This is a genomic window from Maritalea sp., assembly GCF_047634455.1.
Classification (GTDB): domain Bacteria; phylum Pseudomonadota; class Alphaproteobacteria; order Rhizobiales; family Devosiaceae; genus Maritalea.
On sequence record NZ_JBLIAI010000009.1, the window covers coordinates 1 to 57,154 of the forward strand.

Genomic DNA, 57,154 nt, shown 5'->3' on the forward strand with positions numbered 1-57,154 from the left:
ACGCTTGCGGCAGAATGATGAGATACATGGATTTGAAATAGTTCAAACCCAATGCATCCGCAGCTTCATATTGTCCCTTTGGCAGGGCTTGCAAACCACCACGAACCACTTCCGCCATATAGGCGGCAGAAAAGAGCGACACACCAACAAGCGCGCGGAGCAACTTATCGATACTCGTCCCTTCAGGCAGGAACAATGGCAGCATAATTGAAGCCATGAACAATACTGTGATCAAAGGCACAGCACGCCACAACTCAATGAACGCAATACAAACATACTTCACGAATGGCATGTGCGAGCGTCGCCCAAGAGCGAGCACGATGCCAATCGGAAGCGAAACCACGATACCCACCGTCGCAATGATCAATGTGATGGTCAAACCACCCCATTTTTCAGTTGTTACAGTTTCCAACCCAAACATTCCACCATTCAGCAAAATAAAGGTCGCAATTGGCAACACCACGAAGAAAGCAATGGCAGAGGCACCTTTGTAAGGCAAATCAGGCCAAAGCAGAGGAACCAACGTCACGATACCCAAAACAAAGGCGATGTTGATCCGCCAATACTCTTGAGATGGATAGAACCCATAAATAAAGAAGTCGAAACGGTCGACCACATAGATCCAACATGCACCAGCGGCCTCGGTTCTACAGGCTGCAATCGTGTTATCAACCGACCATGGGAACACAGCGTAGGTGATAAGGAAGTTGAAAATTGGCGGTATGAACCAAGCCAAAAATGCGATTCCGATAATGGTCATAATGGTATTGGGAATGTCAGAGAATAGATTCTGACGTAACCAACCCACAATGCCTTTGCTTGTTGATGGAGCAGGTTGCTCCCCAAGCATTTCGTCGCGCACATAGGCAAAACCTGAATCAGTCATATTTGTTCTCCCTATCGCTCGGTTAGCGCAATGCGCGAGTTGTACCAGTTCATGACCATCGATGTGAGCAATGAGAGTGTAAGGTAGACTGACATTGTCATAAAGATAACTTCAACGGCTTTACCAGATTGGTTAAGCGCTGTGCCCATGAACACGTTCACGATGTCTGGATACCCAATTGCAACAGCCAATGACGAGTTCTTGGTTAAGTTCAAGTACTGACTGGTCAGCGGTGGAACAATCACACGCATGGCTTGCGGAATAACCACAAGGTTCAATCTGTCTGAGTTTTTCAACCCAAGAGATTGAGCAGCTTCAGTTTGTCCTGAACTAACTGCCAAAATGCCTGCGCGAACTGTTTCCGCGATAAAGGCTGCTGTGTAGATGACCAACCCGAATAAAAGCGCGACAAACTCTGGTGGAATTTGAATGCCACCGGCAAAGTTAAACCGTTCAAGAACCGGATAGTTCAGATTTATCTGAGCGCCAACCAGCATCCACACGATTGCTGGAATAACAATAAGTCCTGCAATGAAAACTGACACGAACGGGAAACGTTGCCCCGTCAAATCATGTCGCTTGTGCGCCCATTTGTTGAGGAAATATCCACCAACAATAACGCCAACGATTGCAAGCTGCACCCATACAAATGAGGCATTTGGATTTGGGTCCGGCACATAAAGACCACGGTTGTTCAAATAGACCGAGCCTGTGACCATTTCCAAACTGTCTTTAACCGAAGGCATTGTTTTCAGTACTGCAAAGTACCAGAAGAACAATTGCAACAATAACGGAATGTTGCGAAACAGTTCGATATAGACCGTTGCTAGACGAGATATAATCCAGTTACTCGAAAGCCGCGCAACACCAACGGTGAAGCCGAGAATTGTTGCGAGAATTATGCCGATAATGGCAACCAGCAAGGTGTTGAGAATACCAACGAAAAATACGTCAAGATAAGTTGACGATCTGTCATATGGGATTAACGAAAACCCGATGTTGAAACCTGAGGTAATGCCTAGAAAGTCAAAACCAGTTGTTTTGTTTTGAGCTTGTAGGTTTGTTACCGTGTTGTTAAATATCCACCACCCGAATACGACCAGTCCGATCAGCAGCAAGATTTGAAATGCATATGATCGGAATTTCGGGTCATAAATTAATGACGTGGCACTGCGCGTTTGCTGCAGCTGTTCCTGACTTTTAGCCATACCTACCCTATTTGTTTTTTGTTGAGTAGTCCCTCTGAAGTTAACCATTCAGAGATGGCGGGCAAACTGCCCTCCCCCTTAAAAAACGGCCCGGCACCAATGGCGCCGAGCCGCAAATCACTAATTCGACTAACGAATTGGTGGAGCGTACATCAAGCCGCCACGTGTCCAGAGATCATTCACTGAACCTGCGCGTTCGATGCCCACTGGTGTATTCGCACCAACATTGCGCTCATAGATGTCGTTGTAGTTACCAACATGCTTGATCACACGGTATGCCCAGTCTGTAGTTAGACCAAGAGCTGAACCGAAGTCACCTTCTACACCAAGGGTACGACGTATGCCTGGGTTTTCTGAAGCGAGCATGTCATCAACGTTAGCTTGCGTGATGCCAAGTTCTTCAGACTCAAGAAGTGCGAAGTAAACCCAACGTGTGATATTGAACCAAAGATCATCACCTTGACGTACTGATGGGCCCAAAGGCTCTTTAGAAATGATTTCTGGAAGAATCATGTTCTCATCAGGATTTGCAAGTGACAGACGTTCCGCAGCTAGAGCTGATGAATCTGTTGTGAACACGTCACAACGGCCATCATCATAAGCTTTTACAACTTCGTCTTGATCTTCAAACACAACAGCGTTGAATTCCATACCATTTGACGAGAAGTAGTCAGCGGCATTCAATTCAGTGGTTGTACCTGCTTCAATACAAATCGCAGCGCCTGAAAGTTCAGAAGCCGATGCGACGCCGAGATCTTTGCGAACCATGAAGCCTTGGCCATCATAGAACGTTGTACCCGCGAAATCGATACCAAGGTTGGTATCACGGCTCATTGTCCATGTTGTTGTACGTGAAAGTACGTCAATTTCACCTGAAGAAAGCGCTGTGAAACGCTCTTTAGATGTCAATGGCGTAAAGCGAACAGCAGCTGGATCATCAAAGATCGCAGCAGCCATACCGCGACAGAAGTCTACATCCAAGCCGGCCCATTCATTGTTGGCGTCTGGAGCAGCAAAACCTGGAGTGCTTGGTGATACACCGCACTGCAAGTAGCCTTTAGCCTGTACGTCTGAAAGTGTGTCCGCAAAAGCAGCAGAAGCTGATAGACCCAGCGCTGCCCCGATAGCGAGTGTTACGAGTTGTTTCTTCATAACGTTGCCTTTTGTTTCCTAACCCTTTTTTTATAATTTGTGATGTGCTCCCCTCCGAAGTTGAGACACCACATGCAATGAAGGAACTTTTGTCCTACAAAACAGTTTCCAATGGAAAAGGGTTTTTGGTCCGGGGTCAAGGCCTTTAGTTACATAATTCCCGCGCTATAGTGAACTTCACCCCTTTCGCGGGCTATTAGGAAAATTATTTCGATGTCGGAAAAACTTATGAGCAACGTTAAACAGTCCACTTCATCTATTGGCGCAGAAACAGCGCTCACCCATGTCGGTCGAGACGCAAATCGACAGTACGGATTCGTCAACACACCTGTTGTCCGTGGCTCGACAGTTCTGTTTGAGAGTTTTGAGGACCTTCAGGCTGGCAAAAGCGGTTATGGGTATGGTCGGCACGGCAATCCCACCAACGACGCTGTGAAAGAGGTTATCACCCATCTTGAGGGGGCAAATGAGACCTTTTTAACGCCCTCTGGCTTGAGTGCGATCAGTACCGCGCTGACCGCCGTCGCCCACGCTGGAGATCACATACTGATAAGCGACAGCGCCTATCTGCCAACCCGCCAATTTTGCGAATCGGTTTTAAGGGCCAACAATATTGAGGTGGAATATTACGACCCGCGAATCGGCAAGCGAATCAGTGCTCTGTTGCGCGATAACACAACCGCGATTCTCACCGAATCACCTGGTTCTCTTACATTTGAGGTGCAGGATTTGCCCGCGATTGCGACGGCTCGGGGCGACAGGGACATCGCGATTATCGCTGACAATAGTTGGGCCACGCCCCTATTCTATAAGCCACTGGAATTGGGCGCTGACATTGTTGTGCATGCGGGCACAAAAATGTTTGTGGGACATTCAGATGTTTTGTTCGGCACTATCTCGACAAATGAGAAATGGACCGACAAGATTAGAACCACTTACAAAGCGCTTGGCGTGTGTGTATCACCAGAGGATAGTTTCCTTGTGGCGCGCGGCCTACGGACGCTCTCTATACGAATGAAAGAGCACCAAACTCGTGCGTTGGACATCGCAAAATGGCTTGAAAAGCAACCTGTTGTACAAAAGGTCTTTCACCCTGCCCTGGCGCAACATCCAGATCACAAAATATTTATGCGTGATTTCACGGGTTCAGGCTCCCTTTTTGCATTTACGCTCAAATCTGCACCTGAAAAAGCGATCGCTGCGATGCTAAATCAGATGCGTTTGTTTGGCATGGGTTATTCTTGGGGTGGTTTTGAGAGTTTGATTCTTCCCATCTCGATCAATGATCAACGCTCGGTGACGAAATGGCGTGAAGCGGGAAATCTGTTTCGCATTCATGTTGGCCTTGAAGATATAAACGATCTGAAATCCGACCTGGGCGACGCGATTGAACGTTATTGTTCTTCAGCTGGTTTTTGACCGAACTGTCTAAATCGACCGAAATAGCGCAAAATGGGCCGCAGCATTCGGTTGCTTGGCCCGTTTTTTGGCCCGTTTTTACCAATACGAAATATCAAATTGCGTTTTTGGAACTGGTTTTGAACCCAAAACGCGCCAATTGAGCCAACGGCCGATCCGGCCAAAACGTCTGACAAATAATGTGCGCCATCCACAATACGCGATAAGGCGATTAAGAAAGCGCCGAAAAAGACAATCATCACACGCGGCCCGAAAAGCAAGTAAAGCGCCCACGCCAATGCAAACGCCGTGGTGGCATGCCCCGACGGAAATCCAGCAAATCGCCAATCGCCAGCAAAAGGCGTAAAACTAAATATCCCAACTTCATCCATCAATATCGGGCGGGCGCGACCAATCGCGACTTTTAGGAAAGCAACAACGCCCCCTGGCACAGCAACACTCAAGAAAATGAACCCCGACATGGACCCAATGGCGCGCACGCCCCAGCGCTTTGAGTATCCCAACGGAAAACGCGTCGCCAATTGAGCCAAAACCCAAACGCTCAATGTTGGGATCAACATCCAATCTGATTCCCCAATGCGGGCAAGCGCTGCAAAAAATGCGCGTTCTTGGGCTGGCCACTGCGTCAATTGTTGTGTGACAGTCCGATCAAACAGGGTCACCACCAAAAAACACGCAACGAGTGCGAAAAAACCTAGAATTATGGGTTTTTGCCCCAAACCCCAGGATTTTAGCGACTTGTCAGCGTTTTTTTTAAGGTTTTGAGAGCTTGGCAACTAGGGTTCCAGACAAAAAAGTGCAATAATCTTGAAATGAGCAACTAACATGACTTGCAGTATGCCACAAGAATGTGTACATCGCAGTCCGGTGATCACATCCGTTGTGAGAATGTCGGAGTATAGCTCAGCCTGGTAGAGCACTGGTTTTGGGTACCAGGGGTCGCAAGTTCGAATCTTGCTACTCCGACCATCACAACAACGGAACAATGATTGGGTAGGATCATGACCGCACGTATCTTTCGTCCAGCAAAAAACGCCATGCAATCTGGCCGTGGAAAATCTAAGCACTGGGTGCTGGTTTTCGAGCCTGCAATTGCTAGATCTATTGATCCTTTGATGGGCTACACCTCTTCCACTGACATGAATTCGCAAGTCAAACTAAACTTTGACACGTTGGAAGAGGCTCAAAATTACGCCCAGCGTAAAAACATCGAATATGTGGTGCAACAACCCCACGATTCGACGTCTAAAAAAGTCGCCTATGCCGACAATTTTAAAAGTGACCGCGCCACACCGTGGACGCACTAAGCGTCCTTACCTGTTTTTGTTAAACCCACAAGTTTAACCGCAATTCGCTGCGCACTTTTGTTGGCGCATAAAATTTGGTCCCGTAGCTCAACTGGATAGAGCAGCTGATTTCTAATCAGCAGGTTACAGGTTCGATTCCTGTCGGGATCACCATTATTCAATGAAATCAACGATTTATGGTGGCCAGTCGCTCGAAAAGCAGCGGTCTTTTTTAGACAACAAATTTGAGCCCGGTGCCCGGTATGAGGCTTCATTGCCATTGCAAGAGAAACCGTTCTTATTTCATGCAGCAATTCTACGTCGCCAGTTCGGTGTCCGGAACACCCTTGGGGCCGCCCCTTGCCTTCTTTATGGCTACAAAGCTGATCCCGGCTCAAGGGCAGGAATGCCCCTGAGGGACGCACTTTGTCTTTGTTACGGCTGCAAGCGTGAGCCTTGTACAGGCTCGGGATGGTGCGGATGGTTTTGGTTTGTAAAACACGTTTTTGCACCGCCCCGCACTTCATGCGGGGCCTCATCGCGATAATGTATTCCCCCCCACCCTTAATCCCTCCCCACAAAGGGGGAGGGAAACCTGTCCCGCATTAAGTCGGGCCTAAAATGCAATCGGAGAATACCCTGCCCTCGTCACCCTCGTGCTCGACACGAGGGTCCATTATGGGTTTCCAAGTACAGGGCGAATGAGCAAAAACCACCGCCCCCTTTTTGGCCTCCCCGGACGACGAAGTGGCGTTCACGCCACGCAAGGCTGATCCGGGGTCATTTTTCATGCGGGACAAGTGCGCCACACTCCACACTTATCCTGAGCTTGTCGAAGGATAGAACCACTGTGCACCACGTACATAGTTCGACAGGCTCACCATGAGGTAGGAGGATGTCGCACGCGCTACTTAGACCCTCGGGTCAAGCCCGAGCGTGACGAAAGTGGGGATGGCAGGATTGAGGCCAAATAAGCAATTCATTTTGTTAGTTTGGTTGCAAGTGACCTCCAGCTGAGAGATGCACCTGTCCGGCAGCCTGTTGAATTGGCTGTCGTTTTCTCATACCTATGCCCGACAATCACGTTTTTAGCTATTTGGCCAAATAGGTGCGAAAATGAGTTTCGGTAGGGCAAAGCGTTGGTATCGAATTCGAAGTGCCCTCGTCATGCGGGGTATAGGTTCGGTTGTAATTTTGGGAACGGCGATCACTCTCGCTTTGTTGTTGTCTGTCTTGCCAGCCCGAGGCAATCCAAAAGGTGGAACACTTTTGCTGGCGTTTATTGATCTGTGTCTTTTTGTTGCGTCGCCTGTTTTGTTGCTGATGACTCTATATGCGCTGTTTACTGGAAGTGCAGTGAATGAGTATTTTAAATATCGCGTGGAGAAGAAAAAGAAGAAAGCTGTTTTGGCAGCTCGCACCAAATACTCGGCGAAATGGCGCTAGCCGAGGACAATAAGCTTGACGGGCAACCAACAAAAATACAACGACAATCAGCCATCTGATCAGGCTTGAATAGACTTTTCCTGCAACTTGTCGACTTTGCTCATGGTCGCTTTGTCCGGAGGCTGTGTGATAACGTCACCTTGGGAAGTTTCAATAGAACGACTTTCCTTTATTTGTCTCGCTATAAAACGGGATTTCACTAGAAGCGTTGAAACCGCTCAGGTTAGGAAATTCATTCTAGCCGCCAAGCCGGACTCCGCGTTTTCACACAGCCTCTCCGCATTGCGGCCATTCAGCAACCACAAGATCGAACAAAAGCGCCAACGAAACCGCAAACTATTTGTTTATTCAAAACTGAAAAATCGCCCACGTCATTGACGAAGGTTGGATCAACAAGTTGGCGATCCCAGATGGCTAATACATTTCAGTAACCGTTTGTTTTCACACTGTAATAATCCACAAATAACCGCCAAATATTCATACAATTGGATGGATTAGCCAAAACTACATGCAACATACTGATATTGTTATGTTACATTTTCGCATTCGATTCCGGTCGGGATCACCAAAGTTGGCGCAATTTGGCTGACATTTGCGATTTCCCCTTGTAACAATGTTGGCCACGACTACATTTGTACAAATCAACACAGGGGAAAATCATGGAAATCGGAAGTCTAATTGCACTTTTGCTGGTCGGCGCAATCGCGGGCTGGTTGGCGGGCATAGTTGTCAAAGGTTTTGGCTTTGGCTTGCTGGGCAACATTGTTGTGGGCATTATCGGCGCTTTTGTTGCTGGTTATTTACTACCCATTGTTGGCGTCAGCATCGGCAGCGGACTTGTCGGCTCAATCATCAGCGCAACCATAGGTGCTGTGGTTTTTCTGTTTATCGTCAAACTCGTCAAAAATCGATAAGATCAAAAAATAACCCGCCAGACAGCAATTGCCGGGCGGGTTACGATTTGTTGGTAGGTCTAGCGCGTGAGCGCTCGGCTTGTTGCGCTTCTTGTTATTGTGCTTCTTGGCACTCAACTGCAGCTTCTAGCGCCACATATGAACCGGCGAGGTCAATTGCCATAACTTCTTCGCCGTCATTGTACAGCGTCATTGTGTATTTCTTGGCAAGGTCAAACAAAAATTCCTCGTTTGTGAATGCAATATCTGCGCCTGGCACACCATTCAAATATATGCCTTTGGCTTCACCTTCATATGGCTCGTCGTCTAACGCAAAATCAACGGCATAGGTTTCGCCTTCAACAATATCGCCCCAATTGGCGTTGAACGCGGTGACGTATCCGGTCTCGTTCACCCGGTCAAAACCAATTCGGACGAGAGAACCGTCTTCGTAGGCCGCTTGAATGAGGCAGCCATTGCCCAATGATGGGTCAACCATGACATCCCAGCCCTCGACCTGGTCCCACAGCGTTAATTCCTGTGCTGAAACCGGCGAAGCCAGCACCAGTGTGGCCAAGGCCACTGCGCCCAAAATTGTCTTGTTCATATTCTAGCTCCCAAATTCGGCTTTTGCCGAGGAAAATGCGCTCTTCACCGGCGCAATAACGTTCTTATTGATATCCAAGAAATTGTAAACAAGATTCGGCGCGGCACTACATAATGGCTCAGCATGATTTCTTAACTTTACTGTTAAAAGACTGCGAATGTTGAATTAATGCAAAACAATACCTAACTTACTAAAGCGAAGCATTTACTTTGTGGGTTTTGAAAGGCGGGAATATATGGATAAGAAAATCAACATCACTCAGCACAGTGGCACGGGCATGCTGTGGTTTATTGGTTGGCTTTTTACGATTGGCTATCTGCAGCTTGGGTTTTGGAAAGGTCTGTTGGGGCTGATTGTCTGGCCATATTATTTGGGTGCCTATTTGGCGCCAATTGTCGGCACATAGAGCGAACAAACCGCAGCTATGACCTATATTTGGCCGTGGCAGCCTTTTTATATCCTCTGGTCCAGAGTTCTTAAGTGAAAATGCGCGCCAATTTGGTTGCGTCTTCCAATTTCTTTGTGAAACCCATATTCTGTGGGTCTATCATAGGGGAAATTATGAAGTCGATTCTTGTGCTATACGCACATCCAGCGCCGCGTCATTCCAAAACCAATAAAGAGTTGGCCAAGGTCGCTCAGGCGACGGAGGGCGTCACATTTGTCGATTTATACGCGCAATATCCGCGTTTCAAAATCAATATAGACAAAGAACAAGAGCAACTTCTAGCTCACGACATTATCATCTTCCAGTTTCCGCTGATGTGGTATTCCACCCCTTCAATTCTCAAAGAGTGGCAAGATTTGGTGCTTGAATATGGCTTTGCCTATGGCGAAGGTGGCAAGGCGCTTGAAGGCAAGTGTTTGTTTCCAGTGGTGTCCGTGGGCGGACCTGAAACTGCCTATGGCGAAGACGGGTATAACAACTTTGAGTTACGGACATTCCTGACCCCTTTGGAACAAACTGCCAAATTATGCTCCATGAAGTTCTTGCCCCCGCTTGCACTCTATTCGTCTTTGCGTTCACACAAAGATGGCCGTTTAGAGGATCATGTAGCCCATTATGCAGCATTGCTTAGCGCACTCAAAAACGACAAATTCGATTACAAAGCAGCCAGCGCGCGCCAATTACTGATTGAGGGTGATTTGCCACTGATCGGGGAGACAGCATAATGTCAGGTTATTTATTCCAAGCCTTTATTTATCTGTGTGCAGCCGTTATTGCGGTGCCAATTGCGAAGCGGCTGGGACTTGGCTCGGTGCTCGGCTATTTGATTGCCGGCATTGTCATTGGCCCAGTCATTGGCCTTGTCGGGTCTGAAACGCAGGACATCCAGCATTTTGCCGAGTTTGGCGTGGTGATGATGCTGTTCATTGTCGGTCTCGAGTTGGAACCAAAAGCATTGTGGGACATGCGCAACCGGCTGCTCGGACTGGGCGGGCTGCAAGTTGGACTGACCGCGCTGGTGATTGGTGGCGTTGCCTACGCGTTGGGTGTGCCATGGCAGAGCTCTATTGCGGTCGGGCTGGTGTTTTCTTTGTCCTCAACTGCCATCGTGCTGCAAACATTGAACGAAAAAGGCTTGATGAAAAGCGACGGTGGGCAATCCAGTTTTTCCGTGCTTTTGTTCCAAGATATTGCCGTTATCCCGATGCTTGCTTTGGTTCCTTTACTTGCCATTCAACAACTTGTTGATAAATCACATCAAACCGACCTTGAGGCCGCAGCAGAGCAAGGATTGGAGTTGAGCCTTATTGATGGGCTGGCGGGTTGGCAAGTTGGAGGTGTGACGATCTTGGCGATTGCCGCCGTGATTGTTGGCGGCCACTATCTGTCGCGCCCGCTGTTCCGGTTTATTGCAGGAGCCAAGCTGCGCGAAGTATTTACCGCAGCTGCATTGTTGCTGGTGATCGGCATTGCGCTGCTGATGACCCTTGTTGGACTATCGCCAGCATTGGGCACTTTCCTGGCTGGCGTGGTGCTGGCTAACTCTGAATTCCGGCATGAGCTTGAAAGTGATATTGATCCGTTCAAAGGGCTGCTTTTGGGCCTATTCTTCATCACTGTTGGTGCGGGGATCAATTTTGGTTACCTGTTCGACCAATTCGCTGTCGTTATCGGCCTCACGATAGGACTGATGTCAGTCAAGGCGATCATTCTTTACTGCCTTGCTGTGACATTCAAGCTCAAAGGGGCTGATCGCTGGCTGTTTACTTTGGGGCTCGCCCAAGCGGGTGAATTTGGTTTTGTATTGCTGTCTTTCACCGTTCAAAATGGCGTAATTGCAAGCGAATTGTCGCAATTGCTGTTGCTTGTGGTTGCGCTGTCAATGCTGCTGACGCCGTTATTGTTCATTGGCTATGAGCGTTTCTTGCTACCAAAACTCACCAAAGATCAACAACGAGAAGAAGACAAAATCACCGAGCAAGGCACGGTGATCATTGCAGGTACGGGACGCTTTGGACAAATCGTCAACCGCATGCTTTTGGGCAACGGCTATAAGACAGTCGTTTTGGACCTGAGTGCTGAAGCGGTTGATCGAGTTGGTCGATTTGGCGTCAAAACTTTCTTTGGCGACGCCTCTCGCCCAGATTTATTGCATGCGGCTGGGCTGCATGAAGCCAAGATGATTGTCGTTGCCATTGATGACGAAGAACGCGCGCTAGAAATTGTCCGCCACGCACGTCAGGTCAGGCCAGACATCCACATTGTTGCGCGGGCGCGTGACCGAAATTCGGTCTATGACATGTACTTTGCGGGCGCAAACGACATGATACGGGAAACATTTGATAGCTCAGTAAGGGCCGGCAGATCAGCATTGGAAGGGCTGGGCGTTCATCCATATGAAGCCGAAAAGATCGCATCTGCGTTTGTTGAACTTGACCTTTGGGGCATTCGACAACTTGCCGAACTGCATAATCCCGAGATGCCTTCGCACGAAAACGAAGCCTATATCGCCCGGGCAAAGGAAGTGCGCGACGAGATGGATCGTGCGATGGCTGGCGCATCTCAAGGCCATAAAGGGGCCGTTGACCGGGCATGGATGCCCCCGGGGCAGCGCACCGCTGATTTGGAAGAATAGCACTGGTTTGCGGTCTATAGTTTTCAATAATTGAGGGATGATATCCGGTCGATCTCACCAATTTTGTTCACAATTCTCGGTGTAAGACAAAAAAATCGGCTTTAATTAACGAAAATGTGAAAAATAGCTCGACGTGGTGCGAAATTATACTATCGTCTACACTTGATATTTTTCAATTTGTTAAACAATAAGCGCAGAATTTATGAGCGGTTTCTCTGTAGAGCAGTACATTTCAGATGAAATTGAATTCACTTCTCGTGACGAGGCTGTTGCGCTGCTGAGCAAAAAGGCGTCCAAGCACGGCGGCAAACACATTGCTTTTGGTATTATGAATCCCGGCACCCAATCCGCTCGGTTGGCGTTCGATGCCATATCGACCTATTCAGAGGACTGGACCCAGCGGTATTTTCAACAGAATTACCACATTCTCGACCCGATCTTAAAAAAGGCAACCAGTGCCAAAACACCGTTCGACTGGAATGCATCCCGATACCGATCCAATCGCGAAAAAGAATTCTTCGGTGAATCAATCGAACATGGTTTGGGTCAACAAGGGTTTGCGGTACCCGTCCTTGGGCCGAACGGCGCACTTTGTGTGCTCTCATTCAATGCAGATGTACCAGATAAGGAATGGTTGAGTTTTCGCGAAGAAGTGCTGCCGCACATACTGCTGTTCGCACATCAATTTAACGCCAAAGCACTGAATATTCGGGCGCCGCAGATTGAAGAAGCACAATTGTCTCCACGTGAAATCGAGGTGCTAAAATGGGCGGCGGAAGGGAAATCTGTGTGGGAAACGGCACAGATATTGACCATCTCCTATCACTCTGTGAAGTCGTACTTACAAAACGGCCAACGAAAACTACAATGCACCAATAAGCTGCATACAGTCGTCACTGCGGTGCGCCGGGGCATAATCTAACTCCCCTTTTTAGGGGTGGTGATATTGTGTACGAGCGCACGCATAATGAACTAAATGAATATTATACTTTGCCTATTAGGACCCAAAATGAATGAAACTAAAATTACTGCGGTTAAGTCCATGCATCCCGCATCTGAAAAACTCACAATGTTGGTGAATTGGCTTGAAGAAAATTCAACCATTCTTAGACGTGAGCGGTCCAACCCCATTCCAGAATCACATGAGCTTTTGCTTTTCGCGCGGAAGTTAGAACGTATAACAACACGTGAGTTTGAAGTCTTTGAACAGGTAATTGAAGGGCTTACGGCCGTGCAAATTGGCAAGAAATTGAACATCAGCCCGCGCACCGTCGATGTTCACAAATCTCGCTTCATTCAAAAAATGGAAGTTGGCAATATGGTTGTCGCTGCGCGCCACTTCTCTGTTCTGGAAACACTCCTGCAATTGAATAACAAAAACACCAATTACAAGAACATCGCGGCGGCTGGTTAAACTAGGGTCTGAACTGAATGATCGTCTTCTGTTCTATTTGTCATTCGACATGCAAACTGGTGCGGTTTACCAAACCTGAATTCGCAATGACGCTTCATTGAGACTGCAATTTTGCTCTGTCTATTTGGCATTTTTTTGCCATGGACCAGCTTAAAATGGCTATGCTGGCAAACCGCTTCGGGAAAATATTTGCCGTAATATTTTGTGCGCAAAATCCATCTCAAATGCCGCCATATCGCGCAACCCAACAGCAATGGCCATAGCCGAATCTAGCGATCCCTTTTGTCGCCAGCTGCAGGCAATACCCTAAATCATCAGCACTAACCCAATGCTATCATCAACGCTAACGGCAGCTAAGGTGGACAAACCGACCAAACTCAAAAATTACACAGTTTCTGAAATGGGCGGCTTGCGGTCAGTCGGCGCATGTGCGGCGGTAACTCAAATTTTCAAAATAGCAGACGTTCACTTGCATTGCCCAGCAACAGCTCATTAGTGAGAATTGTTCTTATGCCAATGGCGTGACGTTGTAGAGAGATGCGGTGCAAATATCGTCTCTTGTGGATTGCCCACACAAATGAGCCCAATGCCCATGTAGTCGTTTAAGAAATCCCGTTGCCAACTTTCTGAGTTGACTGGGCGATCTATAATTATCGCCTGTTCAGGTTCGATTCCCGTTTCTTGCTGTAAACGATAGGCGTATTCTTTCACCTGTCCCACCGCTGATCTCATTCGCTGCGGCAAAGAGCGCTGTGAAACCGTCTTGATCTCGAAGATTGCCGTCTCTTGTGGCGACCACGCAACAAACAAGTCAATTGAATTGGGGTCAACTTTGACCTCAGCACCCTGTGCCTGAAATCGCTCAGCAAAGTGCAACACCATTTCATCGTGCAGGACGGTCTTTGCATGCCGTTTAATTGCACCTTCCTTCACACTCGCAGCCAGTTCATCAATGCTCTGAGCCAGGTTAGGTGCATCTTTATTGAAAAGCTTGTCTTTGTCGAAACTCGCCAACCTAATTGGACCAGTAAATGTTATGCGTTCGTCCCCGTCGGCATCTTCAATTTCTAAAAGATTGCTGTTGGAGCCTGCCATGGGTTTCATTGAGAATGCCAACGCCTCAAAGGCAGCATCGTAGCTGCCGAAATGAGTATACCAAGTCAGTCGATTTGCGGCATCGTGACCTCTTGGAATCCAGAAACTACCTGGTGCTGACTGAGCGCTACTGAGTTGCTTCAAGGCAGGGCACATTGATTGTGCGTATCTACTCAATCCAACAAATGAGTGGCCATCGGTTTCAATCAATCCAGTAACGAACAAGAGTTTGAACCAATCCTGTATGTTTCGACACAATCTGCGGTCATTATGTACAGCCTGAAGGTTTATTTCACCTCTGCGCGCAGATTGAATATCAGTCAATGCCCTTGCCCACTCTGCGTTGGTCTTGCAAGGCACTAGAATTGCTCTACATTCATCAGCGGAAATTTCTGGATCGTCCCCACTTTCTAACAGTCCCAGCAAGACTTGTAGGATCAAAAGTCCCGGTTTCACCAAAACGCCAGAGTTGGAATGTAGTTCAATGAGGCTGTCCGGTACAACCTGACCACTGGCCGTTAGCTTTTCTTTTAACGCCGGTGAACGGTCATGCTTTTGCCCGTTTGGGTATTGGTAACGCAGAACTTGCATCGCCATCATATGGTCGAACGGCAGCTGATCAGCGATAAAGGCTTTCGATACGTCCGTCAGTATCAACTCTGCGCTCAATTTTGTAGAAACGATTAATCCCAGTTCCGATAGAATCTGCTGGTAGTCCCGCCACGCATCAGCTCTACCGTCTCTTTGGTTCGGGGTAAGAAGATCGGCCCTTACCATTAAATCAGTGATTTGCGGTCCAGCTTTTTTCTGGCCTTGAAATGGAAAAGCGCAGACAAGCATTCCGCGAATAGTCGTCTCGTCAAAGCCAGCGGCGTGTTGCGAAAGGCCCCAGGCAAAACCGGGATGCGGGAGTGGTCTGATTATCATTTTATCAAAGAACCTTCGCGATCTCCTTGGCGACCGCTTTTGCCAACAATGGTGGAACAGCGTTTCCGACTTGCCTATATGCGGCTGTAGCCCCCCCAGAAAAGACCCACCAATCTGGAAAAGATTGCAACCTTGCTGCTTCCCTGACCGTGATGTGTCGGTGTTCTGTTGGGTGAATGAACGGGCGTCCGCCACCCGCACCCGATCCTACCAATACTGTTCCAGAGGGTCGTTCTGCGTGAATGCGGTCTGTATGATCCTTTCGATCTCTACTGCCTTGTTCGACAAGGCTGTACCGATCCCTGACCCTTTGACCGTGCTTGCGGAGAATATGGTTCGGCACGCCTTCAACATTTTGGAGAGCCTGAGAGGCTGTACGGTAAGGACGAAGCTCGTCAGCTGGGGGCTTACCGTGTGTCGGCGTAGGCCAGTTGAAGGAATTGGCGGCATCGCGGTTTTTGAAGCCAATCAGCAATACCCGCTGTCGAAATTGAGGAACGCCATAATCTGCTGCATTCAACACTCCAGTTCTTAGGTAAAACCCAGTCTCATCCTTAAAACACGAAACGAGTTGTTCCCAATCCGCGCCTTTGTTCAGAGTCATGATCCCCGGAACGTTCTCAAAAAGAAAGGCACGCGGGGCTAGCTCCCTTATGAACCGCGCATAGTCGAATACGAGCTGACCGCGTGGGTCTCCTGTTGAGCCGCGAGAGCCGAGGATGCTGAATGACTGACAGGGCGGGCCGCCTATAACGATATCCAGTTCGCGGCCAGTGACGTTTCTAACATGCGCCCCAGTGAGGTTTGAGATGTCATGCGGCTCGACGACATGGCCTCCTTTTCCGAGGTTGTCCGCCAGCGTGTCACAGTAATGAGAAACTAAATCGCTAGAAAAAGCGGGAGTAAAACCAGCCAGTGAAAAGCCAAGGTCCAAACCGCCGCCGCCGCAGAAGACAGAAGCGTAACTGAGGCCAAGTTTCTTTAATGGAATCCGTTGTCTACCAAGAAAGCTCAAATACTCGTTCTCTAATTCACTTGGCCTTACTGCTCTGTTCATCCCTTGCTCCGCCCGTCGAGTTTCGTCCAATGATTGTAAACTCAGTGATTCTCAGTGCTTTTGCTCAAACTTTCATAAATCGAAAAATGCAATCCGTCACTGCTTATCTTTTACCAATGTGCCCGCCTTTATCAAGTTGTTGACTTCGAATTCAGGTCGCTGAAACGCACGCTTCCTAGACTAAATGGGGTTGTAATCACGCTCTCCACTCTTGGACTGTGCTTTGTTACGAACGGCTGCTTTGTGCGTCACTCTGCTAAGGCTGTCAACGTCCGGTTTGGGTCGAATGCGCTACATAATGGGTTGTTAGAGATGGTCTTGAATGGCCTCCAAGCGGCCGCTCGGTCGGTAACCAAAACAATCTGTTGTTGATGATCACAAGATCGAACTTGCTGGTCCTAAACGGATAGGCATGCCGGTTTTGCCTGATAGTATATGATGATTAATGCAACAGACAGCAGCCAGCAAATGCCCACGGCATGATTGCGACTTGCTGATAGCTACTTAGTTCTTGTTCCCTGCCACTTGCCACTTGCCACTTGCACTTGGGACTTGCTGCCTGCTTCCTGCCTGCCTGTTGCCTGCCTGCCTGTTGCCTGCCTGCCTGTTGCCTGCCTGCCTGTTGCCTGCCTGTTGCCTGCCTGTCTGCGCCCGCTGACCCAATGCCCCTCCTGATCCGAGAACCCTCTCCATCGGCAATTTAATCAATCGATTGACTTTATTCAAACGACTGATTAAAGTTTACGTAGATAGTGGGTGGGAAATCAGTCAACAAACTTGCATTTTGTTTCGCCGACGCACCCTAGGAAAAATGGAACTGGCAGCGCTGCAATGAACGATCAAGACCCTCAAAAAATCGGCGGTACGGGCGCATCTGAAGAAGAGAGCACAAAGAATGCACTGCTTCAAACAGCGATCGCTTTGTTTTCAAAAAACGGGTTCGCCGCGACCTCGACGCGAGAAATCGCAAAAGTGGCGAAAGCGAATATTGGCTCTATTTCGTATTATTTCGGATCAAAAGAGGGTCTGCGACGCGCATGTGCGCGCTCCATTGCGGGCTTGATCGCATCAACAGCGTCGCGCGCATTGCCCGATGTGGATCATCTTGAGCCCGACGAGGCCGCAAAAATGCTGGAAAACGCGTTGGGCGGCGTTATTCGGCTGATGCTCACACACCACAATTCACGAAACATGGCGGCGTTCCTCCTCCAAGAAGTTTCAGAGCAAGGTGAGGTTCTTGATGAGATTTACACCCATCTCCTTGAACCGTTGCACAAAAAGCTCTGCCGACTTTGGAGCGTCGCCACGGGTGACCCGGCCGAGAGCCAGCAGACAATTATGCGGGTGTTTAGTGTCATCGGCCAAGCACTTTACTTTCGCTTGGGCGAACCACTTGTTGCCCGCCGTTTAGGGTGGGAAAAAATTGGAAAAAAAGAAGCCGAACAGATAAGCGAAATGGTGCTGCAAAATATGCAAGACATGATTGTTGCAGCCCGCATTAGGAACCAGAATTGATGGAATTTTGCACCCTCCCCTTCATTGCATCCCTTTTTGGTGCCTGTGCAACGCCTCTGCCCATGGCATCTGGATATGTGGAAGGTCAATTTGTTCTGTTGGCACCGGTTGAGATCGCCCAGATTGCGGAAATCAACCTGTCGCGTGGAGATCGTTATGAAAGTGGCATGGTTCTGGTTGAGTTGGAGCAACGAGACGCTGAAATAGCGGTTGCCCAAGCGCGCGCTGGCCTGGCGCTTGCCACCAGCAAACTGCAAAACATATCGCATGGCCGACGCCCTGAAGAAATCGCCGTAATTGAGGCGTCGTTGCGCTCGGCACAACTTCAGGCCGAAGATGCTTTGCGCGAGTTTGAGCGCCAGAAAACCCTTTTTGAGCGGGGCGTGATTGCCAAGGCAAGATTGGACATTGCCACAACCCAAAGTGAGGTGAATGCCGCCCGCGTCGTCGAACTTGAAGCCAATTTGTCGGTTGCAAAATTGCCGGCACGCGCCGACGAAATTGCCGCGGCGGAGGCGGTTGTGGCGCAGGCAGAAGCGACATTGGAAAATGCACAATGGCGTTTGGGCAAGCGAGCCCTCACGGTAAATGGTAGCGGTGTTGTGTTTGACGTTTTAAGAAATCGCGGCGAAATCGCTGGCCCGCAAGCGCCAGTTCTGTCGTTATTGCCCGATGGGGCGATAAAATTGCAGGTCTATGTACCACAAAACAAAGTGGCCGATATTCATATTGGCGCCATGTTGCAGGTGGGTTGCGATGGGTGTCCGACTGACTTAACAGCGGAAGTAACTTATGTGTCGGACGAGCCAGAGTTTACGCCGCCGGTGATATATTCCATTGAAAACCGTCAAAAGCTGGTGTTTTTGGTGGAGGCCAAACCCAGCGAAACGGCATACCGGTTAAAACCGGGTCAAATTGTAAATGTAGATTTGGCAGCACCAGAACAATGAACGCCATAGATGTTCACAATTTGGTCAAGACATATGGTGACAAAACCGTCGTCAATGACGTCACAATGTCAGTGGCACAGGGTGAGATTTCTGGCTTTCTCGGGCCGAATGGGTCGGGCAAAACAACAACCATCCGGGTGATGTGTGGGTTGTTAACTGCCGATTCTGGCGGCGGCACGGTGCTTGGATATGACCTTAATACCGAGCAACATAAAATCAAAAACCAAGTCGGGTATATGACGCAAAAGTTCTCGTTTTACGAGGACTTGTCGATCGAAGAAAATTTAAGTTTTGTGGCGCGGCTGTACCAGCTTTCACCCTACAAGCAGCATGTGCGCGACACGCTTGAAGATTTGGGGATGACCAGCAGGCGGCACCAATTGGCGGGCAGCCTATCAGGCGGCTGGAAGCAACGTTTGGCGCTGGCCGCTTGCATTATGCACAGGCCGAAACTGTTGTTGCTGGATGAACCCACTGCCGGTGTTGACCCGAAAGCGCGGCGGGAATTCTGGGATGAAATCCACGCGCTTGCCGCTGGTGGTATGACTGTTCTGGTTTCCACCCATTACATGGATGAGGCCGAACGTTGCCACCGCATCAATTATATCTCGTATGGACATTTATTGGCGAGTGGAACGGTGCAAGACGTTATTGATGGGGCCAATTTGACGACGTTCGTTGTGCAAGGCGCAAACATCAACCAAATCGCCAAATCCATTCAAAACATTGACGGCGTCGACCAGGTTGCGCCGTTTGGCAACAGTTTACACGTGGTCGGTCAAAATAAAGATCTACTTGCAAAATCCCTTGCCATCCATGCACAAAGCCTTGGCTTCCAGTACCATTTGGACAGCACCAGCCTTGAAGATGTGTTTATACAATTCATGGCAAATTCATCGGACAATATGCAATGACGCGGTTCTTTTCGCTTTTCCGGTTGCTTGCCCTGTTGGCCAAGGAAACCATTCAAATGCGCAGAGATCGCATAACCTTTGCGATGATGCTGGGCGTGCCGCTGATGCAACTGATTTTGTTCGGATTTGCAATCAACAGCGATCCAAAAGCACTGCCTGCCGCTTTGGTCACAAACTCCTACGATCAATATACACGCGCGATGGTCACCGCCTTGGAGATGACCGGCTATTATCGCTTCACCCATGTGGCTATTAGCCCAGCGCAAGCTGAAAAGCTGATCGCGGATGGCTCCGTTTCCTTCGTGGTCACCGTGCCGTCCGATTTTGCCCGTCGGGTCGAGCGGGGCGACCGACCACAAATATTGATTGAGGCGGATGCAACAGACCCTTCGGTTGCGTCCGGTGCCATTTCGACACTGAGTTTGGTGGCATCTAACGCCCTCACGCGCGCGCAGGGCGCAGAAGCACAATCCGCCAAACAAAAGGCGCAGCAATTGGAAGTTGTTGTGCACAGACGTTACAACCCAGAAGGCATCACACAATATAATATCGTGCCGGGACTGTTGGGCGTCATCTTGCAAATGACAATGGTGATGATGACATCTATGGCGCTGACCCGGGAGACAGAGCGCGGCACCATGGAAAACTTGCTGGCCATGCCAGCCACCTCAATTGAAATCATGCTTGGCAAGGTGCTGCCCTATTTAGCCGTTGGCGCAGTGCAAGTGGGCGTGGTGCTCACGGCCGCCAAACTGCTGTTTAACGTGCCGTTTGAAGGCTCCATGCCGCTGCTGCTGACGGGAATTTTGATCTTTGTGTCGGCGCTAGTTTTGCTCGGCTACACCATCTCAACGGTGGCCAAAACTCAGATGCAAGCGATGCAACTCACCTTCTTTTATTTTTTGCCATCATTGCTTTTGTCAGGGTTTATGTTCCCATTTCGGGGCATGCCTGAATGGGCACAATTTATCGGTGAGCTGTTTCCCCTCACCCATTTTTTGCGGGTGGTACGCGCGGTTATGCTGAAGGGGTCGGACTATCAAGCGGTTCAAACGCCCATGACGATCTTGATCATTTTCACGCTGGGGTTTGCGACGATTGCGCTATTGCGTTTCCGCAAGACGCTGGATTAGTTGTCGCTGGATTAGTTGCCGCTCTGCACCCGTGGGTGGACGAGCTTATCACCCGCTTTCAATCCAATTTCCGCCGCCCGACCCCCAGCAATTTCAAATACAAACCGCACAGGCGCTGCCGAAGGTATTGGTGTGGGATCGAGTGGTTTTGCGTTGGCATGCACGTTCACAACAGTGCCATCGGCAGAAACGAAGATCATATCTAGCGGAATAAGCGTATTGCGCATCCAGAACGAAACAGGCCGCTCTTCAAAAAAGTCAAAAAGCATGCCAGCGTTTGGCCCAAGCTCAGTTCTGTACATCAGCCCCTGAGCTCGTGTCGCGTCCGTGTCAACAAGTTCAATGGCAAATCGATATTCGCCAGTCTTTGTGACGATGGTCAGCGCGTTATCGCCAGCAGCGCAGGCGATAAGGCTAAAGCTAAGAAGAATCACGCCCAAAATGCGCGTTACATACCGCCAATATATTGTCATATGTTAATGTGACGAGGGCGCGTCGCCCCACCCATCGGGTCGAATTTCGGCAACCATCAGACCTTTTGGCCCATCGCCGTAACGTGCCAACACGAATTGGCCGGGGCGAAGTTCGGCCAAGCCAAAACGACGAAGTGTTTCCATGTGAATGAAAATATCGGGATGCCCCTCGCCCGCAGATAAAAAGCCAAAGCCACGCAACCGATTGAACCATTTGACCTGCAAACGCTCCAACTTAGACGTTGGCTCAACAATAATATGGGTTTTGGGCGGCTCCATCTGAGCGGGGTGCTTTGCCGTGGACTCGTCCATCGACAGAATTCGAAAAGCTTGCAATCCGCCAGGGCGATCCAAAGCCTCAACAACGATACGCGCACCTTCATAGGCGGTACTAAACCCATCGCGGCGCAAACAGGTAACGTGAACCAAAACGTCAGGCATGCCATTGTCCGGTACGATAAAGCCGAAGCCTTTCGCGACATCAAACCACTTTATTGACCCGGCAATTTCAATAACGTCTACTGTTGGATCATTTACTCTTGCATTGGTACCACCGACCGAAGGCTCGTTGCCCTCATATTCGACATCACCATCAACATCGGCTGTATATTCGGCCCCCATAATCGCCATTTCCTTCCGCCTCGCCTGTTCCGCCACAAACAGGATACACCTTACTAAGTATTCAGTTTGTCCGATTCACAGCAATTTGTTAAGTAAATAATTAGAATTCATTAACCATCTGCGAAAGCACAAGGCGATACGAATTGCCAAACTGCACAAAAGCGGTGGCGCTTCAAATAGATAAACAAAAACAAGTTATTCACATTCAAAAAACGTTATTGTTGTGTGATACGCAATAATCCGAAATGTAAAAACCGAACAAAAAGGGAATCAGTATGAAGTATTTGCATACGATGGTGCGCATCTCTGACGTGGAGGAAAGTTTGAGGTTCTATTGTGAGGGTCTTGGATTGCAAGAAACCAGACGGTTTGACAATGAAAAAGGGCGCTTTACGCTGATATTCTTGGCGCCGCCTGGCGACGAAAACAGCGAAATCGAGCTCACCCACAATTGGGATGAAAAGGGCTATGGCGGTGGTCGAAATTTTGGCCACCTCGCCTATCGGGTCAAAGACATCTATGCGACCTGCCAGCACCTTATGGACATGGGTTATATTATCAATCGGCCGCCGCGCGATGGACATATGGCGTTTGTTCGCTCGCCTGACAATATTTCGATTGAGATCTTGCAAGAGGGTGATCTTGAGCCCATTGAGCCTTGGGTTTCGATGCCAAATAATGGTGAATGGTAAAGCCAAAATTGCAGCAATCAGTAAAATTTTAACCATTCTTATTGACCGGCGATTAGGCATCGCCGGGCTATCCTAGTGGCTTGTTTCCTGGTCTGGTGTTTGCGAGCCCTCAATGCGCGTTTTTGCTGCCTTATTTATCAGCTCGTTTATTTTAGTTGGCTGTGCCTCGTTCGGCGGGCTGACGGGTGGGACAAATTATCAAAAGAAATACGGGCTTTTCGTGGAGCAATCCAAAGTCCAAACGTTTTGCTTGCTCCCCAAGCTGCGTTTTGCGCTTTGGAAGGCTGAAAGGCATTTCAATCGTGCGCCCGTCGTCACCTCAGGCTATCGAAACCCGTTTCAAAACTGGAAAGTGGGTGGCGCTTGGGGGTCTAAACACCAAAAATGTATGGCTGCAGACATCTTCATACCGGGTGTATCCAAATCTGCTTTAATTGCATTTATGAAGCAGACAGACGAAATTGGAGGGCTTGGTTGCTATCCCGGCCGCAAGTTCATTCATGTGGACATTCGCAGCCGACCACGCGGCTATCGTCAGCCAGTACTTTTCAAAGGCTGCTGAGCTTTTTTACTGTTTAGGTTTGAAAAATCTGCATTTTTCGGAAAATTTCTAAAAAAATTGAAATTGCCTCTTGCGTCTTTCTCTGAAGGCCAATATACGGTCCACACAGTTCGCTAGCGCCCTTCGTCTAGTGGTCTAGGACGCTGCCCTTTCACGGCGGTAACACGGGTTCGAACCCCGTAGGGCGCACCAACTCTTCACGAGTTAAGCGAAACAGAAACCGGCCTTTGTGGCCGGTTTTTTTGTGTGTACTGCAGTGGATCGTATCCACAATTGTCTGTTAGTGTGCGGAAATTCAGTTTTTGGCATTCAGGGAATAGTGATGAGTAAAACTAGCGGAGAACTGGCAGGAAAAAATGGTCTGTTAGTTGCGGTCGTTTTCGTTTTCTTGGTTGCGAAAGTGATTTTTTCTGTCACCACGATTATTGCCGCTGATGAAGCCTATTATTGGGTTTGGGGTGAAAACCTTGCGCTCTCATATTTTGACCACCCGCCGCTAAACGCTTGGCTTATTGGTCTTACGAGCTATTTCTTCGACAACAATGTCTTTGCCATGCGCGTTCCGACGTTTTTGACCTTTGGCGGAACACTTTACATCTACTGGCTACTCGCCAACAAGCTCTTTCCAGATTCGACTGTTCGCTCGTTCCTCATCACAGTTGCCGCATTTATGGCATCGCCGACACTGTTTGCTTGGACATCCATCGTTTACAACGACCACTTGTTGATCTTCTTGTCGTTGGCTGCCACTTATGCCTTCGCGGACTATTTTAGCGCATATGCTGAGAATACTGAGGCTTCAACAAAACCGCTCTATTTGGGAGCTTTATTGCTCGGTATTGCTGCTTTGGCCAAATACAATGCTGCATTCTTGGCAATTACTGTTGCCATCTTCGTATTCGCGCATCCAAGGCTTCGCTCTCTGCTGAAACGTCCGCATATTTATGTCGCTGGGGTATTATGCTTGCTGATGCTAACGCCTGTATTGTTTTGGAATATCCAAAACGACTTTGCCTCCTTCAAACTCCACCTAGTGGAGCGATATGGCGACCCAGACGCACCGGCATTCCGTGTTGACTCTTTCGTTCGCTATTTGCTCTCTACTTGGATTTATTTTGGCCCTATTTTAATCATTCCGATGGTTGCAATGTTCTTCAAAATGCGTGATTTGAACAGTTTTGGCCGGATGTTTGTTTGGCTGGCCCGTATCATGATCGTGCTGACATTTTCCTTGTTCACATACCTTTCTTCACGCGGCGCAGTGCACTGGTATTGGGGTGCCTTAGCCTATGCTTTGATGCTGCCGTTTCTGCCCATGCTTTTGAGACAAATGTGGCTGTTCGGTATACACATCGTTTTGGGCTTTGTCTTTGTTCTGTATGCCACTATTAACTACAGCTATGCGCCGATTGAGTTACTGTTGGGCAGTCGTAGTGCGGAAGTCGAACGTGTATACGGCTGGCCCGAGGCGGGCAAAATCACAGAGAAGCTTGAGCAAGAATATGGACCAGTTTTTGTCGCGACTACTGGATATCCCACCGCTGGTCAATTGTCGCATACTTTGGATCGAACTGACATTTATGATCTAGACCCGCGTCCTTCATACTTCAGCTTTGTTGACCGAAAATCTTTACCAAAAGGCGCAAATGCACTTATTTTGCATGACAAATTTGGCAATTTAGCTGGTACAAGCGCGCGATTTGAACATTTCACCAAAATCAAATCCTTTGTCTATTCCGCCCACGGTGTGGATATCAACAAGTTTGAATTCTATTTGGGCGAAGGGTTCCTTGCGCAACCCGTTACAGAAAAAGATCCGTAAAGCTTGCACAATTGCGCACTAACATACTCTAGCTCTGACGACAGAAACCGATTATAGAACGTTCAAAGTTTTTCTGAGGGTTTGGGGCAAGTATGGCAGAACAAGAACAGCGGCAGTCGGTCGCGAGCAAGCTGCCGAGCGCGGGATTATCCAAACGGTTCATGATCGCTGTTTTGGTCTTCCTTGCCGCGCTAAAATTGGTGGCTAGTTTTACAATGCTGCCGCTTGGGGACGAAGCCTATTATTGGCTTTGGGGCCAAAATATCGCTTTGTCCTACTTCGACCATCCGGGGCTCGCTAGCTGGCTACTTGGCGCCACAGACGCCATATTCGGCACTTCGCTTTTTGGCTTGCGGATCGCTTCTGTTTTGACCGGAGTTGGCTCTGTCTGGTTCTTGTGGCTTTACGCGGGGCGGATATTGCCCGCACAACGCCAAAAGGTCTTTTTGTTCATCACGCTTATGGTGGCGACCTCACCCACTCTTTTTGTGTGGTCGACATTGGTTTATCACGACCATCTGCTGATATTTCTCTCTCTGGCCGCGATGTTTTTTTTCACGAGCTATTTAGGCGATGAGGCAAAAGACAGAACTGGGCGGCTTAACCAACTTTATGTCGGAGCCGTGTTTCTTGGGCTTGCGGGCCTAACGAAATACAGCGCGGTATTTATGGGGTTAGCAATCGCTATCTTGGTTATCGCTCATCCAAAACTTAGACATTTATTGTTGCGGGTGCATATTTATCTGGCAGGTTTTATAACTGCTGTAATGCAGACGCCGACGCTGATTTGGAATTTTAATCGTGATTTTGCGTCGTTCGGTTTCCATTTCAAAGACAGGTATGGGTCACAATGGTTATTAGAATTTAATCCTGATAGCTTCTTCAATTTCGTTTTGGTCACCTTGTTGTTGTTCGGACCATTTTTGATTCCGCCATTCATTCGATTGTTTCGCGCAAAGACTTCACCTGACTTTTTGGGCATAGGCATATGGATTGCGCGGTTGGTGACCGTCATGTCGACCAGCACGTTCATGTTCATCGCCTTCTTTTCATTTACGCTTTGGTATTGGAGTGATCTTTCATACCTTTTGATGTTGGTGATGCTGCCCGTTTTGGCCATGCGCAAATGGTTAGCACTGGCGCATATTTGGTTCGGCATTTTGGTCATAACGCTGGTGTGTTTCAACTATACGGTGGTGCCAATTGCGAGCTTGTTGGGTCAACGCGATATTGAGGCTGGCACCGTTTATGGTTGGGATGAAATCGCGAATTTCGTCGCTGAGGCCGAAAAGGTACAGCAGCCAACATTTATTGCCGCAACCAGATTTCAGTCGGCTTCGCAGCTTTCCTTTGCGATGCAGCGCACTAACATCAGCGCCATCGAAGTGCGTCCATCTCAATTTGATATTTGGGAAGATCGGGACACAAATGCGGGTGGCACAGGGCTAATTTTACAAGATGAGTTCGGCGATTTGGGCGAAACAAAAAGACGGTTTGAGAGTGTCGAGAAAATTGACGAATTCACCGTTCAACGGTTCGGCTACCCGCTGCTGAAATATGAGCTGTATCTGGGGACAAATTACAAACCACGCGCCACAAATCTCGTCACAGACTGATGCAAACGCACGCAAGAAAAACAGCTTGGATTATTGGTGCGAGTTCTGGTTTGGGCGCTGCCCTTGCTATCCGTTTGGCGAATGAAGGATATCAAGTTGGCATATCCGCCCGACGTGAAGAACGGCTGAACGCCATCGCGGCGCACCAATCCGGCGTCACGCCATTTCCATTGGACGTCGGTGACCATGGGGCCGTACAGCGTTGTGCTGAAAGCATTCTTGCAGAATTTGGACATATTGATCTGTTGGTATTTTGTGCTGTTAGCGGCGGCAGCGCGAAGGGCATGCACGAGAGTTTGGCTCAGGGCATGTTTGTGGGATTGCTGGGGGCCACGGCTGTAATGGAACCGATTGCGGCCAATATGAAAAAACGCGGCAGCGGACAAATCGCTTTGATTGGGTCACCGGTGGGGTTTCGCGCCCTGCCCGGTGCGCGCACCTACGGAACGGTAAAATCTGCGCTGCATTATCTTGCTGAGGCGATGAAAATCGAACTTTCAGGCGACGGAATCGCCGTACAATTGATTTTGCCGGGTTTTGTTGACACACAGCTGACACAAGCCAACACGTTCCAAATGCCGTTTCTCATGACTGTGGATGAAGCGACAGATCGAATTTGGCGCGGATTGTGTACGCCGCAGCGTTTCAAAATTGCCTTTCCGCGCCGACTGATATGGCTTATGCGCCTGTTTGGGGCGCTGCCTGATCCAGTTTATTTTAACGCAATGAAGTGGCTTGGTCGAAAAATCGACAAAAACTCACGTTAGTTCGAGGATCGGCTCCAGCTGGCACGTTCCCGGGACAAACACGAGACAAACGCGGGACAACAACCCCAATTCCGCTCTGTGCCAGCCACTTATCCCCGCCCCTGTTTAGGGTCTGAACTCAATCATTTCGGCGATATTGATAGACCCCAACATCGATCATGTTTTCGGCAAATCCGGCTTCGCAATAACACAAATAGTAAACCCACTTGCGCTTGAAAACATCATCAAAACCAAGCTTTTCGATTTCCGGCCACGCTTGCAAAAAATTCTCGCGCCATATGCGCAAGGTTTTCGCATAGGATTGGCCAAAAAGCACCTGCTTTTCTAGCGTCAAACCAACCGCATCACCTTGTTCTTGCATGGCTGTTTCGGTCAGCAGCATGCCGCCTGGAAAAATATAACGTTGAATGAAATCAACATGTTTGCGGTAATGCTCAAAATCTATTTCATTAATAGTGATCGCTTGGATTGTGGCCGTGCCGCCGGATTTTAAGCGGTCATGGACGGTCTTAAAATAGATCGGCCAATGATCTTCACCCACGGCCTCAATCATCTCGACTGAGCAAACATGGTCAAATTGGTTTTCGGTGTCGCGGTAATCCTCAATGACCAATTCAGTTAAGTCCGACAACCCTTTGCTTTGCATACGTTCTTTGGCATATTTCAGCTGCTCGATGGAGAGCGTAATCCCCTTCAATTTAGCGTGAAAGTCCTTTGCAACCGTCTCGGCAAGCGCCCCCCAACCGCAACCGATTTCAAGCACGGTCGCGCCGTTTTTGATGCCTGCCATTTCTGCCACCAGGCGGTTTTTGGCCCATTGCGCGTCGGTAAGTGTTTGATTTTCATCGGTATAATAGGCTGAGGAATAGGCCATGCTTGGATCGAGCCAAAGCGAGTAGAAATCGTTTCCTAAGTCATAATGCTCAGAAATGTTCTTCTTAGAGCCTTCTTTGGTGTTCTGCCGCGACAAGTGATAGGCCATATCATGGGCAGCACGTTGGAAGAAGTTTGGCTTACTGCCAACCAGCTGTTCACGGTTCAAAAGGAAGAAGCTGAACAGTTTTACCAAATCATCAACTTCAATATCCTCGCTCATATAGGCGGCGGCGAAACCAACTGTACCGCGCCGAGCCGATTCACGTAACACATTGAAGTTGTTAAGTTTTAATGTTGCCTGAGGGCCCTTATTTGACCTATCCCCTAAACTGATCGATTTCCCCGAGGGCAAAATGATCTTCAAATGGCCGTGTTTTATGCGTCCGACCGAACGTTGGCCAACCCAACCGACCAGGTTGGACGTTAGTTTCGACCACAACGATTTTGATGAATTCGCGCGGTCCAGTGCAAAATCACTCATACTAATATCCGGCGCAGGTTGCCGATTAGGACTTAAATATTTCGCACAAAAAGTACGAAAGCCCAATGATCGCTACGCCAAGGCCTCCCTAAATTTACGAGTAGAAGTTTAACAAGGGTGTTTTTTTGATGCAAGTCCAATTCGCAAGCCGATCAATTGGCGTAAAATTTGGGGCGCTAAATTGAGGCTGGTCAGCCCATAGAAGCCGCATCGATGATGCGCAACTGCACCTCTTCGCGGCCTTGCCAATGGTTGACGGACAATGTTCCAACCACGTGAATGGGATCAGAATTTCTGGCCTCAAGCAAGAATTGACCAAGAGCTGTATCAGCTGCGCGAAAGGCGATGCCATTGATGCGCGCGCGGTCCTGGGACACTAAACTGACTTTGACGTGGCCACCCACCCCCACAATATCTGAATAGGTTACGCGGTGGGCCGGTAAGGCAAATACCGGGCCGGCGTTTCCAGAGCCAAATGGCCCAGCCTTTTCAATGGCGTGCAAGAAATCGATTGTTGCGCCGCGTGCTGTCAGCGCCGCGTCAATTTTAAGGCCACTATCCTTTTGCGCCTCGAGGACCGTCTCGGCCAATTTTTCGCTTAGAAAACTCCTAAATCCGCCAATCTCACCTTTACCGACAGAAATACCGGCGGCCATGGCGTGACCGCCGCCTTTGGGGATCAAACCTTTTGACACAGCTTGCAGCACAGCCGCTCCAAGGTCGACGCCAGGTATCGAGCGGCCAGACCCCGTGCCGCTGCCATCAGGGCGCTGCGCGATGGCAAATGCGGGGCGATTGAAACGCTCCTTGAGGCGCGCGGCGACTAATCCGACGACGCCTTGGTGCCAATCTGGTGAAGCAACAACAATTACAGGTGGTCCCTCACTATCACCTATTTCTGCATCGGCCACGGCAACAGCTTCGTCGACCGCTTGTTTTTCAATTTGTTGGCGCTCAGCATTAAGCTGGTCAAGTTGCGCGGCAATGTGCATCGCGTCATGCTCGTCGTTTGTTGACAGCAATTTTGCGCCTAAACTCGCATCACCAATTCGACCGCCTGCATTTATACGGGGGCCAATCACAAATCCTAAATGATATGGATTTAGCGGACCTGACACCCGTGCAGCCATCGCCAATGCAGCAATGCCCGCATTTTCGCCCCGCCGCATAATGTCGATGCCACGCTGTACAAACGCTCTGTTGAGGCCCTTGAGCGGCACCACATCGCAAACGGTTCCTAATGCGACGAGGTCTGTCATGCCCATCAAGTCGGGCAATGGTGATATCCCGTCATCGCGTAATCGTCGATTAAGAGCAACCAACACCATGAATGTTACACCCGCAGCACAAAGGTGGCCCAACTCCGAAATATCGTCGAGCCTATTGGGATTGACCAGTGCATCGGCGTTTGGCAATTCACCGTCGACCATATGGTGATCGATGACGATTATATCGACGCCTTTTTGTTTGGCATGCGCGATTGGGCCATGGCTTGTGGTGCCGCAATCAAGTGTGACGATCAGCGTGGCGCCGTCGTCGATCAGTTGATCAATTGCGCCATTATTTGGGCCATAACCTTCAAATATCCGGTCAGGAATATAGACCAGCGGGTCCAACCCAACACCTGACAAGTATCGGGTCATCAGCGCAACCGACGTTGCGCCATCAACATCATAATCGCCGAACAAGGCGACCTGCTCGTTGTTGTGGACAGAAGAGGCCAAACGATCCACCAGTTGCGACATGCCCGTCAACACGTCTGGATTTGGCATCAGGTCACGCAATGTGGGCGTCAGAAATAGCTCGGCATCTTCAAGCGCCACACCACGCCCGGCCATTACGCGCGCAACAATTTCTGAAATCTGCAATTGCTGGCTCATCGCCGCAGCAGTGCGGGCTGCGTTTGCGTCCAACCTGTCCAGCCACTGGCGGCCAGAGATAGATTTTTCAACGCCAAGAAAATGTCTGTTTTGTTGCAACATAGCTAAGTGCTAACGCCCATTCAGCATTTCGTCGAGAGGAAATCCAATTCGCGCCGCGTTTGGCCGATCTCAACACCCGATTTTTTTGTTCTTGATTGGCGAACTTTACACCTAAACGGCAGTTCTCTTCGACACGGTTTGAACACTCATATCCTTGGGGACGATGTCATAACTTTCAACACAAAGTGCGGCGGCGGCGGTGGCAAATCTGCCCGCTTGGGCAAGCGAATTTCCATTGGCTAACCCAAGCCAAAGTGCGACTGCAAAAGTATCACCTGCCCCGTTTGCATCTTTAACGTTTGCAGTAATGGCGGGCACTTCCACAGTTTCATGTTCACGCAACAGCAGCGCCCCGTTTTTTCCTCGGGTGAGGATCACAAGTTCAATACCGGTTGCCAACAAGTTTTCAGCAACGCGATTTGGGTTTGCCAACTGTTCATCAGATAACTGGACGATGTCGGCGTGAGCAATGAATTGGTCATGCCACGGGTTCGCGCCATCATAGTCGTGTAAATCCACAAATATCTTGGCGTTTAATTGATCAAGTAGCGGCAGCACAGGTACGCTTGACGCGGTAATATTTAGGAAAATCCAGTCCGCAGCATTGATGTGGGGCGCAAGTGCCTCAAGGTTGACAATAGGCGATGCTGATCCGTTTTCGCGGAAAATCGAAATGCGCTGACCGTCACGATCCATCAAATTGGTATGTTGTGGCGTGGGTGTGTCATCTTGATCAAGGAGAATATCAACGCCGCGAACATTACAGGCTTTGATCACTTTCTCACCAGCGGGATCATTGCCGACGACCATGTGAAGACACGGACTATAACCCAATTGTTTTAGGGCGAATGCCTTGCCTATGCCGGTTGAACCAACCCCCTCGACAAAATGCGCGTTGGCAATTGTTTTTGGTTTGCCATCGGGCAACTCGTCCAAGTAAATCATGGTGTTCCAGCTTGCGCCACCAAGTACCAGAACGTTTTGTGGGTTTATCATATTCACCTTCCAGAAAAAAAGAGGGCAACCAAATGGCCACCCTCTTTCACTAACAGATTGTGATGTTGAATTCGACTAGGGTCTGGCTCAATTGAGTTCAGACCCTAGATGTCGCGCAGGTGGCGGGCGTTGATCCAACGCACGGTTTTTGACCAAGAACGCATGACAATCGTTGATGTTTCAAAGTATTTTGGTCGAATTTTCACACCGCTGAGGAGTGAGCCGTCGGTAACGCCAGTGGCGGCAAACAACACGTCGCCAGATGCCAAATCGTTGACTTCATAAATGCGATCTGGGTCTGCAATGCCCAGCCGTGCTGCGCGTTCGCGCTTTTCCGCTGTGTCTAATACCAAACGCGCCTGCATTTGACCGCCAACGCAACGTAGCGCTGCTGCGGCCAAAACACCTTCAGGAGCGCCGCCCGTGCCAACATACATATCAATGCCCGTTTCTTCACGATCCGTGGTGTGAATAACGCCAGCAATGTCGCCATCGTTGATCAATTTAATCGAGGCGCCCAACTCGCGCAGTTCGTCGATGATTTTGGCATGGCGAGGACGATCAAGCACACAAACTGTGACTTCTGTCGCGCTTACGCCGCGGGCTTTTGCAATCGCGTTTACGTTTTCAGCAATCGAGCGGTCGAGTTGCACGATACCGGGCTCGAAACCAGGGCCAACAGCAATTTTGTCCATATAAACGTCTGGAGCATGCAACAGTCCACCGCGTTCTGCCATGGCCAAAACGGCCAAAGAATCATGTTGATTCTTGGCGCAAAGCGTTGTGCCTTCAAGCGGATCAACCGCAATATCAACTTTGGCACCTTTACCCAAGCCGACTTCTTCGCCAATAAACAACATTGGTGCTTCGTCGCGCTCGCCTTCGCCGATGACAACCCGGCCATCAACGGTGACTTTGGCCAATTCAATGCGCATAGCTTCCACAGCAGCGCGATCTGCTGATTTTTCGTCGCCCTTGCCACGCCATTCAGCGGCAGCAATGGCGGCGTTTTCTGTAACGCGCACGATCTCAAGGGTGAGGTTGCGATCAACGATTGCTGGTTCGCTCAATGCTGATTTTGCCGTAATAGCCATAATTGACGCCTTCTCGTGTCTGTCTTTAAATCGGTTTAGTTGTGCTTACAAATTGTGAGCGACAACTAGAACCGCTCAATTCGAATAACTTGCGGTGTACCAACAATAAAACCGTCTTGCGCAACACGATCCAGCGTTTGGCGCACAGACTGCTCCATTGTTTCTTGAGTGATCAATACCACTGTCCTTGTTGCCACATCACCTGCCTCAGGATCTTTAACAACTAAATCTGGACGTTGGATGACGCTTTCCAGCGAAATGTCACTCTCACCCATGCGAGACGCTATAGCAGCTAGCGCGCCCGGAATGTCCCTAGCATTTAGTCGTATGAAGTAACCACCTTCATGCGCACGCATACGTGCTTTCTTATAGGGTGCAAGCTCGTCAACTGGCATACCAAGCGGGGGCACCAACGTGCCACGGGCACTGTCAAATATATCCGCCAACACTGACGCAGCTGTCGCTTCACCACCAGCGCCGGGACCAGCCATTAACAATTCTTGCACGTGATTTGTTTCCAAAGCGATGGCGTTCATCACCCCGTCAATGCCCGCAATTGTGGACGATTTTGGAATGAGGGTTGGATGCACGCGTTGCTCGATGCCATCGGACGTGCGCTGGGCCACACCAAGCAGTTTGATGTTGAAGCCCAGATCGCTTGCAACCTTAATGTCCGCTTGATCAATGCGGGTAATGCCTTCAATGAACATTTCATCAGCCGCGATTTCCGTTCCAAAACAAAGGCTTGTAAGGATTGCGAGCTTGTGTGCGGTGTCATAACCCTCAATATCAAATGTCGGGTCCGCTTCTGCATAACCAAGTTCTTGTGCGTCCTTCAGACAGGCGGCGAATGAGATTTCCTCGTTCGACATGCGGGTCAAAATGTAATTGCAGGTGCCGTTCATGATGCCATAGACGCGCTGAACGCGGGCAAGACCCAATCCTTCACGCAATGTTTTGATGACCGGGATACCGCCGGCAACAGCTGCTTCAAAGCTAAATGATGTGTTGTTTTTTTCGGCCAAGCGCGCAATTGCAACGCCGTGTTTCGCAATCAGGGCTTTGTTGGCAGTGACCACTGGAATACCAGCTTCAAGCGCTGCGCGAATACTGGCTAAGGCGGGGCCGTCTTCGCCGCCCATCAATTCGACGTAAAGATCGATGGAATCAGATTTTGCCAATTGCACCGGATCGTCGAACCATTCAACGCCGCTCAGATCCACCCCACGGTCGCGCGAACGCGAGCGCGCGCAAACAGCGGTTACCTCAATGTCACGACCAAAACGCTTTTGCACTTCACCTTGCTGGGCTTGCAACATCGACACCAGCGCTGCCCCGACCGTTCCGACACCGGCGACCCCGATACGGATTGGCGCGCCGGCATTTGAATTTGCTTTTTCTAACTCTTTGATCATGTCGGTAATCTTGTTTCGTGTTTCAGCGCGCGGCTCTCGGCCCTCGCGTAAGTTGAATACAAATTGTGGGTCTGCGGCCATCTCACGGCCAAATCGCGTCGCCGTCCAATTGTGGCGCTCCAGAAAACGTTCTACCCGTGTTCGGAACTGGTCTAACTCTGTCATGCGCTCTGGGGTTTCCACCGCGTGTTTTGTTGCTCATTCTGTGTGGGCGCACTTAAATAGGAAAAGTCCTATTCGTCAATGTCTAAATCCTACAAAGAGGCGCGACCGGGGCCGCGCCTGCCTGATTTGCAATTTGGTTTGCTATTTGCTCATGGGGACAACATTGTTGCCATTCGCATTGTCAGCCATGAACTTTTTGATGTTGCGCGCCGCCTGGCGAATACGCTGTTCGTTTTCAACCAGCGCAATGCGCACATAATTGTCGCCATACTCACCAAACCCAAGACCGGGTGCAACAGCAACCGCTGCTTGCTGGATCAGCATTTTTGCGAATTCGACAGACCCGAGATGCGCAAACTGGTCAGGAATCGGTGTCCAGGCAAACATCGTCGCTGGTGGCGGGGCGACGTCCCACCCTGCTCGACCAAAACTTTCAACCAATACATCGCGGCGATGCTTGTAAATATTGCGCACTTGAGCCACGCAATCATCAGGGCCGTTTAGCGCAGCGGCGGCAGCCACCTGGATGGGGGTAAATGCGCCATAATCCAAATAGGACTTCACCCGCTTAAGCGCTTTGATCAACCGCTCGTTGCCCACAGCAAACCCCATGCGCCAGCCGGGCATGGAGAAGGTCTTGGACATGGAGGTGAACTCAGCGGCAATATCAATCGCGCCGGGAACTTCCAAAATGGAAGGCGGTGGCGTGTCATCAAAATAGATCTCTGAATAGGCCAAGTCTGAGAGAATGAATATCTCGTGCTTTTTGCAATATTCAACAACCCGTTTGTAAAAGTACATATCCGCAACATAAGCGGTTGGGTTGGATGGATAGTTCAATATCAACGCAATTGGTTTTGGGATCGAGTGTCGAACCGAGCGATCAAGCGCCTCAAAGAAGTGCTCGTTGGGTTCCGCAGGCATTGAGCGCACAACGCCGCCCGACATAATGAAGCCAAATGAGTGAATGGGATAAGTTGGATTTGGCACCAGCACCACATCACCGGGCGCGGTGATGGCAGATGCCATATTGGCAAACCCTTCTTTGGAGCCAAGCGTTGCGACCACTTGGGTATCTGGGTTCAGCTTTACACCAAACCGGCGACCATAATAGGAGGCTTGTGCCTTACGCAGCCCCGGAATGCCCTGAGATGCTGAATAGCGGTGCGTGCGCGGGTCCATCACCGTTTCTTGCAATTTTTGAACGATGTGCTTTGGTGTTGGCAGGTCTGGATTGCCCATCCCAAGATCAATAATGTCCGTGCCCGCCGCTCGCGCCGCCGCCTTGATCGGATTGATATGTTCAAACACGTAAGGGGGTAATCTGCGGATTCGGTGAAACTCTTCGGTCATCTTGATCTCTTTCGACCTCGTGTGGGGTTAGCCGATGCATGCTGCATCTACGCAATCAGCGCTATAACATCTATTATGAAGAAATGTGGTTTTTAAAAGAATAATCGCGAACCAGCTGACTGAAAATAGGGCTTGTTGGCGTGCAAGATTGACCAATTCTCTCCCGATTGAATGCCATTTGAATTAAATTTTCTGACAATACTGGGATTGCCATAACACACAATCTCAAGCCCTTTTCGCGATGATGTGGTGGCAAATTGGGATGATGATGAATGGAACTCCTCAATAAAGTTGGCACGGTGCAGAGCAACGGTGAGCGACGCAAACTGGCGCACGAAGTTGTAAATCTATTTTTACACACGCAAGGTTCGACGTCACAGGGACAGCGCAATGTTTTTGGCGACGTATTGTGTCGATTGCTCAATGATATGGCGCACAGCATGCAAATTGAGTTGTCCAACAAGGTCTGCGCCACCACTACCGCGCCCCCTAAACTTGTGCGGGCATTGGCAGTGTCTACCATTGACGTCGCAGAACCGGTTTTGACGCGCTCGTCGCAGCTGAGAGAAACAGACCTGATTGAGGTCGCCAATTCCGCCACAACCGACCACAGGCTTGCAATTTCCAAGCGGGAATATCTGAGCGAAAATGTGACCGACAGCCTGATCAAGTTTGAAGAAGGGGTTGTCATGCAAGCCGTTGCGGCCAACGACACCGCAAATATTTCAAGCGGTGGATTTTCAACTTTGGCCAAAAATAGCGGGTCTGACGCGCAGATCATGCAGGCATTGATCAACAGAGAAGACCTTCCACCCAAAACAGCTGAACACATATTGAACAATGTCGATGAAAACGGCAAAGCGGTGCTTGAACGATTGATCAGAAATGACAGTTCGATATTGAAACGGCTCATCGCAAAGTCAAAACGGTTTTCCGCCGAAGGGAAATCCGTTGAAGACCCCAACAGTGTAGAAACCCTTGCGCTGATACAGCAGATTGAGAACGATTACAGCGCACTAGAACCCGCATTAAAATTACTGACAAAGCAATCCAGATTGAAATCCATTGCCACTATTCTAGCGGTTGCTGCAAAACTGCCTGAAGATGGCGTGATCAAAGGCGTTGTTAATATCAGCGGTGATTTTTTGGCGCTGGTCGCCCGCGCATTAGAGATTTCGAGTGACGTTTACGCTGAAATGGAAGCGCTGCGCGGCCAGCAGATGCAGGCTGAACCGCACGATCCCGACATGCTGACCCAACGCTACGACAATCTGAACCCAAATGACGCCCGCAGCATGTTACGCATGGTCAATGTGATTGTGAATGTCGGCTAAAAGTTGAGCGCTGCTCGGCCGACATCCGCGCGACATTGTTACAGCGATAGGTGCCCGATGTAGCCTCGGATTTGGCCCAGCACTTGATCGTTCCCCTTTTATCTCGTCAAAAAGATCACGATTTCGGTCGGTGAAACCGCACCCAATTCATCTCGCGAAGTCGCCGACAGGCCGACCGCGAGCTGATAACTCATCCCTCACGCCGTTTTGTTCAGGAGTGACCACAGAGGATCGACAACATGGCTATGCTTTAAGCGGCGGTGGCAACTACACCGCAAAGCTTTCAAAGGAGAAGAAAATGTTGCATCGAACAAACTTTAATCTCTTAGGCGCGCTGGTTACTCTGGCTGCGAGCCTGACGTTGACTAGCGTGAGCGGAGCAATGGCTCAAATGAAGCCTGGTGAAATGACGGCCTCGGCAAGTGGCACAGCCTTGTGGCAGTTCCCCGATAAACGTGCGCTCGATCCCGCCCTTTTTGGAACCCCGGACGCGCCGACGAACGTCGAGCTGCTGCCACTGGACAACCGGCTGGTATCGGATGATGGCAAGGCTTTCACAACAATCAAGAACCCTTCGATGTTCTCCAACAACATAAAGATGACCACAGGCGAATTCAAAATATCGGTTGCAGATGTCACCGCCAAAGACGGCATGGGATCTAAGGACACGGTTGCGATGGATGCAAGTTTTATTGGTCCGATGGGTCGCCAGTTTCGTGTAACGATGAACAACATCATTCCCAAAGGGCCTGACCACCCATTTTTTGGTGGTGTCGGTACTAATGTCCTGATGCACGGTGAGACGGGCATTGGCACGCCTCTGGTGGCTGAAGAATTCTCTTATATCACCGCCTGGGGTCTTGGAGACATCTATATCGACGGAGAAATGGTCGACAGCAAACGCGTGGTTCACGTTATGGTTTCTGAGCGGACACGCGGTGATGATTACAAAGTAGGTTTTGGGGTTGCCAAACCAGACGAGTTGGAAATTCACTTGGCCATGCCACCACTCAAGGGTTCTCCAACTGGCCCTGTAGCGAGTGCAGTTCCCACAGGCGTGACTTTGCCAAACGGTAAAGAACAACCCTTTATTCATGTCAATTTCTACGGCAATGCCAGCCTAGAGGGCAATCGGTTCTACGCCGCCAAGTAAACCAGCTAGCGACGCCCCATCGAGCGGGGCGTCGCAATTGAGTTTGTTTGGGTAGGTCTTAATCAGCTCAGACCGAGATTTCGTGGCGCAGCTGGACGTTTGTCCCTGTCGCTTGAAATTGGAATTTCAGAACTCACCTTTTGAAAATCGATAGACCGGAATTGCGCGCAACCGTCGCCAATCAACAAACACCCAAAATTGACAGTGTGTGCTTCCAAAGGGACATCCAGCACCAATTCTATCTTTTGCCACTCGTTGTCACCCCTAAGCGCTCGAAACGGCCAAGTATCAATCATATTGTCAAATGACAGCATGTTGCGCCCAGTACCGTCTACCCTAATCCAAAGGCTGGCATAATCGACTTGTTTTGTTTTGATTTCTGCGGTGAAACGAACATGGCTACCCATATACTCTTCCGCAGCTACACTTTGCATTACTGTCGCAAACGCCTTTGACTTTGCTGGAGCCCCCTCAATCTTTAAAACGGGTCCTGATGCATCAAAATTTTCAACAGCAATTGCATATTCGTTCGAGTATTTTCCATCCAACACCCAGCCATCGGGGATCACTTGTCGCTGACTAATGGCTGGCGCGAAAGAATCGATTTTGGCACTCAAATGATTCCAACTCTTTTCGCCCAACGTTTCCGCTAGGAGTTCGAGCGACTGGCCGTGTGAGAGATCGAGATTGCGCGTGGACAGCGCTTTGCGTAAGGCTTTCGCATAGCCCTTTATTTGCTTTTCAGTATACATTTTCGCCTCTATGTGACGATCTTTTGCCAGTTGCGAGCATTGCCAGCAGATCGTCGCAATGTTGACGATTTGCGTTTTCAGAATTAGGCGCTTTCACCGTTCCAATGTTGGATGCTCACAGCAGGCAGCGCTGGCCTTGTTTGGAATGCTATTGTGGACCCCAAGAAAATTCAAGCGCCAATATAAATTCGAAATATTGCGTATTCGTTTTGCAATTGACTGCTTTACCGCACTTATGTGTACAGCTACCGTTATCTGAAATTTGAGGGCAACGATGAAGCGTATCTATGAACCGATGGCATATGGCGATCTGCCAATTCAAAACAGTTATTGGCAAACTTTTAAGCCCGCTAACGCGGTTCAATATCCCACATTGAGTGATAATATTGCCTGCGACTTTGTGATTGTAGGCGCTGGATATACGGGGCTATCGGCTGCAATTCGCTTGGCCGAGCAAGGTGCTGACGTGGTGGTGTTGGAAGCAAATGAACCCGGCTGGGGTGCATCCGGGCGAAATGGCGGTTTAGTTTCGGTTGGTGGATCCAAACTATCGGACAAGCAAATCGCCGCTAAATTTGGAAACCAGGATGCCAGAACATATTTCCAAACTGAACGCGCCGCCGTCGACTTTGTTGAAGCGCTGATCGAGCAACATAATATCCAAGTTGATCGCCACTCGAAGGGGTACACCTTTGCGGCCCACTCAAAAAGCACCATAAAAGATGTGAAATCTTACGGTGAACAATATAAGGCGCGATATGGCTTGGACCACCAGTTTTTAGACCAAAACGCGATGCGCGAGCGCGGAATGGACAGCCCCGAATTTCACGCGGCCGTCAATTTGCCGATTGGCTTTGCCCTAAATCCGATAAAATTTGCTTTAGGACTTGCAGATGTTGCTGGCGCTCTTGGTGTTCGGATTTTTGCCAATAGCGCTGTTGAAAAAGTGTCAGTGCAAAATGGGTTTGAATTGCAAACCCAAAATGGCAGGGTGCGCGCGAAAAAGCTATTGATGGCCACAAACGGCTATTCAAGCGAGGACGTTCCAAGTGCATTTGCTTCGCGCTATATGCCTGTGCAATCAAACATTTTGGTGACGCGGCCCCTTACGGATATTGAGCTTCAAAATCAGGGTTGGTGGAGCGAGCAAATGGTGGTCGATGCTCGAAACTTATTGCACTATTTCCGGCTGCTGCCTGACAAGCGCATGATGTTTGGTTTGCGTGGCTCTGTGATCGCAAGCGACGCGAGCATGGCAAAAACCAAGAGAAACGCGCGCGTTGATTTTGATCGCATGTTCCCCGATTGGCACAATGTGCAAACCGATCATTTCTGGTCTGGGCTGATATGCATGTCGCGCGATCTTGTTCCATTTTCTGGTCCAATCAGCGGCATCGACAACGCCTACGCTGCTATGGCGTATCACGGCAATGGCGTCAGCATGGCCCCCTATTGCGGTGCGCTAATGGCGGACATGGCGCTTGGCAAACAATTGATGCCGCACGCTGAGTTGATGAAAAAACCGATGCGCAAATTTGAACTTGGGCCGCTCCGCCGCAATCTGTTGCCGCCCGCTTTTGCTTGGTACAAGCTTTTGGATGGGAAATAGAATTACTTCAGCAAAAGAATCAACTGGCTCGCAAAGTGATTCTGCGGGCCAGCGTAAGTGATTGAGCCTATGGGAACATTGGCAGTTGGCTGAGGCCCGTTGTTTCTTCAAGGCCGAACGCGACGTTGAAGTTTTGCACCGCTTGGCCTGCACTGCCTTTGACCAAATTGTCGAGCGCTGCGATGACAACCGCCCGGCCCGGAATACGATCTTCGAACACGTTGATGACGCAAGTGTTGGAACCACGCACCATGCCGGTTGATGGCATTTTGCCTTGAGCAAGAACACGCACAAATGGCTCGTCCTCGTAGGTTGATTCCAAAGCCGCGCGTAAGTCGTTGACCGATTTCCCTTTTTCCAATTCCACGTGTGCGGTGATCAGTTCGCCCCGGCTCATCGGTATCAGATGCGGGGTGAAATTCACCTTGATGGTTTTGCCCGCAACCGCGCCGATTTCTTGTTCTAATTCCGCTGTGTGGCGATGGGCGCCGACGGCGTATGGCGATATGCTTTCGCCCGCTTCCGCGGCCAATGTGTTTTGTTTTAAGCCCCTGCCCGCACCGGTAACGCCTGACTTGGCATCAACAATCAACGCATCGACATTGATCAATTGCGCTTTAGCAAGCGGCAGCAATGCCAACAAAACAGCCGTCGGATAACAACCAGGACACGCGATGATGCGTTTTTCTCGAATCGCTTGGCGATTGTGTTCTGTCAGGCCGTAAGCCGCAATATCTTGCAAAGTGGGATCCACATGCGCATTGCCATACCAGGTTTTATAGTGCTCAGGATCACGCAACCTAAAGTCCGCCGACATGTCGATGATTTTCGGCTTATCGGTCAACTTTACTATTTCTGACACAATCTGCTGGCTGGTCGCGTGCGGCAAGCCGCAGAAAACAACATCAAGCACGGACCAATCAACGCCCTCAGCCCGTTGCAATTGGGGCAGGTCAACCCCACCTAGATGGGGGAAGACTTCATCTACCGGCTTTCCTGCATGGGTATTGGCAGTAAGCACGGTGAACTGAATATTGGGGTGAAGAGCGCCCAATCGCATCAAATCGGCTCCGGTATATCCGGAGGCACCCAGCAGTGCGGCGTTGAGCTTCTGGCTCATGATACTTGCCCTCTTTGATTGATTGTGCGAAAGAAATATGTCCGATCGCGCTGTTTTATCCGCGCCGAATGGCGTTGTAAATGGTATGATGTACGGACGCGGAGCCTTTTTGAGGTTCTCGCGGCGTTGTGGGAAGTGAGGTTTTGATGGCAAAACGCATTGCGATCGCCACGATTGGCACGCAAGGTGATGTCCAGCCGTATGTTGCGCTGGCAGTTGCCCTTCGGGATCGAGGGTATTCGGTCGTTTTGGGTGCGCCAAACGATTTTAGAGAGATGATTGAGACCAATGGTCTTGATTTCTTCTCGCTCGGCCGCAACATTCAAGCCTTTGTAAAACAGTCAAACTTAGATGAAGTGGTGAGCAAGTCACTACTGACCAGTGCACCAAAATTGATGCGCCAAGGGCAAAAAATCGTCGAAATCGCTGCTCGTCGGTCGTGGGAAATGGCGCAAGGCGCTGATCTGTTGATGGCCAACATGAACACCACATTTTGCATCGATATTGGCGAAGCATTGGATATTCCGGTGATTATGTCGGCGCTCCAACCCCTCACCGCAACGAGCGAATTCCCAATTGTTGCCTATGATGGTCCCGACCTTGGCCCCGCATTCAATTATATTTCTCATGCGCCGATGAATTGGCAGCAAATGTTTTACGATTGGCCGCGCAACAAATTGCGCAAGGCGCTTATGGGTATGGAACCGCGCAAAAAGGGCGGATTCTTTAGAGACAATAATGGTTTTGACCTGCCCGCCCTCTATGCCTATTCCGCGCAGATCAGCCGTCGGCCCGAAGACTGGCCGCAAACGGCGCATGTCACCGGCTATTGGCAGCTCAAAGATCAAACAGATTGGGAACCCAGCGATAGTTTCAAAGAGTTTTTGGCCAATGGATCAGAACCAATCTATGTGGGGTTTGGCTCGATGCCCTTCGGGGCCGAGCGCAACACACAGATTTTGAAAGAGGCGGTTGCCAAATGGGGCGGACGCCTTGTGGTTGGTCGTGGCTGGGGCGGCATAAACCCAGATGATTTGCCCGATAGTATTTACGCGATACGTCGTGCACCACACGACAAGCTGTTTAAATATGTCCGTGGCGTTGTGCATCATGGGGGTGCTGGGACAACTTCAGCGGGCCTGCACGCTGGTAAACCCGCGTTTGTGGTGCCGCAAACCATGGACCAGCCATTTTGGGGCAAGCGCGTGCACACCCTTGGGTGCGGTCCAAAACCCGTGGCGTTGCGAAAGCTGACATCAGATGATTTGGCCTACGCGCTGCGTCAGTTGGCAACCAACAAAGCCTATAAGGCAAGTGCCGAACATATTGCGGCAAAGCTGAATGCTGAAGATGGTTGTCAGCGCGCCTGCGACATCATCCGCGATGTAATCACCAATTATGAATCGATGACTGTACGACGCGGCAGCGCGGCGCAATAGCCACGCCATCTGAATGCAACGGTTTTTGGCATGAAAACATCCTAGTTTGACTGCGAACAATTGCCGTGCGCGGTTAACTTGTCGATCTGTGTACACTGATCGTGATTGCCTTTTCGCAGCACCCACGAGCCCATCTATGTTGCAGTTGCCAGGATTTTATTGTTTCGCTTTTTTTCACTCAGAATATTGATGATATTGGCGGCGAGTACAAGCAAGGCACCGACAATTACAGGCCATTCAAAAGCCTCTTGATAGAGCACAAACCCAATAAAGGCGATCAACGGCAACCGGGCAAATTCGAGCGGCGTGACCACGGTCGCTGGTGCCAAATTGAGCGCATTTGTGATGCAAAAATGGGCGAGCAAGCCGCAAACGCCAATGATGGCCACTAATGCAATTTCACTTCCCTGGGGGATAGCAATTTTTCCGTCATAACCGGCAAAAACCACCCCCAGAACGGACTGCATGACAACAAGCCAGAACAAAATGGCGGTGGTTGTTTGGGTTCCTGTCAGCTTTTTTGTCGCCATCGTCGTGCCAGCAAAGAATATCGCACAGGTTGCCGCTGCAATGATTGCAAGGTCGATAACGATGGAACCCGGCCGCGCAACAATCAGGATGCCAGCAAACCCGAGAATTACTGCAAAAATTTTGGTGGCGTTTAGCTTTTCACCTAAGAAAATTGGCGCCAATACGATAACCCAAAGTGGCGATGAAAACTCGAAGGCAAAGAGCTGCGAAAGCGGCACAATGGTCACTGCATAAAACCAAAGATTTTGCCCTATAAAGTGCGATGTGTTTCGCAGCGCGTGCAGCTTGATTTTGCTAAAGCCAATTGTGCCCAATGTTCCGGACATTTTGCCGAAGACAAGCACAATGAATATGCCCAAGAACGAGCGATACATCATGATCTCAAATGTATCCAGAAGACCGCCCAGCTCCCTACCCGCGATGGCCATCAGGGAAAATGCTGCCATCGCACCAATCATCCAATAGGTGGCTTTTAAAGGTTGGGAGCGTTGCACGAAGGAATCCTACACAGATGAAGAGATATCAGGGTACGTCGTGATGCCCCTACTCGCAATCAAAAGGTTGAACCAATTGATTGTCACTGGATAAAAAAAGGGCCGACAAATGCCGACCCTTTGAATTTTTGTGCAAAGTGCTTGAAAGACTAGCGCTTGGAGAACTGGAAAGAACGACGCGCTTTTGCCCGGCCAAATTTCTTACGTTCAACAACACGGCTATCCCGCGTCAGGAAGCCGCCCTTTTTCAGAACGCCGCGCAATGCAGGTTCAAAATGGGTCAAAGCTTTTGAAATACCGTGACGAACCGCACCAGCTTGACCTGACAAGCCACCACCGGAAACGGTTGCAACAACGTCATATTGGTCTTTGCGTTCAGCCGCAACGATGGGCTGTTGGACAACCATTTGCAAAACTGGACGTGCAAAGTAAACAGGCATTTCACGACCATTGATGGTGATTTTGCCTGAACCAGGCTTGATCCATACGCGAGCAACAGCGTCTTTACGCTTGCCGGTTGCATATGCACGGCCATGTGCATCAAGTTTTTGTTCGTATACTGGCGCTGCTTCTTGAGTTGCAACAGCTGCTACTTCGCCCAATTCTTCGAGCGAGTTGATGGTCTCTTGTTCAGCCATGTTACTTCACCCGCTTGTTTTTAGGGTTGATAGACGCGACGTCCAAAACTTCTGGATTTTGGGCTTCATGAGGATGTTCAGAACCGCCGTAAACACGGAGATTTTTCAGCTGGGCACGTGTAAGTGGGCCACCTGGCATCATACGCTCAATAGCTTTTTCCAACACACGTTCAGGGAAACGACCTTCAAGAAGATCGCGCATTGAACGCTCTTTAATGCCGCCTGGGTGATTTGTGTGCCAGTAGAAGATTTTGTTGTCCATCTTCTTGCCGGTATATTTCACTTTGTCAGCATTGATAACGATAACATTATCGCCACAATCCATGTGCGGTGTGAATGTTGGCTTATGCTTGCCGCGCAAACGAGTTGCGATGACAGCAGCAAGGCGACCAACCACCATTTTTTCTGCGTCGATCAAGATCCATTTTTTCTCGATCTCGCTCGGTTTTGCCGAGTACGTCTTCATTTCCAAATCCTTGATTTGCTGGATTGATAAACTGAGCGAAATCCCAGCTTCCAGTAGGTTCGACGTGCGATTTAGACAAGTTTTACCTTGCAGTCAAGCACTAAGTTTTAATCGTTATTTTTCAATAGGTTACGTTATGGGTATAATAATACCGCTAACTTTGTTTATACATATCAGATAGATAGGCGGTGATCGCGCCGATCAAAACGAACGCTGTAACCTGGTGGGCAAGCGCTAAATACAGCGGCACTACATAAATCAGGGTCAGAACGCCCAAAATCACTTGCACAAGTGTCAGAATAGCGATTGTGGCCATCCATCCATGCACGCCGTCGAATTGAGTTTTATTCCACGCCCGCCACGTTAGTCCGACGACCACGACGAAAATCAAATACGCAATCATACGATGGTTGAATTGAACTGTAATGATGTTCTCAAAACTGTTGATCCATAGCGGATCAAGCATCGCTAACCCCGAAGGAACAAACTTTCCGGCCATCAGCGGCCATGTATTGTGGCTAAAGCCTGCATCAAGTCCGGCAACAAATGCCCCAGCGACTATTTGCAAGAACACAAGTAAACCAAGTCCGGCAATTAGTGCTGGCCACCCCTTTTGCACCCACATCACTTGCGCGGGGCGCAAGCGCCGCGCAACCCAAATGATGGAGATAAACAGCACACACGCGGCACCAAGATGCGCGGCCAATCGATATTGAGATACGTCCACACGTTCACTCAGGCCCGAGGAGACCATCCACCAGCCTAGAAAGCCTTGAAAACCGCCTAAGAAAAACAGCACGGCCAGCGATGGCGCGAGCTTCCAATCCAAACGGCGCTGAAACAAGAACACTAAAAACGGAATCAAAAACACCAGGCCGATGAACCGGCCTAAAAAGCGATGTCCCCACTCCCACCAAAAGATGCCCTTAAATTCCGCTAACGACATGCCCTTATTGATCTGCTCATATTCTGGAATTTGTTTGTACGCATCAAACTCGGCGTTCCAGTCTTGCAGTGACAATGGCGGAATTGCCCCAGATATTGGTTTCCACTCAGTAATCGACAACCCCGAATCTGTAAGCCGGGTGGCGCCCCCGATCATGACCATCAAGAGAACAAATAACGCCAAAACATATAGCCAAAGCCGAACCGGACGGATCTTTGCTTCGTACATTTTATCGGTTGTAGGTTGATTGATTACGGACATGAGGCGTTTCTACTCTTGTTTGCTTACAGCTTTCTGTTAAATCCTAGAACGCAAAACCGCAAGAGATAGCTATGACGCACCAATTGGTCGAACTCTGCAATGATGGGAAACAAAATGAGTTTAAGTCAGCGTAAACTGCTCGGCATCCCCTTATTGTTGCTGATCATTGTCGTCTACGCGACGGTGGCGGTCATGATTTATGAAAACTGGTTGATTGACGCGCATAATCTAGTTTTGCTGGCATATTTTGTGGTTGCTGGGTTTTGTTGGTTTTACCCGGCTACTTGGGCAATCCGTTGGATGTCGGCACGGCCGGACGAATTGCCACCTGGTCAAGATTGACTTTTTTGCCCCCACTATGAGAGGTGAAGATTGCCCCCGTTAGAAACACGTCAATAAACCGACTTTTCTGATAATGGCCGTTTAGTGAAACCCTTGGCAACGCTTCGGTGTGCTCGGCATTTTCTTTGTACAGACCACCAGGACGGGTGGTGACGGCCGATGCGAATCCCAGGTCTTTTACCGCTGCGAATTCACGCGGTCCTGCAGACAATCGCCCGCCGATTGGATAGGAAAAATGGGTCGGTTCAATGCCGGTTTTCTCAGCCAAAGAATTTATTGATTTCCCGATTTCTTCTCTCATTTCGTCGGCCGGCAGCTTGTTCAATTCATAGTGGTTCATTGTGTGCGCACCAATTGTACAAAGTGGCTCGTCCACAAAAGTTCTAAGTTCTTCCCAATCCATAATTAAATCGCGACAATGGGCATATAAATCAAATGAATAGCGCTTGGCCAAAGCGTGTAATAGTTTTAGGCGATCAATTTCGGGCTTTTCCCGCATGAACCAATAGAGTTCGTCGAACGTTTGGGTTTTGCTATGGAGTGTTGACGTTTCGCGATATTCAGGACCCTGCCCTAAATCAAATTCGAGACTGTCATTTTCCCGCACAATATCTTCGAGCGCCTGCCACCAAATCTCTGCCTTGGCGTCAATAAGATTTGGCGCAATGAACAGTGTAAATGGGCAACCATATTTTCGCAAAATGGGCAGGGCGAATTGGAGATTGTCTTTGTAACCATCATCAAGCGTGAAAACCGCAAACTGGTTTTCTTTGTCGCATGATTTTAGGCGTCGCAATGCCTCATCCAAATCGACAATATCAACATTTCTTTCACGGCAGGTCAGAATAACCCGCTCCAAAAATTGCGGTGTGATCTGCAATATAGAATTGGGTGAGAACGCGGCTGGGGCGTCCGGCAGAACCCGGTGCATGGTAAAAATCACACCACGACAGGATGAAAAGGAGCGAATCGAGCGCGCGACGCCGGGCAAAGCAAATATCTCCATTGCCAAACGAATTATTCGGTACTTAAGATTTGACACAGCTTCGCCCCACTAAGCCACGTTCGACTTTAGGTTTTGCGGCGAAATGAACGATATATTTTCAATCCCAATTGCATTTGCGTCACCAGTCAATCGCGCGGTCAAGTCAACGCTTAAATGGTCACCAGCGATCAACAATGACGCATTTAAACCTGTGAACGGAGAGAATGGTGCGCGTAGACCAAACTGTCCACATTCGACAATGACAACATCATAAATTTCGTTCAAAGCCTCAATCATCAGCGAAAAACGCGCATTGGAGAATTGCAACTTATCTTTTGTTCCCCATGGTACAAAAAATTCATTGTCGGTTACGCCCGCATGAATGATTTCGCCAAAGTCCGCTTCACCAACACACATATCTGTGAGGCCACGCACGCTAATATGATCCGCCCCACCAGCGTTGAGCAAAATGGTCGAAGCACCAGCGGCGGCCAACTCTTGTTGCAATTCCCCCGCGACAATACTGTCGATGCGCTCTTGATCAGCACTTGCGACCAAAACGATATTTTGCGGTTTGATCAACAAGCGCCCGACTATGGCCTGCATTGATTGTGTTGTCTGCGCGTCACTAGGCGTCTGATGTTTGCGTTCCGGCATATCTGCAACCACTGGTGCTTCTGCGCTTTCCAGCGGCAACTCTGCAGCTTTAAGCGCAACGGGGGCGGACAATTCTTGCTCACCGATAGGTGCACTTGTGCCTTCGTCCAATTCTTGGTTGGGGGACTGTTCTGGCAACTCGGGCATTTCAGCCTGTTGGGTTTGGTCCTGCTCATCCGGAGTTGCTTTAGCCAGAATAGGTTCTGCACGAACGGGCAATTCAGAAAACTCATCTTCGCGCAATTCAGAGCGCACTGTGATTACATTGCCTGCAGCAAGTTCGCCAATGATGATAATGCCAATCTGCACCACAAAAGAAATGCTGCCCACCAAAACCAACAGCAATGGCTTGTTTGGCCAAGACGCCGTGGTTGGCGTCGCTGCGGTGGAAATAATCCGCACATCAGGAAAAATCGCACCGGTATTGGTTCGGGCAGTGGCTTCGCTTTGTCGCGCAAGAAAGGTGTTCAATAGGTTGCGCTTGGCGGTTGCCTCCCGCTCAAGCTCGGCGAGCGTTACACCGCTGCGCTCTGCACTGGACGCTGATATCTTCAGCCGAACCAAATCGTCACGCAATGATTTTTCGAGTTCGCCTTCAATTTTTGCCTGGGTCTCGAGCGATTCAGCTATCCGCAGACCTTCGCGCTGAATTTGGCGATCTATGTCAAGAATTTGCGCGTCAAGTGCCTGCAATGTGGGGTGATTGCTCAACAAAGTGGCGGCAGACTGCGCGCGTGAGGCTTGAAAGTTTGCTTTTTGCTCGGACATGCGTTGAATAACAGGAGATTGGCGCACGTCTGGCACCGCTTCAAGGCTGCGCCCAGCACTGAGCAAGTCGCGAATGAGTCGGCCCCGCGTTGCGGCGGCATTTTTGCGCTCTGACACCGTGCTGATTTGGCGCGACAGGTCTGAGAGTTGCTGACCAATTAATGTGGTGTCGCGGGTTGATCGGAACAAGTCATTATCTACCCGAAAATTTGCGACCACATTTTCAGCTGCCAAAACATCCCGGCTTAGTCGTTCAATTTCTTGATCAAGCCACGCAGATGCGTCCGAAGTGTCCTCAAATGAAAGCCCTGAGCGACGTGCAACCAACGCTTTTGCAAGCGCGTCAGCAACTTTGGATGCTGTTTGCGGGTTCTCAGCTGTGTATTTTATCGAAATCACTCGGCTATCTCTGGCTTGCGCTGCAACGAGATTGCTTGACAATTTGCTGATGATTTTGTCGTCGGAGGTGACCTTAACTTCGCCGGATGAAGAACTGCTGCCGATAGAAAATACCGCAAAAAGCAAATCCAGAGGCCCAGCAGAACTGCCAACGAACTCAGGATCTGAGCGCAAATCAAGAGCATCCACTACCCGTAAAAGCGTTTCACGCGACTTGAGCAGTTGGATTTGACTGGCAATCGCGCCACCATCAACAGATGTTTGGTTGGTTTGGGTAGTGCTCGAACCAGCTGATTGAGCAAAACTATCGCTGCGCGGTTCCAGCAAAACACTGGTTTCGGCTGTGAATTGCTTGGTCATGAAGGAAAATGACAGAAAAGTCAGTGCGCAAAGAATGACGGTGACAATGAGCACCCGTGGTAGTGCGCGAAACATCGCACCAAACAAGTGGTGAACGTTGATCTGAACGTCCTCGTAGCTTTTAGCCCCATTCTGGGTCATATGAGGTATTCCTTCAAAGTCCTAATCTTCAAGAATCTCTTGTCACCCCTGTATGGTAAGAATTCAGTTAATTTTACCAAAACCCGCTCTTGTTGGTGCATCAATAGATTTACGATTTTTCCGGATTATTAACCATAACCACCCCATAAAAGTTCACGACGTCGAATCTCAAAAGGTCTTTGTTATGCGTTTGGTGCGTTTTGCGGCTCTGTTTGCTCTGTTGTTTGTTTCTGCGTGCGCCACCGGTCCGCGCACAACAGGATTGCTTGAACCCACATTTGGCCAATCTAACGCATCTTACTTGCTCGACACTGGCGACGTGCTTCGCATAAATGTCTATAATGATGCGCAACTCTCGACCAATTATGGCATTGACGATGCTGGTTATATTTCAATGCCGTTGGTCGGGCGCGTATATGTGCGTGGTAAAACCGTGAATGAAGTCAGCGCACTTGTGACCAAACGCCTTGCAAGCGACTATTTGCGCGATCCAAACGTCGCGGTTGAGGTGACCCAATATCGCCCATTCTTCATTCAAGGCGAAGTTTCGAGTTCGGGTCAATTCCCGTTCGTATTTGGTATGACGGTGCGCGCGGCTGTGAGTACTGCGGGCGGGTTTACTGACGTGGCGGTGAAAAACTCAGCTACAATTTATCGCAAGAGCGGCGCGGGCATTACCACTATTCGGGCGAACATGGATGACCCCATACAGCCCGGTGATACGATTGTGGTACACGAACGCTGGCTCTAATTCCTGACATACGAGATTAGGTATCATGACGAAGCCATTACGAGCTCTGCAGATTTTACGGGCGCCGGTTGGCGGGCTATTTAGGCATGTTTGCGATTTGGCCAGCTATCTTGATGAACAAGGTCATGAGGTCGGTTTGGTGGTCGACGCCTTATCCTATGATGCTGAAACCGCAACAAAACTCGGCCAGATATCAAAGCATTTGAAGCTTGGCATTCATCCAATTGCCATCCCCCGTCTGTTTGGTGCGAGCGACCTAATAGCCCCATTTAGAATACGACAACTCATATCACAATTGAGAATTGATGTGGTGCATGGGCATGGGGCGAAGGGCGGATTTCACGCGCGCATTGCAGCATTGGGAAAGTCAAAAACCAAAAAAGTATACACGCCGCATGGTGGAGTTTTGCATTTTTCAACGACGTCCGCCGCTGGTCGGGTTTTTCATCTTCTCGAAAAACTGCTAATTCCACACAGCGATCATATGATTTTTGAGAGTGACTATGCGGCTGCAACTTACCGCTCGCAGATCGCGGACGTGGGGACCAAAGGCGTTGTCATTCACAATGGGCTGGCCGACGATGAATTCACGCCGATTGCATCCAATGGCGACTTTGATTTTGTTTTTGTTGGCGAGCTGCGCGACCTTAAGGGTGTTGAATATCTGCTTCGCGCCCTGCCAAGGGTTAAAAAGAATGATGGCACACCCGCTCGCCTGTTGCTTGTTGGCGATGGACCGCACCGGGTGCAGTTTGAACAATTGAGCGCTGAGCTTGGCCTTGAAAGCCGCGTTGAGTTTGTTGGTGCACAGCCCGCACGCACTGGGTTTGCACGCGCTGATGTGGTGATTGTACCATCGCTCAAAGAGTCGCTACCATACATAGTGCTGGAGGCCATAGCCGCACGAAAAAGCGTGATCTCAACTAATGTTGGTGGCATTTCAGAAATTTTTGGCGACGAAAAACACCGATTAATCCCCCCGACGGATGTCGCGGCCCTTGCGACCACAATGCAAGAATATTTGGATGGCGGTGATGGCCTTGAAAAGCACAATGCTAAACTGCTTGCCCATGTGCGCAACGCGTTCTCAATGGAGAAAATGGCGGGTGACATACTCGCTATCTATTTGAAACAATAGCAATATGTTAACCATGATATTTCATCGGGTTTTCACGCCTTAAGCCGTATTGTGGGGTCTTGAAAAATGTTTTTGAATTCAGGAACCGCACCAGATGTATCGAATCGACGCAAAAGAGGTCGTGACAGAAATCGTTGGCGCTCGGCAAAAAGCCGTTGCCGAAAGTTCTTTGTCCAAACGAGCGAAAGAAATTGCGTCGTCGCCTATCGATTCAGCTATGTCGAGCAAAATTATTGTCGGCGTCGTTCAAGCTGTTGAGCTGGTTCTGCTCGCCGTTATTGGCATCATCGTTTATCTGACTTACGTCACAGAAGCCGATTTCTTACCCTATCTTGTTCTGTCAGTTGGTGCATCTACTTTGGCATTGTTTGGCCAAAACCTTGTCAAAAATCACTCCATACAGAAATATCGCACAACGCTAAAGCAAATTAGCCGCGCGCTCGGCGTGTGGGGTGCAGCCTTGTTGGTGGTTGTTGCTGCATTGTTTTTGCTCAAGTTGAGCGACAGTTTTTCCCGTGTTTGGCTTTTGGGCTGGTTTGTTGTTGGTTCCGCATTTTTGGTGTTTTATCGTATCGCTGTGCGCAGTCTGATCCTTCAATGGACAATTGGTGGTCAATTAAAGCGCCGCACGGTGCTTGTTGGCGGCGGACCGGATGCTGAAACACTCATAAAAAGCATCACACAAACGGCAACCAACGACATAGAACTGCTTGGGCTTTTTGATGATCGTGCGGACAAACGTTCGCCCGAATTGGTGGCTGATTGCCCGAAGTTGGGCAAAGTTGCGGACTTGGTGGAGTTTGCGCGCCTAACGCGCATTGACCTAGTCATTGTGTCCCTACCCGTTTCGGCAGAGACCCGCGTATTGCACATGCTCAAGCAATTGTGGGTGTTGCCAGTTGATATTCGTTTGAGCGCACATATGAGTAAGCTCAAGTTCAAACCACGCGCTTATTCTTTCCTTGGCGACGTGCCCGTGTTTGATATGGCAGACAAACCAATATCAGATTGGAATATCGTTGCGAAATGGCTGTTCGACAAGATTTTTGCGGCGGTTGCGCTTGTGCTGTTTTCGCCAATCATGTTGATCACTGCGATCGCCATCAAGATGGAAAGCAAAGGGCCTGTTTTCTTCAAACAAAAACGACATGGTTTTAATAACGAACTCATCAACGTATTCAAATTCCGTTCGATGTATACCGATATGTCTGACGAGAAGGCCACTAAACTTGTCACGAAAGACGACCCGCGTGTGACCAAAGTTGGTCGTTTCATCCGTAAAACCTCAATTGATGAATTGCCGCAATTTCTTAATGTCCTTCGCGGTGAGCTTTCGATCTGTGGGCCACGTCCACACGCCTTGCAAGCAAAAGCCGAAGATCGATTATACCATGATGCGGTGGACGGCTATTTTGCGCGGCATCGCGTAAAGCCCGGCATTACCGGATGGGCGCAAATCAATGGCTGGCGGGGCGAAACTGACACGGTTGATAAAATCATGCAGCGGGTCAACCATGACCTGTACTACATCGAAAACTGGTCGATATTCCTTGACCTGTATATTCTCATCATGACTCCGGTTTCGCTTGTGAGCAAAAACGAGGGCGCGTACTAGCGCAGCAGCAAAGTCATGTCGGTTCAGTCTACATTTGCGAGCGAAAACATCAAGATCAGCGGTGCGGCAATCGCACACCGTTTGATGATGATGCTGGTGCCGATTTGGATTGCTGGCGGGGCCTTGGTGCTTATCGAGCCCTCCCCTTACGAAGTCGTTTTCGTTGCGGTACTTGTTTGCGCTTTGATTGCTGGGTTACCAATTTCTCGACGCACCAACAACTATTTGATGGCGGTTTTGTTGTTCATCCCGCCAGCGTTTATTGCCATTTTGCAGATGAAATACTCGACCCTTTCCAAGGGTTTGATATTTACCACGGTCACGGTATTCTTGCTCCTCACCGGGTATTTTGTCGCAAACTTCATTGCGGAGAAACCGTTCGAACGGATGCGGCTAATCAACAAAGCCTATCTGTTTGCGGCTGTGGTCGCCGCACTGATCGGCACCCTCGCCTATTTGGGTTTAATACCGGGCAAGGATTTGTTTTTGCGCTATGGACGCGCCAAAGCGTTCTTTAAAGACCCCAATGTGTTTGGTCCATTTCTCATTCTGCCGACCGCCTATTTGCTGCAACGCATATTGCTCGGCAACCCTAAAAAAATGTTCATGAATGTGGTGTGGTTGGCCATTATATCTGTGGGGGTATTCGTTTCATTCTCACGCGGCGCGTGGGGACACCTACTGTTCACCTTCCTCATTGTGTTCATTTTGAATTTTAAACTTGAGGCAACGCCTCGCGAACGAATTCGAATGCTCGGTCTGGCCATTGCTGGCGTATTTTTGCTGGCCGTCGGCATATTGGGGCTATTGATGATTCCGCAAGTGTCCGAATTGTTTGTGCAACGCGCTTCACTGGTTCAAAGCTATGACGGCGGCGAAACAGGTCGGTTTGGCCGTCAGGCTTGGGGCTATGCCCTTGCGCTGAACAACCCACTTGGCATTGGCCCATGGCAGTTCGGGGAGTTGCTGGTCACCGAGCAGCCGCACAACACCTATCTCAAGATATTCTTAGATTATGGTTGGTTGGGTGGCGGCGCGTTTTTGTGGCTGATATTGATGACAATCTGGCGTGCAGTTGCTTCATTGGCGATAGCATCTCCAAACCGCTTACTGATGATCCCCGCTTTCGCGACATTCCTGCCGCTCATCTTGGAAGCGGCAATCATCGACATTGACCACTGGCGACACCTGTTCTTGATTATGGGCATTATTTGGGGCGTATCCGCTGGTTATGATGTCTATCAAGGCGACCGCAATACGCGGCGCCTTCCCTAGCCTACCTGAATTTCGCCAAATATTTGTGCGCGAGCACTGCACCACGCGGCACAAAATCAACAGCCAAACTTTGGGCAAAAGCGGTTTCGCTATGCGACCCGATCCAAGCGGTGAGCGCCATGCGTCGCAACATGATGAACGTGTCGATTTCATCTTCTTCTGCTTGAGAAAGTGGCCTCTTAGCTCTGTATCCACTTAACCACGCAGATTTCAGCACCGGAATTTGTGGGCTATCTTCTATGAATGAAACAGCAGCTGCAAAGTCATAAAGATGCCAACAAAACCCACAATCATCGAAATCAATCAGTTTGATTTGATCGCCATTGATCAAAAGATTTGCTAAGCGCATGTCTGCGTGAATAAGGCCGTAGCGGTCGATGCCCTGCCCAAACCGGTGCAGTCGCTCGCGCAACATACTGTCGAGCTGATCAAACACAGGTCGATAGACGGCGTTCATGCCCGGCGCTTGTCGCCAATCACCCCACAAACCGTTCTCGTCAAGAATGCTGTTGGCGTCCCACCGCAGTCGTTCGAAGTCTGACGGCAGCGCCCAATGCTGCACGTGATTGTGGGCACGCGCCGCGAGTTGTCCGAGTTGCTTGAATGGTTCGATCAGATCTTCGCTGTCGAGCGGTTCGCGACCGGCCTCGAATTCAAATAATACCATGTAATGCTGCTGGTCACTTGGCCCAACGGCGAAGCGCTGAACTAGGGAGCCATCATTTCCGGCAACAGCAATTGGGGTTTTTATGCCCGTGTCGTCGCGCAACGCTTTGGCCCAGACGAGTTCAGACAATATAGCCCGATCGCCATTATATCCAAGGCGGTGCACCCGCAGTATTCTTTTGCCCCCTTGTGGCAAGTCGAGGCGAAACGTTGCGTTTTCTGTGTGGTTGATCAGAGTAGATTGGCTGCCACCCAGTCCTGGCCAAAGGGCAAGTGCGGTGTGCAATTTCTGGGCGCTGATGCCTGTATTTTTGATCAAATCCATTGCCAAATCCAAATGCTTCGTGTGGATGGCTAACCCAAATTTGACCGGCTGTTAAGCCGCAATCTCTTGTAACTGCATATAGCGACCAATTTACAGCAAGGTTTGCTTGCGTCCGCGAACGAATTTGGCTAACAAGGCGGCAAGTCGGGGTGTAGCGCAGCCTGGTAGCGCATCTGTCTGGGGGACAGAGGGTCGTCAGTTCAAATCTGGCCACTCCGACCATTTTTCTTAGTTTTTATCATCAGTTCCCGAGAACGCAACTTGGTTTCCGTCAATCAGGTCATGCCAAATGGTGATTTTCCCAAGTCGCCATGCTAAATTTGCACAAATTGCAAAGAAAGAGATGAACGCGACAACAACGTAAGCCTTGGTAGCCTCATCATACGGCTCCGCAAAGCGATCCAAGGCATTGTTGAAGCCAAAAACGGCTGTCACCACAACAGTTGAAAGCGCGAGAAGTGTAGTCAGAATTATCCAACTATGCCTGGAATGCACAAACGCAAGTATCTTGGTGGCAGAATGAACAAGCAGCCAACAGCCAAGAATTAGCGGCAGCACACCGACAACAAGTATATTGGATGGATCGAAAGAAAATTCTTTTTCAAGGTACATTTCACCAAGGCTAAAGCCAAACACCCAGCCAAAGAATCCAAGAAAAACAAATCCCGCGACGAAGCGGATCAAAGCGAAACATTGATCATAGTCCAATTTTCGGACATTCAATCGACGCTTACCCACTAATTCAACGGCTCTTCGGTTGCCTTGTCCAAAATCCGCTTACATTCTAGCAATTCGTGTAAAGCTTCATTGAGCCGGGCGCGGGAATAGGTATCGATCTTGCCAGCGCCGTGAGAAGCCTCCGGTGGTGCGATCTTTGGCGTTTCGGCCGCATTATCATTGCCACCGATGGGGACTACGGGCTCAATTGCGCCGGTTTCTCCAATGGTGATGACATGGCGAGCGCCATTTTCCTTGAGGATTTTTTGCACACCTTTGATGGTGAAGCCCTCATCATATAATAGGTATCTGATGCCGCTCAGCAATTGCACATCGTCGGGGCGATAATAGCGACGACCGCCTCCGCGCTTA

General features: G+C 49.6%; 53 protein-coding genes and 4 tRNA genes (1 of these 57 cut by a window edge). 31 read left to right on the forward strand and 26 right to left on the reverse strand.

Annotated features, from left to right (window positions below; all coding sequences use genetic code 11):
* The 3 genes from ACJAZW_RS04350 to ACJAZW_RS04360 all read right to left on the reverse strand — a co-directional run.
* The coding region (locus ACJAZW_RS04350; protein WP_415155653.1) for an amino acid ABC transporter permease at positions 1–886 on the reverse strand (886 nt) is incomplete at its 3' end.
* Between the two features lie 11 nt (positions 887–897).
* Positions 898–2,094: an amino acid ABC transporter permease gene (locus ACJAZW_RS04355; protein ID WP_415155654.1), complete on the reverse strand. Its 1,197-nt coding sequence runs from the start codon at positions 2,092–2,094 to the stop codon at positions 898–900.
* Positions 2,095–2,223: 129 nt separating this feature from the next.
* A complete protein-coding gene (locus ACJAZW_RS04360) occupies positions 2,224–3,246 on the reverse strand; it encodes an amino acid ABC transporter substrate-binding protein (protein WP_415155655.1) in 1,023 nt (340 codons plus the stop codon).
* Positions 3,247–3,474: 228 nt separating this feature from the next.
* Here ACJAZW_RS04360 and metC point away from each other — a divergent pair, with 228 nt between their 5' ends.
* Positions 3,475–4,665 (forward strand): cystathionine beta-lyase, encoded by a 1,191-nt coding sequence (gene metC / locus ACJAZW_RS04365; protein WP_415155656.1) that lies wholly within the window; start codon positions 3,475–3,477, stop codon positions 4,663–4,665.
* On the opposite strand, the gene ACJAZW_RS04370 is transcribed toward metC, so the two are convergent.
* Positions 4,641–5,225, reverse strand: coding sequence for a phosphatase PAP2 family protein (locus ACJAZW_RS04370; protein WP_415155657.1), 585 nt, complete (start codon positions 5,223–5,225; stop codon positions 4,641–4,643). The two genes, metC and ACJAZW_RS04370, sit on opposite strands and share 25 nt — an antisense overlap.
* A gap of 332 nt (positions 5,226–5,557) precedes the next feature.
* Here ACJAZW_RS04370 and ACJAZW_RS04375 point away from each other — a divergent pair.
* The 5 genes from ACJAZW_RS04375 to ACJAZW_RS04395 all read left to right on the forward strand — a co-directional run bounded on the left by ACJAZW_RS04375 (position 5,558) and on the right by ACJAZW_RS04395 (position 8,311).
* Positions 5,558–5,634 (forward strand) — tRNA-Pro (locus ACJAZW_RS04375).
* A gap of 32 nt (positions 5,635–5,666) precedes the next feature.
* Positions 5,667–5,972: an ETC complex I subunit gene (locus ACJAZW_RS04380; protein WP_415155658.1), complete on the forward strand. Its 306-nt coding sequence runs from the start codon at positions 5,667–5,669 to the stop codon at positions 5,970–5,972.
* Positions 5,973–6,048: 76 nt separating this feature from the next.
* Positions 6,049–6,125, forward strand: a tRNA-Arg gene (locus ACJAZW_RS04385).
* A 1,020-nt stretch (positions 6,126–7,145) separates the two neighbouring features.
* Complete coding sequence (locus tag ACJAZW_RS04390) at positions 7,146–7,397, forward strand: hypothetical protein (protein WP_415155659.1); 252 nt, start codon at positions 7,146–7,148, stop codon at positions 7,395–7,397.
* Between the two features lie 659 nt (positions 7,398–8,056).
* Positions 8,057–8,311 carry a GlsB/YeaQ/YmgE family stress response membrane protein gene (locus ACJAZW_RS04395; RefSeq protein WP_415155660.1) on the forward strand — a complete coding sequence of 85 codons (255 nt, stop codon included), beginning with the start codon at positions 8,057–8,059 and terminating at the stop codon, positions 8,309–8,311.
* 94 nt (positions 8,312–8,405) lie between these two features.
* On the opposite strand, the gene ACJAZW_RS04400 is transcribed toward ACJAZW_RS04395, so the two are convergent.
* A complete protein-coding gene (locus ACJAZW_RS04400) occupies positions 8,406–8,897 on the reverse strand; it encodes a hypothetical protein (protein ID WP_415155661.1) in 492 nt (163 codons plus the stop codon).
* Positions 8,898–9,132: 235 nt separating this feature from the next.
* Here ACJAZW_RS04400 and ACJAZW_RS04405 point away from each other — a divergent pair, with 235 nt between their 5' ends.
* The 5 genes from ACJAZW_RS04405 to ACJAZW_RS04425 all read left to right on the forward strand — a co-directional run bounded on the left by ACJAZW_RS04405 (position 9,133) and on the right by ACJAZW_RS04425 (position 13,394).
* Positions 9,133–9,303 carry a hypothetical protein gene (locus ACJAZW_RS04405; protein ID WP_415155662.1) on the forward strand — a complete coding sequence of 57 codons (171 nt, stop codon included), beginning with the start codon at positions 9,133–9,135 and terminating at the stop codon, positions 9,301–9,303.
* A 155-nt stretch (positions 9,304–9,458) separates the two neighbouring features.
* Entirely contained in the window at positions 9,459–10,070 is a 612-nt protein-coding gene (locus ACJAZW_RS04410; protein ID WP_415155663.1) for an NAD(P)H-dependent oxidoreductase, read from the forward strand.
* The gene (locus ACJAZW_RS04415; RefSeq protein ID WP_415155664.1) at positions 10,070–11,980 is read left to right on the forward strand and encodes a monovalent cation:proton antiporter-2 (CPA2) family protein; all 1,911 of its coding nucleotides are present in this window, start codon (positions 10,070–10,072) and stop codon (positions 11,978–11,980) included. Before ACJAZW_RS04410 ends, ACJAZW_RS04415 begins: the two co-directional genes overlap by 1 nt.
* 202 nt (positions 11,981–12,182) lie before the next feature.
* Positions 12,183–12,902 carry a helix-turn-helix transcriptional regulator gene (locus ACJAZW_RS04420; RefSeq protein WP_415155665.1) on the forward strand — a complete coding sequence of 240 codons (720 nt, stop codon included), beginning with the start codon at positions 12,183–12,185 and terminating at the stop codon, positions 12,900–12,902.
* Between the two features lie 87 nt (positions 12,903–12,989).
* Positions 12,990–13,394 carry a LuxR C-terminal-related transcriptional regulator gene (locus ACJAZW_RS04425; protein ID WP_415155666.1) on the forward strand — a complete coding sequence of 135 codons (405 nt, stop codon included), beginning with the start codon at positions 12,990–12,992 and terminating at the stop codon, positions 13,392–13,394.
* A gap of 492 nt (positions 13,395–13,886) precedes the next feature.
* Here the strand turns inward: ACJAZW_RS04425 and ACJAZW_RS04430 are convergent, their stop codons facing one another.
* Positions 13,887–15,416: a hypothetical protein gene (locus ACJAZW_RS04430; RefSeq protein ID WP_415155667.1), complete on the reverse strand. Its 1,530-nt coding sequence runs from the start codon at positions 15,414–15,416 to the stop codon at positions 13,887–13,889.
* A 4-nt stretch (positions 15,417–15,420) separates the two neighbouring features.
* Positions 15,421–16,473 carry a DNA cytosine methyltransferase gene (locus ACJAZW_RS04435; RefSeq protein ID WP_415155668.1) on the reverse strand — a complete coding sequence of 351 codons (1,053 nt, stop codon included), beginning with the start codon at positions 16,471–16,473 and terminating at the stop codon, positions 15,421–15,423.
* An 831-nt stretch (positions 16,474–17,304) separates the two neighbouring features.
* Between ACJAZW_RS04435 and ACJAZW_RS04440 the strand changes: the two genes are divergently transcribed.
* From ACJAZW_RS04440 to ACJAZW_RS04455, 4 genes are read left to right on the forward strand one after another with little or no spacing between them, the layout of a single operon-like run.
* On the forward strand, positions 17,305–17,988 hold the full coding sequence (locus ACJAZW_RS04440) for a CerR family C-terminal domain-containing protein (protein WP_415155669.1): 684 nt from the start codon (positions 17,305–17,307) through the stop codon (positions 17,986–17,988).
* A complete protein-coding gene (locus ACJAZW_RS04445; protein WP_415155670.1) occupies positions 17,988–18,938 on the forward strand; it encodes an HlyD family secretion protein in 951 nt (316 codons plus the stop codon). The genes ACJAZW_RS04440 and ACJAZW_RS04445 overlap by 1 nt, the downstream gene beginning before the upstream one ends.
* Positions 18,935–19,852 (forward strand): ABC transporter ATP-binding protein, encoded by a 918-nt coding sequence (locus ACJAZW_RS04450; protein ID WP_415155671.1) that lies wholly within the window; start codon positions 18,935–18,937, stop codon positions 19,850–19,852. The genes ACJAZW_RS04445 and ACJAZW_RS04450 overlap by 4 nt, the downstream gene beginning before the upstream one ends.
* A complete protein-coding gene (locus ACJAZW_RS04455) occupies positions 19,849–20,985 on the forward strand; it encodes an ABC transporter permease (protein WP_415155672.1) in 1,137 nt (378 codons plus the stop codon). The genes ACJAZW_RS04450 and ACJAZW_RS04455 overlap by 4 nt, the downstream gene beginning before the upstream one ends.
* A gap of 11 nt (positions 20,986–20,996) precedes the next feature.
* On the opposite strand, the gene ACJAZW_RS04460 is transcribed toward ACJAZW_RS04455, so the two are convergent.
* Positions 20,997–21,458, reverse strand: a complete 462-nt coding sequence (locus tag ACJAZW_RS04460) for a DUF192 domain-containing protein (protein WP_415155673.1) — start codon at positions 21,456–21,458, stop codon at positions 20,997–20,999.
* A gap of 3 nt (positions 21,459–21,461) precedes the next feature.
* Complete coding sequence (locus tag ACJAZW_RS04465; protein ID WP_415155707.1) at positions 21,462–22,079, reverse strand: cold-shock protein; 618 nt, start codon at positions 22,077–22,079, stop codon at positions 21,462–21,464.
* Between the two features lie 275 nt (positions 22,080–22,354).
* Here ACJAZW_RS04465 and ACJAZW_RS04470 point away from each other — a divergent pair, with 275 nt between their 5' ends.
* From ACJAZW_RS04470 to ACJAZW_RS04495, 6 genes are all read left to right on the forward strand, one after another.
* A complete protein-coding gene (locus ACJAZW_RS04470) occupies positions 22,355–22,771 on the forward strand; it encodes a VOC family protein (RefSeq protein ID WP_415155674.1) in 417 nt (138 codons plus the stop codon).
* A gap of 112 nt (positions 22,772–22,883) precedes the next feature.
* Positions 22,884–23,333 carry a YcbK family protein gene (locus ACJAZW_RS04475; protein WP_415155675.1) on the forward strand — a complete coding sequence of 150 codons (450 nt, stop codon included), beginning with the start codon at positions 22,884–22,886 and terminating at the stop codon, positions 23,331–23,333.
* A gap of 116 nt (positions 23,334–23,449) precedes the next feature.
* A tRNA-Glu gene (locus ACJAZW_RS04480) sits at positions 23,450–23,525 on the forward strand.
* A 130-nt stretch (positions 23,526–23,655) separates the two neighbouring features.
* Complete coding sequence (locus ACJAZW_RS04485; protein WP_415155676.1) at positions 23,656–25,155, forward strand: ArnT family glycosyltransferase; 1,500 nt, start codon at positions 23,656–23,658, stop codon at positions 25,153–25,155.
* A gap of 92 nt (positions 25,156–25,247) precedes the next feature.
* Complete coding sequence (locus tag ACJAZW_RS04490; protein ID WP_415155677.1) at positions 25,248–26,771, forward strand: ArnT family glycosyltransferase; 1,524 nt, start codon at positions 25,248–25,250, stop codon at positions 26,769–26,771.
* Positions 26,771–27,538 carry an SDR family NAD(P)-dependent oxidoreductase gene (locus ACJAZW_RS04495; RefSeq protein WP_415155678.1) on the forward strand — a complete coding sequence of 256 codons (768 nt, stop codon included), beginning with the start codon at positions 26,771–26,773 and terminating at the stop codon, positions 27,536–27,538. Before ACJAZW_RS04490 ends, ACJAZW_RS04495 begins: the two co-directional genes overlap by 1 nt.
* 118 nt (positions 27,539–27,656) lie before the next feature.
* Here the strand turns inward: ACJAZW_RS04495 and ACJAZW_RS04500 are convergent, their stop codons facing one another.
* The 6 genes from ACJAZW_RS04500 to ACJAZW_RS04525 form a co-directional block, all read right to left on the reverse strand.
* Positions 27,657–28,895, reverse strand: coding sequence for a class I SAM-dependent methyltransferase (locus tag ACJAZW_RS04500; RefSeq protein ID WP_415155679.1), 1,239 nt, complete (start codon positions 28,893–28,895; stop codon positions 27,657–27,659).
* A gap of 191 nt (positions 28,896–29,086) precedes the next feature.
* Entirely contained in the window at positions 29,087–30,877 is a 1,791-nt protein-coding gene (recJ, locus tag ACJAZW_RS04505; RefSeq protein WP_415155680.1) for a single-stranded-DNA-specific exonuclease RecJ, read from the reverse strand.
* Between the two features lie 111 nt (positions 30,878–30,988).
* Complete coding sequence (locus ACJAZW_RS04510) at positions 30,989–31,873, reverse strand: carbohydrate kinase family protein (protein WP_415155681.1); 885 nt, start codon at positions 31,871–31,873, stop codon at positions 30,989–30,991.
* A gap of 104 nt (positions 31,874–31,977) precedes the next feature.
* Positions 31,978–32,967, reverse strand: coding sequence for a class II fructose-bisphosphatase (gene glpX, locus ACJAZW_RS04515; protein WP_415155682.1), 990 nt, complete (start codon positions 32,965–32,967; stop codon positions 31,978–31,980).
* 65 nt (positions 32,968–33,032) lie between these two features.
* Positions 33,033–34,382: a homoserine dehydrogenase gene (locus tag ACJAZW_RS04520; RefSeq protein WP_415155708.1), complete on the reverse strand. Its 1,350-nt coding sequence runs from the start codon at positions 34,380–34,382 to the stop codon at positions 33,033–33,035.
* A gap of 306 nt (positions 34,383–34,688) precedes the next feature.
* The gene (locus ACJAZW_RS04525; protein WP_415155683.1) at positions 34,689–35,900 is read right to left on the reverse strand and encodes an LL-diaminopimelate aminotransferase; all 1,212 of its coding nucleotides are present in this window, start codon (positions 35,898–35,900) and stop codon (positions 34,689–34,691) included.
* 272 nt (positions 35,901–36,172) lie between these two features.
* Between ACJAZW_RS04525 and ACJAZW_RS04530 the strand changes: the two genes are divergently transcribed.
* Positions 36,173–37,234, forward strand: a complete 1,062-nt coding sequence (locus ACJAZW_RS04530; RefSeq protein ID WP_415155684.1) for a DUF2336 domain-containing protein — start codon at positions 36,173–36,175, stop codon at positions 37,232–37,234.
* A gap of 298 nt (positions 37,235–37,532) precedes the next feature.
* The gene (locus ACJAZW_RS04535; RefSeq protein WP_415155685.1) at positions 37,533–38,387 is read left to right on the forward strand and encodes a hypothetical protein; all 855 of its coding nucleotides are present in this window, start codon (positions 37,533–37,535) and stop codon (positions 38,385–38,387) included.
* A gap of 62 nt (positions 38,388–38,449) precedes the next feature.
* Here the strand turns inward: ACJAZW_RS04535 and ACJAZW_RS04540 are convergent, their stop codons facing one another.
* A complete protein-coding gene (locus tag ACJAZW_RS04540) occupies positions 38,450–39,139 on the reverse strand; it encodes a glyoxalase superfamily protein (RefSeq protein WP_415155686.1) in 690 nt (229 codons plus the stop codon).
* A 274-nt stretch (positions 39,140–39,413) separates the two neighbouring features.
* On the opposite strand from ACJAZW_RS04540, the gene ACJAZW_RS04545 reads away from it, so the two are divergent.
* Positions 39,414–40,748 (forward strand): NAD(P)/FAD-dependent oxidoreductase, encoded by a 1,335-nt coding sequence (locus ACJAZW_RS04545; protein ID WP_415155687.1) that lies wholly within the window; start codon positions 39,414–39,416, stop codon positions 40,746–40,748.
* Positions 40,749–40,815: 67 nt separating this feature from the next.
* Here ACJAZW_RS04545 and argC read toward each other — a convergent pair whose 3' ends face one another.
* Positions 40,816–41,868 (reverse strand): N-acetyl-gamma-glutamyl-phosphate reductase, encoded by a 1,053-nt coding sequence (argC, locus tag ACJAZW_RS04550; RefSeq protein ID WP_415155688.1) that lies wholly within the window; start codon positions 41,866–41,868, stop codon positions 40,816–40,818.
* A gap of 146 nt (positions 41,869–42,014) precedes the next feature.
* On the opposite strand from argC, the gene ACJAZW_RS04555 reads away from it, so the two are divergent.
* On the forward strand, positions 42,015–43,307 hold the full coding sequence (locus ACJAZW_RS04555) for a glycosyltransferase (protein ID WP_415155689.1): 1,293 nt from the start codon (positions 42,015–42,017) through the stop codon (positions 43,305–43,307).
* 134 nt (positions 43,308–43,441) lie between these two features.
* On the opposite strand, the gene ACJAZW_RS04560 is transcribed toward ACJAZW_RS04555, so the two are convergent.
* The 4 genes from ACJAZW_RS04560 to ACJAZW_RS04575 form a co-directional block, all read right to left on the reverse strand.
* Complete coding sequence (locus ACJAZW_RS04560) at positions 43,442–44,332, reverse strand: DMT family transporter (protein WP_415155690.1); 891 nt, start codon at positions 44,330–44,332, stop codon at positions 43,442–43,444.
* Positions 44,333–44,481: 149 nt separating this feature from the next.
* Entirely contained in the window at positions 44,482–44,970 is a 489-nt protein-coding gene (gene rpsI, locus ACJAZW_RS04565; RefSeq protein ID WP_415155691.1) for a 30S ribosomal protein S9, read from the reverse strand.
* 1 nt (position 44,971) lies between these two features.
* Positions 44,972–45,436 carry a 50S ribosomal protein L13 gene (rplM, locus tag ACJAZW_RS04570; protein ID WP_415155692.1) on the reverse strand — a complete coding sequence of 155 codons (465 nt, stop codon included), beginning with the start codon at positions 45,434–45,436 and terminating at the stop codon, positions 44,972–44,974.
* 154 nt (positions 45,437–45,590) lie between these two features.
* Complete coding sequence (locus ACJAZW_RS04575; protein ID WP_415155693.1) at positions 45,591–46,643, reverse strand: COX15/CtaA family protein; 1,053 nt, start codon at positions 46,641–46,643, stop codon at positions 45,591–45,593.
* 114 nt (positions 46,644–46,757) lie between these two features.
* Between ACJAZW_RS04575 and ACJAZW_RS04580 the strand changes: the two genes are divergently transcribed.
* Positions 46,758–46,985, forward strand: a complete 228-nt coding sequence (locus ACJAZW_RS04580) for a DUF2842 domain-containing protein (protein WP_415155694.1) — start codon at positions 46,758–46,760, stop codon at positions 46,983–46,985.
* Here ACJAZW_RS04580 and ACJAZW_RS04585 read toward each other — a convergent pair.
* A complete protein-coding gene (locus tag ACJAZW_RS04585) occupies positions 46,924–48,027 on the reverse strand; it encodes a polysaccharide deacetylase family protein (protein ID WP_415155695.1) in 1,104 nt (367 codons plus the stop codon). The genes ACJAZW_RS04580 and ACJAZW_RS04585 overlap by 62 nt on opposite strands.
* A 12-nt stretch (positions 48,028–48,039) precedes the next feature.
* A complete protein-coding gene (locus ACJAZW_RS04590; protein WP_415155696.1) occupies positions 48,040–50,295 on the reverse strand; it encodes a Wzz/FepE/Etk N-terminal domain-containing protein in 2,256 nt (751 codons plus the stop codon).
* A gap of 184 nt (positions 50,296–50,479) precedes the next feature.
* On the opposite strand from ACJAZW_RS04590, the gene ACJAZW_RS04595 reads away from it, so the two are divergent.
* The 4 genes from ACJAZW_RS04595 (at position 50,480) to ACJAZW_RS04610 (ending at position 55,074) form a co-directional block, all read left to right on the forward strand.
* Positions 50,480–51,046 (forward strand): polysaccharide biosynthesis/export family protein, encoded by a 567-nt coding sequence (locus ACJAZW_RS04595; protein WP_415155697.1) that lies wholly within the window; start codon positions 50,480–50,482, stop codon positions 51,044–51,046.
* A gap of 25 nt (positions 51,047–51,071) precedes the next feature.
* A complete protein-coding gene (locus tag ACJAZW_RS04600) occupies positions 51,072–52,184 on the forward strand; it encodes a glycosyltransferase family 4 protein (protein ID WP_415155698.1) in 1,113 nt (370 codons plus the stop codon).
* Positions 52,185–52,278: 94 nt separating this feature from the next.
* Positions 52,279–53,799, forward strand: coding sequence for an undecaprenyl-phosphate glucose phosphotransferase (locus tag ACJAZW_RS04605; protein ID WP_415155699.1), 1,521 nt, complete (start codon positions 52,279–52,281; stop codon positions 53,797–53,799).
* 15 nt (positions 53,800–53,814) lie between these two features.
* Positions 53,815–55,074 (forward strand): O-antigen ligase family protein, encoded by a 1,260-nt coding sequence (locus ACJAZW_RS04610; RefSeq protein WP_415155700.1) that lies wholly within the window; start codon positions 53,815–53,817, stop codon positions 55,072–55,074.
* Between the two features lies 1 nt (position 55,075).
* On the opposite strand, the gene ACJAZW_RS04615 is transcribed toward ACJAZW_RS04610, so the two are convergent.
* Positions 55,076–56,065 carry a phosphotransferase enzyme family protein gene (locus ACJAZW_RS04615; protein ID WP_415155701.1) on the reverse strand — a complete coding sequence of 330 codons (990 nt, stop codon included), beginning with the start codon at positions 56,063–56,065 and terminating at the stop codon, positions 55,076–55,078.
* Positions 56,066–56,210: 145 nt separating this feature from the next.
* On the opposite strand from ACJAZW_RS04615, the gene ACJAZW_RS04620 reads away from it, so the two are divergent.
* Positions 56,211–56,287: transfer RNA gene (locus ACJAZW_RS04620), tRNA-Pro, on the forward strand.
* Positions 56,288–56,293: 6 nt separating this feature from the next.
* Here ACJAZW_RS04620 and ACJAZW_RS04625 read toward each other — a convergent pair.
* Both ACJAZW_RS04625 and ACJAZW_RS04630 read right to left on the reverse strand, forming a co-directional pair.
* On the reverse strand, positions 56,294–56,803 hold the full coding sequence (locus ACJAZW_RS04625; RefSeq protein WP_415155702.1) for a hypothetical protein: 510 nt from the start codon (positions 56,801–56,803) through the stop codon (positions 56,294–56,296).
* A protein-coding gene (locus tag ACJAZW_RS04630; RefSeq protein WP_415155703.1) for a MerR family transcriptional regulator crosses the window boundary here: on the reverse strand, positions 56,803–57,154 show its 3' portion. The gene runs 113 nt beyond the window's last position; 352 of the gene's 465 nt are visible here — the last part of the coding sequence; its start codon lies beyond the right edge, outside the window — the gene reads right to left on this strand; the stop codon is at positions 56,803–56,805. The genes ACJAZW_RS04625 and ACJAZW_RS04630 overlap by 1 nt, the downstream gene beginning before the upstream one ends.

Excerpts from the sequence above, each read along its gene's own strand:
- ACJAZW_RS04440 (WP_415155669.1), top strand. The coding sequence starts at position 17,305 with ATGAACGATCAAGACCCTCAAAAAATCGGCGGTACGGGCGCATCTGAA.
- recJ (WP_415155680.1), bottom strand. The coding sequence starts at position 30,877 with ATGTTGCAACAAAACAGACATTTTCTTGGCGTTGAAAAATCTATCTCT.
- ACJAZW_RS04395 (WP_415155660.1), top strand. The coding sequence starts at position 8,057 with ATGGAAATCGGAAGTCTAATTGCACTTTTGCTGGTCGGCGCAATCGCG.
- ACJAZW_RS04595 (WP_415155697.1), top strand. The coding sequence starts at position 50,480 with ATGCGTTTGGTGCGTTTTGCGGCTCTGTTTGCTCTGTTGTTTGTTTCT.
- argC (WP_415155688.1), bottom strand. The coding sequence starts at position 41,868 with ATGAGCCAGAAGCTCAACGCCGCACTGCTGGGTGCCTCCGGATATACC.
- ACJAZW_RS04475 (WP_415155675.1), top strand. The coding sequence starts at position 22,884 with ATGCGCGTTTTTGCTGCCTTATTTATCAGCTCGTTTATTTTAGTTGGC.
- ACJAZW_RS04510 (WP_415155681.1), bottom strand. The coding sequence starts at position 31,873 with ATGATAAACCCACAAAACGTTCTGGTACTTGGTGGCGCAAGCTGGAAC.
- glpX (WP_415155682.1), bottom strand. The coding sequence starts at position 32,967 with ATGGCTATTACGGCAAAATCAGCATTGAGCGAACCAGCAATCGTTGAT.
- rpsI (WP_415155691.1), bottom strand. The coding sequence starts at position 44,970 with ATGGCTGAACAAGAGACCATCAACTCGCTCGAAGAATTGGGCGAAGTA.
- ACJAZW_RS04380 (WP_415155658.1), top strand. The coding sequence starts at position 5,667 with ATGACCGCACGTATCTTTCGTCCAGCAAAAAACGCCATGCAATCTGGC.
- ACJAZW_RS04370 (WP_415155657.1), bottom strand. The coding sequence starts at position 5,225 with ATGTTGATCCCAACATTGAGCGTTTGGGTTTTGGCTCAATTGGCGACG.
- ACJAZW_RS04540 (WP_415155686.1), bottom strand. The coding sequence starts at position 39,139 with ATGTATACTGAAAAGCAAATAAAGGGCTATGCGAAAGCCTTACGCAAA.
- ACJAZW_RS04555 (WP_415155689.1), top strand. The coding sequence starts at position 42,015 with ATGGCAAAACGCATTGCGATCGCCACGATTGGCACGCAAGGTGATGTC.
- rplM (WP_415155692.1), bottom strand. The coding sequence starts at position 45,436 with ATGAAGACGTACTCGGCAAAACCGAGCGAGATCGAGAAAAAATGGATC.
- ACJAZW_RS04615 (WP_415155701.1), bottom strand. The coding sequence starts at position 56,065 with ATGGATTTGATCAAAAATACAGGCATCAGCGCCCAGAAATTGCACACC.
- ACJAZW_RS04420 (WP_415155665.1), top strand. The coding sequence starts at position 12,183 with ATGAGCGGTTTCTCTGTAGAGCAGTACATTTCAGATGAAATTGAATTC.
- ACJAZW_RS04400 (WP_415155661.1), bottom strand. The coding sequence starts at position 8,897 with ATGAACAAGACAATTTTGGGCGCAGTGGCCTTGGCCACACTGGTGCTG.
- ACJAZW_RS04530 (WP_415155684.1), top strand. The coding sequence starts at position 36,173 with ATGGAACTCCTCAATAAAGTTGGCACGGTGCAGAGCAACGGTGAGCGA.
- ACJAZW_RS04455 (WP_415155672.1), top strand. The coding sequence starts at position 19,849 with ATGACGCGGTTCTTTTCGCTTTTCCGGTTGCTTGCCCTGTTGGCCAAG.
- metC (WP_415155656.1), top strand. The coding sequence starts at position 3,475 with ATGAGCAACGTTAAACAGTCCACTTCATCTATTGGCGCAGAAACAGCG.
- ACJAZW_RS04410 (WP_415155663.1), top strand. The coding sequence starts at position 9,459 with ATGAAGTCGATTCTTGTGCTATACGCACATCCAGCGCCGCGTCATTCC.
- ACJAZW_RS04545 (WP_415155687.1), top strand. The coding sequence starts at position 39,414 with ATGAAGCGTATCTATGAACCGATGGCATATGGCGATCTGCCAATTCAA.
- ACJAZW_RS04495 (WP_415155678.1), top strand. The coding sequence starts at position 26,771 with ATGCAAACGCACGCAAGAAAAACAGCTTGGATTATTGGTGCGAGTTCT.
- ACJAZW_RS04490 (WP_415155677.1), top strand. The coding sequence starts at position 25,248 with ATGGCAGAACAAGAACAGCGGCAGTCGGTCGCGAGCAAGCTGCCGAGC.
- ACJAZW_RS04485 (WP_415155676.1), top strand. The coding sequence starts at position 23,656 with ATGAGTAAAACTAGCGGAGAACTGGCAGGAAAAAATGGTCTGTTAGTT.
- ACJAZW_RS04450 (WP_415155671.1), top strand. The coding sequence starts at position 18,935 with ATGAACGCCATAGATGTTCACAATTTGGTCAAGACATATGGTGACAAA.
- ACJAZW_RS04590 (WP_415155696.1), bottom strand. The coding sequence starts at position 50,295 with ATGACCCAGAATGGGGCTAAAAGCTACGAGGACGTTCAGATCAACGTT.
- ACJAZW_RS04525 (WP_415155683.1), bottom strand. The coding sequence starts at position 35,900 with ATGACCGAAGAGTTTCACCGAATCCGCAGATTACCCCCTTACGTGTTT.
- ACJAZW_RS04470 (WP_415155674.1), top strand. The coding sequence starts at position 22,355 with ATGAAGTATTTGCATACGATGGTGCGCATCTCTGACGTGGAGGAAAGT.
- ACJAZW_RS04360 (WP_415155655.1), bottom strand. The coding sequence starts at position 3,246 with ATGAAGAAACAACTCGTAACACTCGCTATCGGGGCAGCGCTGGGTCTA.
- ACJAZW_RS04535 (WP_415155685.1), top strand. The coding sequence starts at position 37,533 with ATGTTGCATCGAACAAACTTTAATCTCTTAGGCGCGCTGGTTACTCTG.
- ACJAZW_RS04610 (WP_415155700.1), top strand. The coding sequence starts at position 53,815 with ATGTCGGTTCAGTCTACATTTGCGAGCGAAAACATCAAGATCAGCGGT.
- ACJAZW_RS04580 (WP_415155694.1), top strand. The coding sequence starts at position 46,758 with ATGAGTTTAAGTCAGCGTAAACTGCTCGGCATCCCCTTATTGTTGCTG.
- ACJAZW_RS04405 (WP_415155662.1), top strand. The coding sequence starts at position 9,133 with ATGGATAAGAAAATCAACATCACTCAGCACAGTGGCACGGGCATGCTG.
- ACJAZW_RS04460 (WP_415155673.1), bottom strand. The coding sequence starts at position 21,458 with ATGACAATATATTGGCGGTATGTAACGCGCATTTTGGGCGTGATTCTT.
- ACJAZW_RS04445 (WP_415155670.1), top strand. The coding sequence starts at position 17,988 with ATGGAATTTTGCACCCTCCCCTTCATTGCATCCCTTTTTGGTGCCTGT.
- ACJAZW_RS04575 (WP_415155693.1), bottom strand. The coding sequence starts at position 46,643 with ATGTCCGTAATCAATCAACCTACAACCGATAAAATGTACGAAGCAAAG.
- ACJAZW_RS04435 (WP_415155668.1), bottom strand. The coding sequence starts at position 16,473 with ATGAACAGAGCAGTAAGGCCAAGTGAATTAGAGAACGAGTATTTGAGC.
- ACJAZW_RS04600 (WP_415155698.1), top strand. The coding sequence starts at position 51,072 with ATGACGAAGCCATTACGAGCTCTGCAGATTTTACGGGCGCCGGTTGGC.
- ACJAZW_RS04605 (WP_415155699.1), top strand. The coding sequence starts at position 52,279 with ATGTATCGAATCGACGCAAAAGAGGTCGTGACAGAAATCGTTGGCGCT.
- ACJAZW_RS04425 (WP_415155666.1), top strand. The coding sequence starts at position 12,990 with ATGAATGAAACTAAAATTACTGCGGTTAAGTCCATGCATCCCGCATCT.
- ACJAZW_RS04520 (WP_415155708.1), bottom strand. The coding sequence starts at position 34,382 with ATGATCAAAGAGTTAGAAAAAGCAAATTCAAATGCCGGCGCGCCAATC.
- ACJAZW_RS04430 (WP_415155667.1), bottom strand. The coding sequence starts at position 15,416 with ATGATAATCAGACCACTCCCGCATCCCGGTTTTGCCTGGGGCCTTTCG.
- ACJAZW_RS04500 (WP_415155679.1), bottom strand. The coding sequence starts at position 28,895 with ATGAGTGATTTTGCACTGGACCGCGCGAATTCATCAAAATCGTTGTGG.
- ACJAZW_RS04415 (WP_415155664.1), top strand. The coding sequence starts at position 10,070 with ATGTCAGGTTATTTATTCCAAGCCTTTATTTATCTGTGTGCAGCCGTT.
- ACJAZW_RS04355 (WP_415155654.1), bottom strand. The coding sequence starts at position 2,094 with ATGGCTAAAAGTCAGGAACAGCTGCAGCAAACGCGCAGTGCCACGTCA.
- ACJAZW_RS04465 (WP_415155707.1), bottom strand. The coding sequence starts at position 22,079 with ATGGGGGCCGAATATACAGCCGATGTTGATGGTGATGTCGAATATGAG.